The sequence below is a fragment of the Sodalis sp. RH22 genome, assembly GCF_047324165.1.
Lineage (GTDB): Bacteria > Pseudomonadota > Gammaproteobacteria > Enterobacterales > Enterobacteriaceae > Acerihabitans.
Genome location: NZ_CP178731.1, coordinates 4,601,472 through 4,659,142, shown reverse-complemented (window position 1 = coordinate 4,659,142; position 57,671 = coordinate 4,601,472). Strand labels below are relative to the sequence as shown.

General features: G+C 56.9%; 49 protein-coding genes, 1 tRNA gene, 3 pseudogenes and 1 riboswitch (2 of these 54 cut by a window edge). Of the genes and pseudogenes, 23 read left to right on the top strand and 30 right to left on the bottom strand.

All coding sequences use genetic code 11. From position 1 onward, the window contains the following. Positions 1 to 689, bottom strand: partial view of an MFS transporter gene (locus tag ACL2XN_RS21185; protein ID WP_413721493.1) — the 5' portion only. The gene continues 541 nt to the left of window position 1, outside the view; 689 of the gene's 1,230 nt are visible here — the first part of the coding sequence; it begins with the start codon at positions 687 to 689; its stop codon lies beyond the left edge, outside the window. 112 nt (positions 690 to 801) lie between these two features. On the opposite strand from ACL2XN_RS21185, the gene ACL2XN_RS21180 reads away from it, so the two are divergent. After that, the gene (locus ACL2XN_RS21180) at positions 802 to 1,416 is read left to right on the top strand and encodes a TetR/AcrR family transcriptional regulator (RefSeq protein ID WP_413731010.1); all 615 of its coding nucleotides are present in this window, start codon (positions 802 to 804) and stop codon (positions 1,414 to 1,416) included. A gap of 81 nt (positions 1,417 to 1,497) precedes the next feature. On the opposite strand, the gene parE is transcribed toward ACL2XN_RS21180, so the two are convergent. The 5 genes from parE to nudF form a co-directional block, all read right to left on the bottom strand. Next, a complete protein-coding gene (gene parE, locus ACL2XN_RS21175; protein WP_413727638.1) occupies positions 1,498 to 3,393 on the bottom strand; it encodes a DNA topoisomerase IV subunit B in 1,896 nt (631 codons plus the stop codon). A gap of 95 nt (positions 3,394 to 3,488) precedes the next feature. Next, positions 3,489 to 4,070 (bottom strand): esterase YqiA, encoded by a 582-nt coding sequence (gene yqiA / locus ACL2XN_RS21170; RefSeq protein WP_410013436.1) that lies wholly within the window; start codon positions 4,068 to 4,070, stop codon positions 3,489 to 3,491. Continuing rightward, complete coding sequence (gene cpdA / locus ACL2XN_RS21165) at positions 4,070 to 4,897, bottom strand: 3',5'-cyclic-AMP phosphodiesterase (RefSeq protein WP_413721494.1); 828 nt, start codon at positions 4,895 to 4,897, stop codon at positions 4,070 to 4,072. Before cpdA ends, yqiA begins: the two co-directional genes overlap by 1 nt. Before the next feature lie 27 nt (positions 4,898 to 4,924). Next, on the bottom strand, positions 4,925 to 5,350 hold the full coding sequence (locus ACL2XN_RS21160) for a DUF1249 family protein (RefSeq protein ID WP_410013434.1): 426 nt from the start codon (positions 5,348 to 5,350) through the stop codon (positions 4,925 to 4,927). Continuing rightward, the gene (gene nudF / locus ACL2XN_RS21155) at positions 5,350 to 5,982 is read right to left on the bottom strand and encodes an ADP-ribose diphosphatase (RefSeq protein WP_410013433.1); all 633 of its coding nucleotides are present in this window, start codon (positions 5,980 to 5,982) and stop codon (positions 5,350 to 5,352) included. Before nudF ends, ACL2XN_RS21160 begins: the two co-directional genes overlap by 1 nt. A 221-nt stretch (positions 5,983 to 6,203) precedes the next feature. On the opposite strand from nudF, the gene tolC reads away from it, so the two are divergent. The 3 genes from tolC (at position 6,204) to ACL2XN_RS21140 (ending at position 9,780) form a co-directional block, all read left to right on the top strand. Next, complete coding sequence (gene tolC, locus ACL2XN_RS21150) at positions 6,204 to 7,733, top strand: outer membrane channel protein TolC (RefSeq protein WP_413721495.1); 1,530 nt, start codon at positions 6,204 to 6,206, stop codon at positions 7,731 to 7,733. A gap of 195 nt (positions 7,734 to 7,928) precedes the next feature. After that, positions 7,929 to 8,612: a DUF1190 family protein gene (locus tag ACL2XN_RS21145; protein WP_410013431.1), complete on the top strand. Its 684-nt coding sequence runs from the start codon at positions 7,929 to 7,931 to the stop codon at positions 8,610 to 8,612. Between the two features lie 7 nt (positions 8,613 to 8,619). Further along, entirely contained in the window at positions 8,620 to 9,780 is a 1,161-nt protein-coding gene (locus ACL2XN_RS21140; protein ID WP_410013430.1) for a glutathionylspermidine synthase family protein, read from the top strand. A gap of 45 nt (positions 9,781 to 9,825) precedes the next feature. On the opposite strand, the gene ygiD is transcribed toward ACL2XN_RS21140, so the two are convergent. After that, the gene (ygiD, locus tag ACL2XN_RS21135) at positions 9,826 to 10,611 is read right to left on the bottom strand and encodes a 4,5-DOPA dioxygenase extradiol (RefSeq protein ID WP_410013429.1); all 786 of its coding nucleotides are present in this window, start codon (positions 10,609 to 10,611) and stop codon (positions 9,826 to 9,828) included. Between the two features lie 194 nt (positions 10,612 to 10,805). Beyond that, entirely contained in the window at positions 10,806 to 12,326 is a 1,521-nt protein-coding gene (gene norR, locus ACL2XN_RS21130) for a nitric oxide reductase transcriptional regulator NorR (protein WP_413721498.1), read from the bottom strand. 255 nt (positions 12,327 to 12,581) lie between these two features. Here norR and norV point away from each other — a divergent pair, with 255 nt between their 5' ends. The 3 genes from norV (at position 12,582) to tehB (ending at position 16,114) form a co-directional block, all read left to right on the top strand. After that, entirely contained in the window at positions 12,582 to 13,988 is a 1,407-nt protein-coding gene (norV, locus tag ACL2XN_RS21125; protein ID WP_410013427.1) for an anaerobic nitric oxide reductase flavorubredoxin, read from the top strand. 9 nt (positions 13,989 to 13,997) lie between these two features. Next, positions 13,998 to 15,134: an NADH:flavorubredoxin reductase NorW gene (norW, locus tag ACL2XN_RS21120; protein ID WP_410013426.1), complete on the top strand. Its 1,137-nt coding sequence runs from the start codon at positions 13,998 to 14,000 to the stop codon at positions 15,132 to 15,134. 116 nt (positions 15,135 to 15,250) lie between these two features. Continuing rightward, entirely contained in the window at positions 15,251 to 16,114 is an 864-nt protein-coding gene (gene tehB, locus ACL2XN_RS21115; protein WP_410013425.1) for an SAM-dependent methyltransferase TehB, read from the top strand. A 214-nt stretch (positions 16,115 to 16,328) separates the two neighbouring features. Here the strand turns inward: tehB and ribB are convergent, their stop codons facing one another. Then, a complete protein-coding gene (ribB, locus tag ACL2XN_RS21110) occupies positions 16,329 to 16,982 on the bottom strand; it encodes a 3,4-dihydroxy-2-butanone-4-phosphate synthase (protein WP_413729390.1) in 654 nt (217 codons plus the stop codon). Between the two features lie 109 nt (positions 16,983 to 17,091). Next, positions 17,092 to 17,267: riboswitch (FMN riboswitch) on the bottom strand. A 129-nt stretch (positions 17,268 to 17,396) separates the two neighbouring features. On the opposite strand from ribB, the gene ubiK reads away from it, so the two are divergent. Next, complete coding sequence (gene ubiK, locus ACL2XN_RS21105; protein ID WP_413729389.1) at positions 17,397 to 17,798, top strand: ubiquinone biosynthesis accessory factor UbiK; 402 nt, start codon at positions 17,397 to 17,399, stop codon at positions 17,796 to 17,798. 85 nt (positions 17,799 to 17,883) lie between these two features. Here ubiK and hldE read toward each other — a convergent pair whose 3' ends face one another. From hldE to ACL2XN_RS21090, 3 genes are all read right to left on the bottom strand, one after another. After that, the gene (gene hldE, locus ACL2XN_RS21100) at positions 17,884 to 19,317 is read right to left on the bottom strand and encodes a bifunctional D-glycero-beta-D-manno-heptose-7-phosphate kinase/D-glycero-beta-D-manno-heptose 1-phosphate adenylyltransferase HldE (protein WP_410013422.1); all 1,434 of its coding nucleotides are present in this window, start codon (positions 19,315 to 19,317) and stop codon (positions 17,884 to 17,886) included. A 104-nt stretch (positions 19,318 to 19,421) separates the two neighbouring features. Continuing rightward, a complete protein-coding gene (gene glnE, locus ACL2XN_RS21095; protein WP_413729388.1) occupies positions 19,422 to 22,286 on the bottom strand; it encodes a bifunctional [glutamate--ammonia ligase]-adenylyl-L-tyrosine phosphorylase/[glutamate--ammonia-ligase] adenylyltransferase in 2,865 nt (954 codons plus the stop codon). A 45-nt stretch (positions 22,287 to 22,331) separates the two neighbouring features. Further along, entirely contained in the window at positions 22,332 to 23,639 is a 1,308-nt protein-coding gene (locus tag ACL2XN_RS21090; RefSeq protein WP_413729386.1) for an inorganic triphosphatase, read from the bottom strand. 418 nt (positions 23,640 to 24,057) lie between these two features. On the opposite strand from ACL2XN_RS21090, the gene ACL2XN_RS21085 reads away from it, so the two are divergent. After that, the gene (locus ACL2XN_RS21085; protein WP_410013419.1) at positions 24,058 to 24,678 is read left to right on the top strand and encodes a TIGR04211 family SH3 domain-containing protein; all 621 of its coding nucleotides are present in this window, start codon (positions 24,058 to 24,060) and stop codon (positions 24,676 to 24,678) included. A 157-nt stretch (positions 24,679 to 24,835) separates the two neighbouring features. Next, positions 24,836 to 26,089, top strand: a complete 1,254-nt coding sequence (locus ACL2XN_RS21080; protein WP_413721505.1) for a multifunctional CCA addition/repair protein — start codon at positions 24,836 to 24,838, stop codon at positions 26,087 to 26,089. A 108-nt stretch (positions 26,090 to 26,197) separates the two neighbouring features. Here the strand turns inward: ACL2XN_RS21080 and bacA are convergent, their stop codons facing one another. Together bacA and folB are read right to left on the bottom strand one after the other, a co-directional pair. Next, the gene (bacA, locus tag ACL2XN_RS21075) at positions 26,198 to 27,016 is read right to left on the bottom strand and encodes an undecaprenyl-diphosphate phosphatase (protein WP_410013417.1); all 819 of its coding nucleotides are present in this window, start codon (positions 27,014 to 27,016) and stop codon (positions 26,198 to 26,200) included. 144 nt (positions 27,017 to 27,160) lie between these two features. Beyond that, on the bottom strand, positions 27,161 to 27,520 hold the full coding sequence (gene folB / locus ACL2XN_RS21070) for a bifunctional dihydroneopterin aldolase/7,8-dihydroneopterin epimerase (protein WP_413721506.1): 360 nt from the start codon (positions 27,518 to 27,520) through the stop codon (positions 27,161 to 27,163). A 105-nt stretch (positions 27,521 to 27,625) separates the two neighbouring features. Between folB and plsY the strand changes: the two genes are divergently transcribed. Continuing rightward, positions 27,626 to 28,321, top strand: coding sequence for a glycerol-3-phosphate 1-O-acyltransferase PlsY (gene plsY / locus ACL2XN_RS21065; protein ID WP_413729384.1), 696 nt, complete (start codon positions 27,626 to 27,628; stop codon positions 28,319 to 28,321). Positions 28,322 to 28,332: 11 nt separating this feature from the next. Here the strand turns inward: plsY and tsaD are convergent, their stop codons facing one another. Then, entirely contained in the window at positions 28,333 to 29,346 is a 1,014-nt protein-coding gene (gene tsaD, locus ACL2XN_RS21060) for a tRNA (adenosine(37)-N6)-threonylcarbamoyltransferase complex transferase subunit TsaD (RefSeq protein ID WP_413729382.1), read from the bottom strand. Positions 29,347 to 29,796: 450 nt separating this feature from the next. Here tsaD and rpsU point away from each other — a divergent pair, with 450 nt between their 5' ends. The 3 genes from rpsU to rpoD all read left to right on the top strand — a co-directional run bounded on the left by rpsU (position 29,797) and on the right by rpoD (position 33,881). Next, the gene (gene rpsU, locus ACL2XN_RS21055; protein WP_001144069.1) at positions 29,797 to 30,012 is read left to right on the top strand and encodes a 30S ribosomal protein S21; all 216 of its coding nucleotides are present in this window, start codon (positions 29,797 to 29,799) and stop codon (positions 30,010 to 30,012) included. Positions 30,013 to 30,136: 124 nt separating this feature from the next. Further along, positions 30,137 to 31,885, top strand: coding sequence for a DNA primase (gene dnaG, locus ACL2XN_RS21050; RefSeq protein WP_410013413.1), 1,749 nt, complete (start codon positions 30,137 to 30,139; stop codon positions 31,883 to 31,885). 154 nt (positions 31,886 to 32,039) lie between these two features. Next, positions 32,040 to 33,881 (top strand): RNA polymerase sigma factor RpoD, encoded by a 1,842-nt coding sequence (rpoD, locus tag ACL2XN_RS21045; protein WP_413729381.1) that lies wholly within the window; start codon positions 32,040 to 32,042, stop codon positions 33,879 to 33,881. Between the two features lie 197 nt (positions 33,882 to 34,078). Here the strand turns inward: rpoD and mug are convergent, their stop codons facing one another. After that, positions 34,079 to 34,585, bottom strand: coding sequence for a G/U mismatch-specific DNA glycosylase (gene mug, locus ACL2XN_RS21040; RefSeq protein ID WP_413721509.1), 507 nt, complete (start codon positions 34,583 to 34,585; stop codon positions 34,079 to 34,081). A 132-nt stretch (positions 34,586 to 34,717) separates the two neighbouring features. Here mug and ACL2XN_RS21035 point away from each other — a divergent pair. Next, a tRNA-Ile gene (locus ACL2XN_RS21035) sits at positions 34,718 to 34,794 on the top strand. 110 nt (positions 34,795 to 34,904) lie between these two features. Here the strand turns inward: ACL2XN_RS21035 and ACL2XN_RS21030 are convergent. Then, a protein-coding gene (locus tag ACL2XN_RS21030) for an IS3 family transposase (RefSeq protein ID WP_413729379.1) occupies positions 34,905 to 36,061 on the bottom strand; the annotation gives its coding sequence in 2 pieces (ribosomal slippage) (positions 34,905 to 35,809 and positions 35,809 to 36,061; 1,158 coding nt in all). A 243-nt stretch (positions 36,062 to 36,304) separates the two neighbouring features. On the opposite strand from ACL2XN_RS21030, the gene ACL2XN_RS21025 reads away from it, so the two are divergent. Then, complete coding sequence (locus ACL2XN_RS21025) at positions 36,305 to 36,463, top strand: hypothetical protein (protein ID WP_410013409.1); 159 nt, start codon at positions 36,305 to 36,307, stop codon at positions 36,461 to 36,463. Here ACL2XN_RS21025 and ACL2XN_RS21020 read toward each other — a convergent pair. The 5 genes and pseudogenes from ACL2XN_RS21020 to ACL2XN_RS21000 all read right to left on the bottom strand — a co-directional run bounded on the left by ACL2XN_RS21020 (position 36,460) and on the right by ACL2XN_RS21000 (position 39,974). Next, positions 36,460 to 37,074 carry a Fic/DOC family protein gene (locus tag ACL2XN_RS21020; protein ID WP_410013408.1) on the bottom strand — a complete coding sequence of 205 codons (615 nt, stop codon included), beginning with the start codon at positions 37,072 to 37,074 and terminating at the stop codon, positions 36,460 to 36,462. The two genes, ACL2XN_RS21025 and ACL2XN_RS21020, sit on opposite strands and share 4 nt — an antisense overlap. A 4-nt stretch (positions 37,075 to 37,078) precedes the next feature. Then, a pseudogene (locus ACL2XN_RS21015) lies at positions 37,079 to 38,395 on the bottom strand (tyrosine-type recombinase/integrase). Positions 38,396 to 38,832: 437 nt separating this feature from the next. Next, positions 38,833 to 38,958 (bottom strand): annotated as a pseudogene (locus tag ACL2XN_RS21010) (ogr/Delta-like zinc finger family protein); the annotation flags it as partial. A 19-nt stretch (positions 38,959 to 38,977) separates the two neighbouring features. After that, the gene (locus ACL2XN_RS21005) at positions 38,978 to 39,472 is read right to left on the bottom strand and encodes an N-acetyltransferase family protein (protein ID WP_413729378.1); all 495 of its coding nucleotides are present in this window, start codon (positions 39,470 to 39,472) and stop codon (positions 38,978 to 38,980) included. Between the two features lie 97 nt (positions 39,473 to 39,569). Then, on the bottom strand, positions 39,570 to 39,974 hold the full coding sequence (locus tag ACL2XN_RS21000; protein ID WP_413721511.1) for a YybH family protein: 405 nt from the start codon (positions 39,972 to 39,974) through the stop codon (positions 39,570 to 39,572). A 395-nt stretch (positions 39,975 to 40,369) separates the two neighbouring features. On the opposite strand from ACL2XN_RS21000, the gene ACL2XN_RS20995 reads away from it, so the two are divergent. Together ACL2XN_RS20995 and tnpA are read left to right on the top strand one after the other, a co-directional pair. After that, a complete protein-coding gene (locus tag ACL2XN_RS20995; protein WP_413729377.1) occupies positions 40,370 to 41,011 on the top strand; it encodes a glutathione S-transferase family protein in 642 nt (213 codons plus the stop codon). A 302-nt stretch (positions 41,012 to 41,313) separates the two neighbouring features. After that, entirely contained in the window at positions 41,314 to 41,607 is a 294-nt protein-coding gene (gene tnpA, locus ACL2XN_RS20990; RefSeq protein WP_410013404.1) for an IS66 family insertion sequence element accessory protein TnpA, read from the top strand. Positions 41,608 to 41,962: 355 nt separating this feature from the next. On the opposite strand, the gene ACL2XN_RS20985 is transcribed toward tnpA, so the two are convergent. After that, a complete protein-coding gene (locus tag ACL2XN_RS20985) occupies positions 41,963 to 42,424 on the bottom strand; it encodes a DUF5680 domain-containing protein (RefSeq protein ID WP_413729376.1) in 462 nt (153 codons plus the stop codon). A 435-nt stretch (positions 42,425 to 42,859) separates the two neighbouring features. After that, positions 42,860 to 44,524, bottom strand: coding sequence for a methyl-accepting chemotaxis protein (locus ACL2XN_RS20980; protein WP_413729374.1), 1,665 nt, complete (start codon positions 44,522 to 44,524; stop codon positions 42,860 to 42,862). 630 nt (positions 44,525 to 45,154) lie between these two features. Between ACL2XN_RS20980 and ACL2XN_RS20975 the strand changes: the two genes are divergently transcribed. Next, a complete protein-coding gene (locus tag ACL2XN_RS20975; protein ID WP_413729373.1) occupies positions 45,155 to 46,480 on the top strand; it encodes a hypothetical protein in 1,326 nt (441 codons plus the stop codon). A 2-nt stretch (positions 46,481 to 46,482) separates the two neighbouring features. Here the strand turns inward: ACL2XN_RS20975 and ACL2XN_RS20970 are convergent, their stop codons facing one another. Next, positions 46,483 to 46,788 carry an MbeD/MobD family mobilization/exclusion protein gene (locus ACL2XN_RS20970; protein ID WP_410013400.1) on the bottom strand — a complete coding sequence of 102 codons (306 nt, stop codon included), beginning with the start codon at positions 46,786 to 46,788 and terminating at the stop codon, positions 46,483 to 46,485. 139 nt (positions 46,789 to 46,927) lie between these two features. Then, positions 46,928 to 48,055, bottom strand: coding sequence for a 23S rRNA (guanine(1835)-N(2))-methyltransferase RlmG (gene rlmG / locus ACL2XN_RS20965; RefSeq protein WP_413721514.1), 1,128 nt, complete (start codon positions 48,053 to 48,055; stop codon positions 46,928 to 46,930). A gap of 212 nt (positions 48,056 to 48,267) precedes the next feature. Here rlmG and ACL2XN_RS20960 point away from each other — a divergent pair. The 3 genes and pseudogenes from ACL2XN_RS20960 to ACL2XN_RS20950 form a co-directional block, all read left to right on the top strand. Next, positions 48,268 to 49,242 (top strand): annotated as a pseudogene (locus ACL2XN_RS20960) (Gfo/Idh/MocA family protein); the annotation flags it as partial. Positions 49,243 to 49,319: 77 nt separating this feature from the next. Beyond that, positions 49,320 to 50,051 carry a glutamine amidotransferase gene (locus tag ACL2XN_RS20955; protein WP_410013398.1) on the top strand — a complete coding sequence of 244 codons (732 nt, stop codon included), beginning with the start codon at positions 49,320 to 49,322 and terminating at the stop codon, positions 50,049 to 50,051. A 282-nt stretch (positions 50,052 to 50,333) separates the two neighbouring features. Further along, entirely contained in the window at positions 50,334 to 51,275 is a 942-nt protein-coding gene (locus tag ACL2XN_RS20950) for a TerC family protein (RefSeq protein WP_413729372.1), read from the top strand. On the opposite strand, the gene ACL2XN_RS20945 is transcribed toward ACL2XN_RS20950, so the two are convergent. The 4 genes from ACL2XN_RS20945 to uxaC all read right to left on the bottom strand — a co-directional run bounded on the left by ACL2XN_RS20945 (position 51,272) and on the right by uxaC (position 56,362). Further along, entirely contained in the window at positions 51,272 to 51,814 is a 543-nt protein-coding gene (locus ACL2XN_RS20945) for a YgjV family protein (protein ID WP_413729371.1), read from the bottom strand. The two genes, ACL2XN_RS20950 and ACL2XN_RS20945, sit on opposite strands and share 4 nt — an antisense overlap. 96 nt (positions 51,815 to 51,910) lie before the next feature. After that, positions 51,911 to 53,398, bottom strand: coding sequence for a UxaA family hydrolase (locus ACL2XN_RS20940; protein ID WP_410013395.1), 1,488 nt, complete (start codon positions 53,396 to 53,398; stop codon positions 51,911 to 51,913). An 18-nt stretch (positions 53,399 to 53,416) separates the two neighbouring features. Next, entirely contained in the window at positions 53,417 to 54,868 is a 1,452-nt protein-coding gene (locus ACL2XN_RS20935) for a tagaturonate reductase (RefSeq protein WP_410013394.1), read from the bottom strand. A gap of 84 nt (positions 54,869 to 54,952) precedes the next feature. Further along, complete coding sequence (uxaC, locus tag ACL2XN_RS20930; protein ID WP_410013393.1) at positions 54,953 to 56,362, bottom strand: glucuronate isomerase; 1,410 nt, start codon at positions 56,360 to 56,362, stop codon at positions 54,953 to 54,955. 555 nt (positions 56,363 to 56,917) lie between these two features. Between uxaC and ACL2XN_RS20925 the strand changes: the two genes are divergently transcribed. Further along, positions 56,918 to 57,671 carry the 5' portion of an MFS transporter gene (locus ACL2XN_RS20925; RefSeq protein WP_331120011.1) on the top strand. Its footprint extends 545 nt past the window's final position, so only the first 754 of its 1,299 coding nucleotides appear in the window; it begins with the start codon at positions 56,918 to 56,920; its stop codon lies off the right edge, out of view.

Here is a 57,671-nt window from a genome sequence, read left to right as displayed (position 1 = left end):
AGTAATACCACCGCCAGTACGGGTCTTACGCCCGGCGTGAAAAGGACTTTTTTCAGCTGCATCCGTTGCGGATCCGACTGTCCCGGATAGTTCGGCACGGCGGCAAGAACCCAAACGATGAGGATGACGGACAGTCCGGACATCACAGCGAAAGTCAGGCGCCAGCCCAGCACACTCCCCAGCCAGGTACCCAGCGGCACGCCAAGGGAAAGCGCAATAGGGGTTCCCACCATCGCCAGGGCCATTGCCCGGCCCTGTAATGCCGGCTGTACCATCCGGCGGGCGTAGCCGGCCAGCAGGCTCCAGGCGAGACCGGCGCAAGCCCCCGCCAGAAAGCGCGCCGCCAGCGTAAGCATCATGCTGGACGACATCGCCGTCAGCGTATTGAACGCCAGAAAACCGGCGATCGTTACCAGCAACACGTGCCGGCGAGGCCATGTGCGTGTCGCGAGCGTCAATGGAATGGCCGCAATCAGTGAACCGGCGGCATATACGGTCACCATTTGGCCCGCCAGCGACATCGAGATCCCCAGGCCGGCGCTGATTTCGGGTAATAAGCCAGCGGGAACGGTTTCGGTCATAATGCATATAAACCCCGTCATGGCGAGGGCCAGCAGCGCGAGTACCGGCAGGCTTTCATTTTGCTGCCGGTAGTCTTGGCGCCGGGAGGGAGAATGCTGAGATTTCATCGCGTATACTCTTGGGCTTATTTATATATCGATTAGTACAAATATCGTGAAACGAATAGGTTGTCAAACAATTATGTATCAATTAGTATAAAATTATTGAAGCAGGAGAGAGATCATGCGAACCGGACGACCCAGACAGTTTGATCGCGACGAAGCCGTGCGCCAGGCAATGCATCTGTTCTGGGAATATGGTTATGAATCAACGTCATTGACGCAACTGAAAGCGGCTATCGGCCGCGGCATCACCGCACCCAGTTTTTATGCCGCCTTTGGTTCAAAAGAAGGGCTTTTTCGTGAAGCGGTGGCCTGTTACCTGGCCACGCACGGGCGCGTCACCGAGCCGCTTTGGGATCCGGCACTGCCGCCTCGCCAGGCCATTGAGCGGGCGTTGTCGGATTCCGCCCGCATGCAGTGCGAACCCGGGCATCCCAAAGGGTGCATGGTGGCGCTCGGCGTCATGTCTGCCGGCTCCCCCGAGTACAACCCGGTGCTCAAACCGCTTGCCGATTCCCGCAACCGCACACGCACCGGATTGAGAAACTGTGTTAACAGAGCTATCAGCTCAGGAGAACTGCGGGGAGAGACCGGTACGCAGGCCCTGGTGGTTATTTTTGACAGCTTCCTGCTGGGGATATCCACGCTGGCGCGCGACGGCATACCCCTGAGCGATATCGAAGGGGCGATTGCCCAGATTATGACCTTGTGGGATGCGGCGTCCGCCAGTTAGCCCAAGAGGTTTCAGGCGGCTCTCCGCGCAGCCAGCACGGCTGGCCGCCTTGCGCCGGCAGGCGCCCCTGCCGTAAGGGGACTATACCTCGATCTCGGCCTCGTCGCCTTTTTCCTGCAGCCAGTTGCGCCGGTCTTCCGAGCGTTTTTTCGCCAGCAGCATATCCATCATCGCCAGCGTCTGCTGCATATCCTCGTCGTTGATGGTGAGCTGCACCAGGCGGCGGGTGTTGGGATCGAGCGTGGTCTCGCGCAGCTGCAGCGGGTTCATTTCCCCCAGCCCTTTAAAGCGCTGCACGTTCGGGGTGCCTTTTTTGCGTTTCAGTTGCTCGAGCACGCCGGCTTTTTCGCCTTCGTCCAGGGCATAAAACACTTCCTTGCCCAGATCGATACGGTACAACGGCGGCATGGCGACATACACATGGCCTTCCTTCACCACCGCGCGGAAATGGCGCACAAACAGCGCGCACAGCAGGGTGGCGATATGCAGGCCGTCGGAGTCGGCGTCGGCCAGGATGCAAATCTTACCGTAGCGCAGCTGGCTTAAATCATCGCTATCCGGATCAATGCCGATCGCCACCGAAATATCATGCACTTCCTGCGACGCCAGCACTTCATCCGAGGAGACTTCCCAGGTGTTGAGGATCTTGCCCTTCAGCGGCATGATCGCCTGGTATTCCCGATCGCGCGCCTGCTTGGCCGACCCGCCGGCGGAGTCCCCTTCCACCAGGAACAGCTCGGTGCGCGCCAGATCCTGCGCGGTGCAATCCGCCAGTTTCCCCGGCAGCGCCGGGCCGCTGGTCAACTTCTTGCGCACCACTTTTTTCGAGGCGCGCAAACGCCGCTGGGCGCTGGCCACCGCCAGTTCCGCCAGCTGTTCGGCTACCTGGGTATTTTGATTCAGCCACAGGCTGAAGGCATCCTTCACCACGCCGGAGACAAACGCGGCGCACTGGCGGGAAGACAAACGCTCCTTGGTCTGGCCGGCAAACTGCGGATCCTGCATTTTCACCGACAGCACATAGGCGCAGCGCTCCCAGATATCTTCCGCCGACAGCTTAACGCCGCGCGGCAGGATATTGCGGTATTCGCAAAACTCGCGCATGGCGTCCAGGAGGCCCTGGCGCAGCCCGTTGACATGGGTGCCGCCCTGGGGGGTGGGGATCAGGTTAACATAGCTTTCGGTCAGCAGCTCGCCGCCCTCGGGCAGCCAGAGCAGGGCCCAGTCGACGGTTTCGGTATCGCTGGCAAAGGCGCCGGTAAACGGCGCCTCGGGCAGGGTAATCAGCCCGTTGATCGCCTGGTTAAGGTAGTCGGTCAGGCCGGAGGCGTAGCACCAGCGGTGCTCCGTGTTATTAACCTGATCGGTAAAGACTATTTCCACGCCGGGACAAAGCACCGCCTTCGCTTTGAGCAAATGGGCCAGCCGGGAGGCTGAAAAACGCGGGCTGTCGAAGAACTGCGGATCGGGCCAGAAATGCACGCTGGTGCCGGTGTTGCGTTTGCCGCAGGTGCCGATGATCGACAGATCCTCGACCTTATCGCCGTTTTCGAACGCGATGGCGTAGATGTTGCCGTCGCGGCGCACCGTCACATCCACCCGGGTAGACAGGGCATTGACCACTGAAATACCCACACCGTGCAGGCCGCCGGAGAACTGGTAGCTTTTGTTGGAGAATTTACCGCCCGCATGCAGGCGGCACATAATCAGCTCGACCGCCGGCACCCCCTCCTCGGTATGGATATCCACCGGCATGCCGCGGCCGTCGTCGGTCACTTCCAGGGATTGATCGGCATATAACACCACGTCGATACGCCGGGCATGGCCCGCCAGCGCTTCGTCGACGCTATTGTCGATGACCTCCTGGCCCAGATGGTTGGGCCGGGTGGTGTCCGTGTACATGCCGGGACGACGACGTACCGGCTCCAGTCCGCTTAATACTTCTATCGCATCGGCGTTATAGCTTGATTGAGTCATGGCTTAAAGTATATTTCGTGACAAATTGTTGGAGAGCCTACCGCAAAGGACACCCCCTCGGGAAGCGTTATTCGCGCGGCTCAAACGGCGGCGATTCAGACTTTATTCAGCCCCAGGAAATCAATTATGGGAGAGAAAAAATGCTCGAACCCGACAAAGGCGTGATTCCCGCCCGATTCCACGGTCTGGCGGCAGTGGGTGTAATACTCCTGCGCCTGCCGGTAATCAAGGATCTCGTCGCCTGTTTGCTGCAGCAACCAGATAAGGTCCGGCGATTCCAGCCTGTCGACATGCATCAGCTTCAGGTCGTAGACATGGCGAGACTCTAGCACATAATGTTGGCCGGTGTAGGGATTCTCATTCTTGCCCAGGAACTCCGCCAGCAGCTCGAACGGCCGCACCGCGGGGTTAACCACCACGGCGGGCAGCATAAAGGATTGGGACAGCCAGGTGGCATAATAACCGCCCAGGGACGACCCGACAATGCCCAGCGGTTCGCCGGCCCGGTCAAGGACCAGCGACTCGATCATGTCGGCCGCGTCGGCGGGATAGACCGGCAACTGCGGGACGATCATCTCGATATCGGGATGATGCCGGGCGAGCCAGGCCTTGAAAGACGTGGCCTTGGCCGAGGCGGGGGAACTGTTGAAACCATGAAGATAAAGCAGGACCGCCATCAATAGCCTTCCGAATCCGTGTCGGGCAGATACTCGTCGCCGGATAACCGATGGACCTCGGTCGACAACGTGCCGTCAGGATGCAAATCGAGATAACGCCAGCCGGGCCCGACGGAATCGATAGTAAAATTGGTGCAGTGCGGTTTGAACTGCACGCAGGTGGACGGCGAGGCCAAAACGCGCCGGCCCTGCCAGTCGACATCCAGTTCCTGGTGTATATGGCCGCACAGCAGCGTGGTTACCCTGGGAAACCTGGCCAGCGTCGCCGCCAGCATATGCGCGTTGCGCAGGCTATGCTGGTCAAGCCAGATGCAGCCGGACGCGAACGGATGGTGATGCAGCAGCAGCAGCGTATAGCGCTCGGGCTGCGAGTCCAGGGCCTTTTCCAGCCATTCAAGCTGATAATCGCTCAGTTCGCCGTGCGGTACGCCGAACACCTGGCTGTCAAGCAGCACCAGTTGCCATTGATCGCCGAGCAGCACATGTTTCGACGGCGATATTCCGCCGTCCGCCAAGGCCTTGACCATTGCCGGCTGGTAATCATGATTGCCTGGTAACCAGACGCAGGGCGCGGGCAACCGCGTAATGCCCCTGGCGAAGTGCTGGTAGGCCTCAAGGGAATGGTCCTGGGCCAAATCACCTGTCGCGACCACCAAATCGTAATGATGACGTTCAGCTTCAACCGCGTCCAATACCGCGCAATAGCTACGGTAGGTATTCACCCCGAGCAGCGCCTCATCCTCACCGGCAAACAAATGAGTGTCTGTGATCTGTAAAATCCTGATAATGGCCCCATTCGCCACAGGAAGTGTCAACAGGCTTTCCAAAGGGTATCCTTGGTTATTGAAATCTGCCTAACAAACGGGAACCGCCATCGCCCCATACGCTAAACAATAGCGTAGCCAATCCGCAAGGAATTGGTTGATTTGATGTTTTTCGTCACGTTGGTGTAACTTTTTATTAGGGTAATCATACCTTGCCTTGAAACGATAGATCTGCTGACTGGAACACACTTCCGCAACCATGGCGTCCCGGTACAGCCGCACGCTCATGGACGGCAGGCTCCAGTAGCTGACCAGCGGTTCGGTCTGGAGTATCTGCACCAGGGTGGTGTAACGCGTCGCCTCCAGTATGGTCAGGCGATAGCTGGCGCCGTTGACCTGATAGGTTATGGCGTCCCCCACCTCGTTGGTGCGCGGCAACAGCCGGCGCAGCTGGGCGAAATTGGTCTCGCACAGGCGCATCATTTCAGGAAAATCAGGGGTGTAGCGCTTGATCATTAATCGGCCCACTCTTTTCGTAAGGATTCATGGTGTAGTGCCAGCCATTGCAGGGCAATGACGGAGGCCGCGTTATCGATAATCCCTTCCTCAACCCAACGGTAAGCCTGCTCCCGGCTGACCACGTGAAGACGGATATCTTCGTTTTCTTCCACCAATCCGTGGATACCTTCGGCCAGCTGCGCGTCCACCTCGCCGGCCATAATCGTCAAGCGTTCGCTGGTGCCGCCCGGACTTGCCAGATAGCTTAGCAGCAGTTTGCAACGGCCGATGTCCAGCCCCGCCTCCTCAATGGACTCCCGCCGCGCCACCTGTTCGTGCGATTCGCCAGGCTCGATCATACCGGCTACCAGCTCCAACAGCCAGGGGGTCGGACTGCTATCATAAGAGGCAATACGAATTTGTTCCAACAATACAACTTCATCTCGCACCGGATCATAGGGTAACAATACCACGGCATGTCCGCGCTCTAAAATTTCCCGCCGCACCTCGCCGCTCATCTCGCCGTTAAACAGGCGATGGCGGAACCGATACAACTCCAGGGAAAAAAATCCACGGTAAAGCGTTTCGCGTGCAATAATTTCTACATCATTTTTACCAAATGTTACCGGTGAGGGTGTGGACGAAACCATGGAAACGACTCCTTTTGGGATGATTTGTCAGTAGCGACGGCGTCAGGCAATCACTTTTCTCGCTAATTAGGTGGATTGTGATAAATTTTATCCCACAGATTCAAGATGGCACATTAAGCCACCACCTACTTCTGGCGGACTCTGGTAGAATCGTGCACTATTTCATGGCTCATTATCGCCAGCGCTACCATAGCAATTTTGCTGTATCAAAAGGAATGCAAATGAAGAAACTGCTCCCCCTTCTTATCGGACTCGGCCTCGGCGGCTTCAGTGCGTTAAGTCAGGCAGAAAATCTGCTACAGGTATATCAGCAGGCGCGGTTGTCCAACCCGGATCTGCGGCAATCCGCGGCCGATCGCGACGCGGCATTTGAAAAAATCAACGAAGCGCGCAGTCCGTTGTTGCCACAGCTCGGGCTGGGGGCGGATTATACGTATAGTCAAGGCGCCCGTGATAGCAAAGACATCAATTCCGGCGTTGCCAGCGGGTCGCTGCAGCTGACCCAGACCATCTTCGATATGTCGAAATGGCGCGCGCTGACCATTCAGGAAAAAACCGCCGGCGTCCAGGACGTCTCTTACCAGGCCGCCCAGCAGACCTTAATCCTGAATACCGCCACCGCCTATTTTAACGTATTAAGCGCCATTGACGCGCTGTCTTATACCGAGGCGCAGAAACAGTCGATTTACCGCGAACTGGATCAAACCACCCAGCGTTTTAACGTCGGCCTGGTGGCGATTACCGATGTGCAGAACGCCCGCGCCCAGTATGACCAGGTGCTGGCCGACGAGGTCACCGCCCGCAACACGCTGGACAACGCGCTGGAAAGCCTGCGCCAGATAAGCGGCAACTTTTATCCGCAGCTGGCCTCGCTTAACGTGCAGCGCTTCAAGGCTGAACGTCCCCAGCCCATCGCCGGCCTGCTGAAACAGGCGGAAACACGTAACCTGAACCTGTTAAGCGCCCGCCTGTCGCAGGATGTGGCGCGCGAGAATATCCGTTATTACGAAACCGGCCATTACCCGACCCTGAGCCTGAATGCCGAGTCGTCGGTGACCAATACCGATTATAACGGATCCAGGACAAATAATGATCCGACTTACGCAAACCGGCGTGTCGGCCAGAACTCTATCGGCCTGAGCCTGAACGTGCCGATTTACTCCGGCGGTTCGGTGACCTCGCAGGTAAAACAGGCGCAGTACAGTTTCGTCAGCGCCAGCGAACAGTTGGAAAGCGCGCATCGCAGCGCGGTGCAGACCGTACGTTCTTCCTTTAATAATATTTCCGCCTCCGTCAGCTCCATCGACGCTTATGAACAGGCGGTCATTTCGGCGCAAAGCTCCCTGGACGCGTCCGAAGCTGGTTATGAAGTGGGCACCCGCACCATCGTCGACGTGCTGGACGCCACCACCACGCTCTATAACGCCAAGCGGCAGCTGTCGGATGCGCGTTATACCTATGTCATCAATCAGCTGAACCTGAAACAGGCCCTCGGCACCCTGAATGAAGGCGATATCCAGGCGCTTAACGCTTCCCTCGGCCAGCAGATTGCCACCAGTCCCGAACAGGTGGCGCCGGAAAATCCGTCCCAGGTCGCCAAGGCCGAAGGCGTCAGCCCGAGCCAGACTGCCAACGCGCCGCGCGCCAACCAAAGCCAGGAGCAGGCGACACGCCCCCAGGCCGCGACGGTCAGCGCCACCGCGCCGGTTAATTCCAGCTCCGCCACCGGCCGCAATCCCTTCAGGCATTAAGCGTTTTCCAGGCGGGCAGCCCGCCCGCCTGGCCCCTCCGGCGACATCCCGCCTTTCCGCCGCGATCCCACCTTTATGTATAACTATGTAAAGATGTTTCCGCAGTCGCCGCCGATGCTTCTTATTTAGGCATTTTTACCCTATTCTTAGAGCGTATCTCCGGGAATGTTAAATCGTTAATAAAGCAGGAAAATAATGAAACGGACAAAAGACATTAACCACGCCAGTTTCCGCAAGCAATGGCGTGCCTGCCGCATGGCGCCGGTCGCGCTGGCGGTCGGCGCGGTGTTTATGCTGGCCGGCTGCGAGAAAAGCGACGAGAACGTGTCGCTGTATCAAAACAGCGATGACTGTACCCGCGCCAATCCGTCCATGAGCGAGCAGTGCACCACCGCGTTTAACAACGCGCAGAAAGAGGCGGTGAAAACCGCGCCCAAATACGCCTCGCGCGAAGACTGCGTCGCCGAATTCGGCGAAGGGCAATGTACCCAGGCCCCCGCCCAGGCCGGCGTGGCCGCCGAATCGCAGCAAAGCGGCAGTTTCTGGATGCCCCTGATGGCCGGCTATATGATGGGCCGCATGATGGGCGGCGGCGGTTATGCGCAGCAGCCGCTGTTCACGTCGCGCGCGCCCAACAGCCCGGCGAACGGCAAGTTTGTCGACGCCACCGGCCGTAACTACGGCCCCGCCACTACCGGGCGCAGCATGAATGTGCCGAAAACCGCCATGGCGCCCAAGACGCCGACCACCAATACCGTCACGCGCGGCGGCTTCGGCGAAACGGTGGCGAAACAGAACGCCACCATGCAGCGCAGCAGCAGCACCGCGCCACGTCGCAGCAGCACCGCGCCACGTCGCAGCATGAGCATTGGCGGCTAAGCGGGACATGAAACGAGTTACCCTGAACGAACGCCCGGACTGGCGCGAAAAAGCCGCCGAATATGGTTTTGAGTTCCATACCATGTACGGCGAGCCCTACTGGTGCGAGGATGCGTATTACCAATTTACGCTGGCGCAGATAGAAACGCTGGAGGATGTGACCGCCGAGCTGCATCAGATGTGCCTGAAAGTCGTGGCGAAAGTGGTGGACAGCGACGCGCTGCTGGCCAAATTCCGCATCCCCAAGCATACCTGGCAATTTGTGCGCAACGCCTGGCATACCCAACAGCCCTCGCTCTACTCCCGTCTGGATTTAGTCTATGACGGCCGGCAGCCGCCAAAACTGCTGGAAAATAACGCCGATACCCCCTCGTCCCTGTATGAAGCCGCTTTTTTCCAGTGGATTTGGCTTGAGGATCAGATCAAGTCCGGCCAGCTGCCGGCCGGGGCCGACCAATATAACAGCCTGCAGGAAAAGCTGATCGAACGCTTCCGGGAGCTCAAGGAGCAGCATGGTTTCAGCTTGCTGCATTTTGCCTGCTGCCAGGATACCACCGAGGATCGCGGCACGGTGCAGTACCTGCAGGACTGCGCGCTGGAGGCGGAATTACCCAATGATTTTCTGTTTATCGAGGAAATCGGCCTGGGCGAAAGAGGCCAGTTTACCGACACTGAAAACCGGGTGATCGGCAATATGTTTAAGTTCTATCCGTGGGAATTCATGCTGCGGGAGATTTTCTCCACCAAGCTTGAGGACGCGGGGGTGCGCTGGCTGGAACCGGCTTGGAAAAGCATTATCTCCAACAAGGCGCTGCTGCCGATGTTATGGGAAATGTTCCCGGGGCATCCCAACCTGCTGCCGGCCTATTTTGCCGAAGACAACCCGCCGCCGATGGATCACTATGTGGTGAAGCCGCTGTTTTCCCGCGAAGGCGCCAATATCCGCATCGTCGAAAACGGCAAGGAAACCGCCCGCGTGGACGGGCCTTATGGCGAAGAAGGCACCATCGTGCAGCAGTTTTGCCCGTTGCCGCGCTTCGGCGACAGCTATACCGTTATCGGCAGCTGGCTGGTGAACGACAGGCCTTGCGGCATCGGCATCCGGGAAGATAAAGAACTGATCACCCAGGATCTGTCGCGCTTTTACCCGCATATTATCCTCGACTGAGCGCCCCAAAGCATACGCAGCGGTAGCGCCGCTGCGTAACAGCGTTTAACCCACCTGCACCGACAGCATGCTTAACGACGCCATCTCAATGCCGTCCACCGGTATGGAAATCGCCTCTTCGCCATCCCAGGCGCCCAGTATATACAGCAGCGGCAGGTAATGATCGGGCGAGGGGTTGGACAGCGCCGCGCCGTCATGAGCCATAAAATCCACCAGCGGATGGACGCCCTGGCCGCGCCAGCCGATATTGTCGCGCACAAACTGGTTAAAGGATAACGCCCAGGGATAGGGCGGCGCCTCGCCGTGCCATTGGATCATGCGCAGGTTATGCACCACGTTGCCGCTGGCGACCATCATCACGCCCTGGTCGCGCAGCGCCGCCAGTTTTCGTCCCAGCTGGAAATGATATTCCGGCGGCTGGGTACCGTCGATACTGAGCTGTACCATGGGGATATCCGCGTCCGGATACATTTTTTTCACCACCCCCCAGGAACCGTGATCAAAACCCCATTCGGTCAGATCGGCGCTGACGGCCACCGGCAGCAGCAGTTCCTGGATGGTGGCGGCAAGGGCGGGCGAGCCCGGCGCCGGATAACGGATATCAAACAACGCCTGGGGAAAACCGCCGAAATCATGGAGGGTGCGCGGGTTTTCCATCGCGGTCACCGCGGTGCCGCGGGTAAACCAATGGGCGGATATCGCCAGGATGGCGCGGGGACGCGGCAAGGTCCGGCCGAGGCGTTGCCAGGTTTGGGTATATTGATTATCTTCCAGCACGTTCATCGGACTGCCGTGGCCGAGAAACAGCGCGGGCATACGGGGTTCGCTCATGGGTCATTCCTTCTGTATCATCTTATCGCGCCTGGCGCCTTATGCTGATTAACTTACGCCTTGCGGCCGGAAAATAAACCCGGATAAGCATGATCATCTTATTCAATATATTTGAATAAACCTAAACGTCCGCGTGGCTCGTCCCCGCGCGCCAGGGACGATGATGCCGCGGCGCAAAGCCGGGCGGCGGCTTTTCACTTAATCCCCAGCCGCTTCGCCAGCCGGTGCAAATTGCCGGGATTGACCGCCAGCCTGCGCGCGCAGGCCGACCAGTTATCGCCGCAGCCGGCCAGCGTCATGCGGATTAAGCGACGCTGGTAATCGTCGGTGCCGTCGCGCAGGGTAGCGGAAGCGATAGGGTCATGCGGCGGCGCGACGTGCGTTAATGGGGGCGAGGCCCCATCCAGGGCAAAATTCTCCGGCCGCAATACCACCTCGGCGTTGCCCTGCCCCGCCCGCGCCAGCACCGTGGCGCGATAAATGGCATGCTCCAGCTCGCGCACATTGCCCGGCCAGCCGTTTTCCGCCAGCAACGCCAGGGTGGCCGGCGCCAGCGCCACGCGCTGCAGTCCCAGCCGGATGCGGCTGCGTTCGCAAAAAAAACCGGCCAGCAGGGCAATATCCCGCCCGCGCTCGCGCAGCGGCGGCACATGGACGGGAAACACGCTTAAGCGGTGAAACAGATCGGCGCGAAACTGCCCGGCCAGCACCGCCTCCTTCAGCACGCGATTGGTGGCGGCCAGGACGCGCACATTGACCCGCAGGCTTTGATCGTCGCCGACGCGCTGTAAATCGCCGTACTGCAATACCCGCAGCAGTTTTGCCTGCAATGTCAGCGACAGCTCGCCGATTTCATCCAGGAACAACGTGCCGTTATCCGCCAGTTCAAATTTACCGATACGATGATGAATGGCGCCGGTAAAGGCGCCTTTGACATGGCCGAACAATTCGCTTTCCGCCACCGATTCCGGCAGGGCCGCGCAGTTAAGGTACACCAGCGGATTGGCCGCCCGTGGCGATTGCAGATGTATAGCGCGCGCCACCAGCTCCTTGCCGACGCCGGTTTCACCGGTGATCAGCACGTTCAGATCCGAATTGGCCACGATGCCGATTTCCTTTTTCAGCTGCGCCATGACCCCGGACAAGCCGATCATTTCGTCGGCGCCCTCGGTTTGCGGCCGGCCGACGGCGCTTATCGGCGCAATGGCCTGTTTTTCCAATTGCTCCACCAGCAGCGCGTTGCTGAGCGCGACCGAGAACAGCGCCCCCACCAGACGCAGTTCCTCATCGCTGAAATGATCGAGCTGATGCGCATCCATATCGTCAATGGTCAGGGCGCCGACCAGGTTCTGGTGGGTAAACAGCGGCAGGCCGATACAGGCATGCACCTTCAATTGCTCATGGCCCGGGATCAGCCCGTCGTAAGGATCGGGCAACAGGCTGTCCGCCGGAAAACGCACCACATCGCCGGCACGGGCGATGGCCTCCAGACGGGGATGCTCGGACAGCCGGAAACGGCGCCCCAGCACGTCGGGCGACAGACCGGCGATCGCCAGCGGCCGGAACAGCTGCTGTTCATAGCTGAGCAGCGCGCAGGCGTCGCACGCGAGCAACCGGCGCAGGCTGTTGATCAACTGCTGGAAACGGTCCCTGCCGGAGATGCCCGATTGCAGCTCAATGGCAATCCGGCTCAGGGTTTGCATGGATAACGCCATAAGGATAAGCACCTGAAAGGTAAAAAGCGGCGACAAGCCACAGCGTCATTACGCCGCGCAGGGCGGATGCGGCCCGGAGCGCCGACTATCTCATTGTGACAATAGCTGTGTCAAAAAAACATATTTCCAATTTCGTCATTTTGACAAATAAATAATTTAAATTCTTTAATTTCAATGAATTAATTATTGGCATGGGTTATGCAGCACTGATGCCATCCAGCGGTTTTCAGTGGCAATTTACCATGAGGTTTTATCATGACGGTACAGGTCAAAAACACTATTCATTGGGTGGGACAACGGGATTGGGAAGTACGCGATTTCCACGGCACCGAGTATAAAACCCTTAAAGGCAGCAGCTATAACAGCTATCTGATCCGTGAAGAAAAAACGGTATTGATTGATACCGTGGACTATAAGTTCAGCCGTGATTTCCTGCAAAACCTCGAGGCGGAAATCGATCTCGCCACCATAGATTATATTATCATCAACCACGCCGAGGAGGATCACGCGGGGGCCCTCACCGCGCTGATGGCGCGTATCCCGCATACGCCGATTTATTGCACCACCAACGCCATTGACTCCATTAACGGCCACCACCATCACCCGGAATGGAACTTTCGCACGGTTAAAACCGGCGACAGCCTGGATATCGGCAACGGCAAGCAGCTGATCTTTATCGAGACGCCGATGCTGCACTGGCCCGACAGCATGATGACCTATCTCAGCGGCGATGCGGTGCTGTTCAGCAACGACGCTTTCGGCCAGCATTATTGCGACGAGCATCTGTTTAACGACGAAGTGGACCAGAATGAACTGTTTGAGCAATGCCAGCGTTACTACGCCAATATCCTGACGCCGTTCAGCCGGCTGGTCACCGCCAAGATCAATGAAATCCTGGGCTTTAACCTGCCCCTGTCGATGATCGCCACGTCCCATGGCGTGGTGTGGCGCGACAATCCGACGCAGATCGTCGCTAAATATCTGCAGTGGGCCGACAGCTACCAGGAGGACCGTATTACCTTGTTTTACGACACCATGTCGAACAACACCCGCATGATGGCGGATGCCATTGCCCAAGGGATTACTGAAACCGATCCCGGCGTGGCGGTAAAAATCTTTAACGTCGCCCGCCATGATAAAAACGAAATCCTGACCCAGGTTTTCCGCTCCAAAGGGGTGTTGGCCGGCTCCTCCACGATGAATAACGTCATGATGCCCAAGGTAGCGGCGCTGCTCGAAGAACTGGCGGGACTGCGCTTTCGCGATAAAAAGGCCTCGGCCTTCGGCAGCTACGGCTGGAACGGCGGCGCGGTGGACCGGGTGCAGACGCGGCTGATGGACGCCGGGTTCGAAACCTCCCTGCCCCTGAAGACTAAATGGCGACCGGACGGCGCGGCATTGAACCTCTGCCGCGAGCACGGCAGGGAAATTGCCCGCCAGTGGGCGCTGCATCCTTTGGATGAGCAGGTCGCGGTTGCCCCCGCCCCCGCCGCCGCGGACACCGTCAGGATGCAATGCAGCGTGTGCCAATGGATTTACGACCCCGCCCTGGGCGAACCGATGCAGGAAGTGGCGCCCGGTACCGGTTGGCCGCAGGTGCCGGAGACCTTTTTATGCCCGGAATGCGGTCTTGGCAAAGACGTCTTTGACGCGTTGAAATAAGGCGATGAGATGAACGAAGGCATTGTTATTATCGGCTCCGGCTTTGCCGCCCGGCAGTTGATCAAGAACCTGCGCAAGCTCGATGACGGCGTGCCGATCCGGCTTATCGCCGACGACAGCTGCGATGAATACCACAAGCCGGAGCTAAGCCATGTGTTCAGCCAGCGGCAACGCGCGGACGACCTGACCCGGATGACCGCCGGGGACTTTGCCGAACAGTTCCGGCTGACGCTGCACCGTCATTCACGGGCGCAGCGTATCGATGCCGCGGCGCGGCGGGTCTATTGCAGCGACGGCGAATATGGCTACCGTCAGTTGATCCTGGCCACCGGCGCGCAGGCCGTTATCCCGGCGATTGAAGGCCGGGAACTGATGCTGACGCTCAATAGCCAGCAACAGTACCGCCGGATAGAAGACCAGCTGCGGCAGGCGCGGCGGGTCCTGTTATTGGGCGCCGGCCTTATCGGCACTGAACTTGCCATGGACCTGACCCGGGCGGGCAAACAGGTGATCCTCCTCGATCAGGCGGCCAGCATCCTGGCGTCCCTGATGCCGGCTGAAGTCAGCGCGCGTCTCCAGCATCGCCTGGTCCGGCAGGGGGTGGAGCTGATCCTTAACACCCGGCTGCTGAGCCTGTGTCAGACCGCGACCGGCATCGCCGCCGCCCTGCCGCGCGGCCGTCTGCTGGAAGTGGATGCCGCCATTGCCGCCATCGGGCTAAAGCCCGACACCGCGCTGGCCTTATCGGCCGGTCTGGATACCGGCAGGGGTATCCGGGTTAACGACAGATTGCGCACCTCGGATCCCGCCATCTATGCGCTGGGCGATTGCGCGGAAATCAACGGCGCGCTGATGCCTTTTTTACAACCGATACAGCTCAGCGCCGCGGTGTTGGCTAAAAATCTGTTGGGCGGTAACGACAGCCTGTTACTGCCGCCGATGCTGGTAAAGGTGAAAACGCCCGATATGCCGCTGCACCTGGCGGGCCAAACGCAGCGCACGGATTTACACTGGCAGATCAACTTTGACACCCAGGGTATACTGGCGCAGGGTTGGGATGAACAACGGCGGCTGTGCGCCTTTGTCGCGGGAGAAGCGCGGATGAAGGAGGCGTTTTTACTGCTGCGCCAGTTGGCGCCATGCTGAACGCGTCCTCACGGCCGGCGGCCCGGCGGTAGCCGCCCGGTCGGTATTGACCCGCCATCCCCGGCATTATGTTGATAAATTGACGATGGCCGTTGCCCTCAACGGCGGAGAACGATATGCAAGATTTGATGTGTTATAAAACCCTGCCCGAATGGGATAGCCAGACGCTGCCGGAGGCCTTCCGCCAGCGGCACAATACCCAGGAGGGCGTATGGGCGAAACTCACTGTACTGCAGGGCACGCTGTCCTTTGCGTTTTTAAGCGAAAACGATGAGGTGCTGGAATCCCACGCGTTTACGCGCGACAACCCGCCGCCCCTGGTGGAGCCGCAGCGCTGGCACCGTATTGTCGCCAGCTCGGCGGATATGCGTTGCCAACTGGCCTTTTACTGCCGGCCGGAGGATTATTATCATCTTAAGCACGGCATGACGCGCACGCATTCCGAGGTGATTAACGCCGCCGCATACGCGGCGCCGGGCAAAGCGCTGGATCTGGGCTGCGGCGCGGGCCGTAATGCGCTGTATCTGAACCTGCTGGGGTTTGATGTCACGGCGTATGATAAAAGCCAGCAAAGCATCGATGCCCTGAATACCCTTATCGCGATCGAGCAACGCGATCATATCTCAGCCGGCGTTTATGATATCAACGAACAGCTGATAAACGGCCGGTACGACTTTATTCTCTCGACCGTGGTGCTGATGTTTTTACAGGCCGACCGGATCGAGCGCGTTATCCGCAATATGCAGCAAAGCACCAACGACGGCGGGCTGAATCTTATTGTCGCCGCCATGTCCACCGAGGATTGTCCCTGCCCGCTGCCGTTTCCGTTTACTTTCAGCGCCGGGGAACTGTCCGGGTATTATCGCGATTGGGAAATAATAAAATATAACGAGGATAGGGGAGAACTGCATAAAACCGACGCCGAAGGCAACCGCATTAAGCTGCGTTTTGCCACGCTGCTGGCGCGCAAGCGGCCCTGACAGAACCGGGAAAGCAACCGGGCGCCCCCGGCGGCCGGGGCTTCCCGGCACAGCGGCATCGCCAGTACATACGGACGTTTCAGGGCAGAATGCGCGCGGCGAACCTGCTACCCGCGGGGCCAGCGCCGCCTGGTCCCTTCTGCATGCCCGCACGGCGCCGGGCTATTATCCCGGCCCGGCGAAAGCTGCGGCCGCGGGCGACGGCAGCCGCGCGTCAGCTGGCCTGACGTGCCAACGAGCGGCGGTAGTCCACCAGATCTTCGATGGTGACCACCGGCATATCATACTTTTTGCCGAACGCGATGATTTCCGGAGCATGGGCCATGCTGCCGTCCTCATTGGTGACTTCGCACAGCACGCCCATCGGCTTGAGGCCGGCCAGGGTGGTCAGGTCGATGCTGGCCTCGGTATGGCCGCCGCGGGTGAGCACGCCGCCCGGCTGGGCGCGCAGCGGGAACACGTGGCCGGGACGATTGAGATCGCTGGGCTTGGCGTTGTCTTTGATGGCGGCGCGGATGGTGGTCAGGCGGTCGGCGGCGGAAACGCCGGTGGTGACGCCTTCCGCGGCTTCGATGGTGATGGTAAACGCCGTCTGGTAGTGGCTGGAGTTGTGTTCCACCATCATCGGCAGATCCAGCTGCCGGCGGCGCTCCTCGGTCAGGCACAGGCAAACAATGCCGCTGCCGTGGCGGATGGCCAGGGCCATCTGTTCAACCGTCATGCTTTCGGCGGCAAAAATCATGTCGCCTTCGTTTTCACGATCTTCATTGTCCAGCACCAGCACACCGCGACCATGGCGCAATGCGTTAAGTGCGTTTTCCACGCGTTCTGTCGGCGTACCGAACTCGGAAAGAAGCGTCTGATTCATGGTAAAAAAAACCTCATAAAGTATATGGATTACCAGAACCAGGGCAGACTTAGGAGTAGCCTTAACAGGCTAAAAGATAACGAGAATGAGCTGGCAGCTCATTGTTGGCCGTTACTCTCTCCCATCCGGACTATAACCGTCGGCCCCGGAATTACACCGGGTCTGCTGACCTCAAATCCTACGGCAATCTGAGCGCTCGCGGGCTTCCTGTGCAATAATCGTCAATAGCAATTAGCGCACGGGTTTACCGCCGGTGGGGAGTTTCGCCCCGCCCTGAGAATAAGCGGAATTACTATAACGCCATTGGATTATCGGAGCAATTAGCAAACGAATAATTTCTGGCGGCTCTTTTAGTTTCTTCTCGGCTGATCTGGCATTACACTTAACCAAAACTAACGCGTTAGGGAACTACAGATGATAGACACCAAAAAAATCGAACAGCTTGCCCGTCAGATCCATGAGTCCCTGCCAAAAGGCATCCGCGATCTGGGCGATGACGTGGATAAAAAAATCCGCCAGGTGTTGCAAAGCCAGTTCAGCCGGATGGATTTAATCAGCCGCGAGGAATTTGACGTGCAGACCCAGGTATTGCTGCGCACCCGGGAAAAGCTGAACCAGCTGGAACTGCGCATCAATGCGCTGGAAACCATGCCGAACAGCGGCGGCGCCTCGACGGTGGCCGGCGCCACATCACCTGTAACCCCGGGCGCCGCCGTATCGGCCCCGGCCGCCGCGCCGGCAAGCGATGAACCGCCGGCCGAAACGCAGGCTGGAAGCATCGCCGCAGACATTAAGGACGCAGGCAAGAAGCCGTAGGCCGCCGCAAAATATCGGGCGGCCGCGGACACGTTATCCGCCGGGAAAAGCGGGGGGCAACGGCGCCGTCGCGGCGCCCTTGCCTTTAACCGCGTTTGCCGGTTTTGATGGCGTTAATGATATTGGTGGTGGAGCAGCCGTCTTCAAAGTTGAGCACCCTGACGTCGCCGCCGTTGGCCCACACTTCCTTACTGCCGGCAATCTGTTCGGGCCGGTAATCGCCCCCCTTCACCAGCACATCGGGCAATATCTTGGCGATCAGCCGCTGCGGGGTATCCTCGTCAAAGGCCACCACCCAATCCACGGCGCCCAGCGCGCCCAGGACTACCATGCGCTGCGCCAGCGGATTGACCGGCCGGGACTCCCCCTTCAGGCGCCGGGTCGAGTCATCGCTGTTTACCGCCACGATCAGCCGGTCGCCCAGCCGCCGGGCGTTGGCCAGATAGGTCACATGCCCGGCGTGCAGGATATCGAAGATGCCGTTGGTCATGACCACCTTTTCGCCGCGCTGGCGCGCCTGCGCCACCGCCTGCTCAAGCTCGGCCTCGGTCATGACGCCGAAACCGGCGTCGCCACGCCCGTGAATGGCGTTTTCCAGCTCGATGGGACTGACGGTGGACGTGCCCAGCTTGCCGACCACCACGCCGGCGGCGGCATTGGCCAGGAAACAGCACTCTTCCAGCGGATTTCCGGCCGCCAGGGCCGCCGCCAGCACGCCGATCACCGTATCGCCGGCGCCGGTGACGTCATAGACTTCCTGCGCCTGCGTCGGCAGGTTCAGCGGCGGCTTGCCGGGTTGCAGCAGCGTCATGCCCTGTTCGGAACGGGTAATCAGCAATGCCGACAGGCCGTAATCGGCAATCATCTTCATGCCGCGGGCGACCAGATCGGCTTCGTCGGCGCTGCGGCCTGCCACCGCCTCGAACTCGGATAAGTTCGGCGTCAGCATGGTGGCGCCGCGATAACGGGCGAAATCGGTGCCTTTGGGATCGACCAGTACCGGCACCCCGGCGGCGCGCGCCAGCTGGATCATATCCTGCACGCGGGCCAGCGCGCCTTTGGCGTAATCCGACAATACCATCGCGCCGGCGGCGGGCAACGCCGTCTTGATGCGCTCCAGCAGCGGTCCGGCGTCCACGCCGTCAAAGCCTTGCTCAAAGTCCAGGCGCAGCAGCTGTTGGTTACGCGACAGCACCCGCAGTTTGGTAATGGTGGGATGGGTGGACACCGCCACGAAATCACAGGTCACGCTGACGCCGTTGAGCCGCTCGCCCAGGGCGCGGGCGGCATCGTCGACGCCGGTAAGGCCGACCAGGCGCGAACCCGCGCCCAGCGCGGCGATATTCATCGCCACGTTGGCGGCGCCGCCGGGGCGCTCCTCGATGGTATCGACTTTGACTACCGGCACCGGGGCTTCCGGTGAGATACGGCTGGTTGGGCCGGACCAGTAACGGTCCAGCATGACATCACCCACCACCAGCACGCCCGCCCGGCGAAAATCAGGCAACGTAACTTTCATCCACTCGCTCCAGACTTAACGATTTTATTGCGCGGGATTCTAGCATAGGCTGCGGCAATTCTCTCCCACCCCCGATAGTGGAACGCATTTTCCCGCCCTTGCCCTCAGTCGAGCCATTTTTTCCAGTAGGCGGTAATCAGCGCGCGTTCGGTTTGAAACCGATGGCTATCCACGCGCCCCGGCAGGTCCTGCAGCGCCAGATGATGGATTTCGTCGCGCAGGGTGGTATAGGCGTCGCTTAATCGCGCGGCGTCGTCCGGGCTGATGATCCCGTGGCGCGCCATCAGCGCGAAAATGCGCACATTATCGGACCAGCGCGTCAGTTCCGGGATGGCGCAGGCATAACGCAGCACCAGGTACTGCGCCAGAAATTCAATATCGGTGATGCCGCCTTCGTCGGCCTTGATATCAAACTGTTCGCCGTTTTTACCGGCCAGGTGCCGGCGCATTTTGGCGCGCATCTCGCTGACGTCCACGCGCAAGGCCGCCGGATCGCGCTCCCGGCACAGCACCTCGCGGCGGATGGCGGTAAAACGCGCCCGCAGCGCGTCGTCGCCATATACCTGGCGCGCCCTGACCAGCGCCTGGTGCTCCCAGGTCCAGGCCTCATGCAACTGGTAGTCCGCAAAAGCGTCCAGGGTGCTGACCAGCATACCGGCCGCGCCGGAGGGACGCAGGCGCGGGTCGACTTCATACAGCACGCCCGCGGGCGTGCGGGTGCTGAATAAATGCATGATCCGCTGCGCCAGGCGCAGGTAGAACTGGCGGCCGTCAATACTGCGCTCGCCGTCGGTCATCACCTCCGCCGGACAATCATGTAAAAACACCACATCCAGATCCGAGCCGTACCCCAGCTCCCAGCCGCCCAGCTTGCCATAGCCGATTACCGCGAATCCCTGGCCGCCCTGCTCGCCCAGATGGGCGGGACGGCCGTAACGCGCCACCATGGTCTTCCAGGCTTGCTGGAGCACGGCGGCAATCATGGCCTCGGCCAGATAGGTCAGGTGATCGCTGACCCGCATGACCGGCAGCACGCCGGTAATATCGCTGGCGGCAATGCGCAGTTGCTGCGCCTGCTTAAACTGGCGCATGGCGTCGAGCTGCTGCTCTTCGTCCTCCTCCGGCACCCGCAGTAAATACTGACGCAGTTCATCACCGTAAGCTTCAGGCGCCAGGGGATGGTAGAGCGTGGCCGGATCCAGCAGTTCATCCAGCAACAGCGGATGGCGGGCCAGTTGGGTGGCGATCATCGCCGAGGCGGCACACAGACGGATCAGGTGGGTCAACGCCCCCGGATACTCCACCAGCAGTTCCAGGTAAGTGGTGCGGGACACGATGCTCAGCAGCATCGGCGCCAGCCGTCCGAAGACATCGTCGGCGGCCGGCTGCGGACAGATTTGCGCCAGCAGCCGCGGCATCAGTTGATCGAGCACCTCGCGCCCGCGCGGGCCGATGGTACGTTTCGCTATGTCGCGCCGTAATTCCACCAAGCGGGCCAGAAGGCGCCCGCGCCCGGCCTCATCCAGCTGCGGCGCCAGAAGTCCGGCATCCTGCTCCGGCGCGTCGTCAAACCACAGCGCGCCATAGCGGTCGAAATCCACCGGGTCCGCCGGATCGGGCGCGTCGTCGCCGATAAGCATATCAAAGATTAACCGCACCCGCCGCATATGGCCGGACAGCGCGTCCTCAAGGGCCGGCCAGTCGGCCACCGCCATGCCGTAGGCCAGGCGGGCGCGGTTGAGCGCATCGGCCGGCAGGGTCTGGGTTTGTTCATCGTTGATGGCCTGCAGCAGGTTTTCCAGCCGGCGCAGGTAGAGATAGGCCTGGCTTAATTGTTCGGTCTGGCCGGTGGTCAGCAGGCCAAGCTCGCCGACCGCGCTCAGGGTAGGCAACAGCGAGCGCTGCTGCAGACGGGGTTCCCGGCCGCCGCGGATCAGCTGGAATACCTGGGTAATGAATTCTATTTCCCGAATGCCGCCGGCGCCCAGCTTGATATTGTCTTTTAGTCCCCGGCGCCGCACTTCGCGGGCAATCATGATTTTCATATTGCGCAGGGATTGGATCACGCTGAAATCGATATAGCGCCGGAACACAAAAGGACGCAGCAGGCTTCGCAGTTCCTGGCAGTAGGCGTCGTCACCGTCGCCCATCAGCCGGGCCTTGACCATGGCGTACCGCTCCCAGTCACGCCCCTGTTCCTGGTAATAATCCTCCAGGGCGGCAAAACTCAGCACCAGCGGCCCGCTGTCGCCAAACGGCCGCAGGCGCATATCCACCCGGTAGACAAATCCGTCGGCGGTCGGCTGATCGAGGACTTTGATAAGCCGCTGCCCCAGGCGGGTAAAAAACAGCGCGTTGTCCAGCTCGCGCCGCCCGCCCCGGGTCTGGCCGTTTTCCGGATAGGCGAAAATCAAATCGATATCGGAAGAGAAATTCAGCTCGCCGCCGCCGAGCTTGCCCATACCCAACACCAGCAGCGGCTGCGCGGCGCCGTGCGCATTAGACGGCGTGCCCCACTCACGGCAGCACACCTGGTATAGCCAGTCGCGCGCCGCAATAATCAGCGTTTCGGCAAGCTGGCTGAGCTGGATCAGGGTCTCGGTGGTCGCGCAGGCATCCAGTGCCTGCGCCCAGGCAATACGCACCAGGGCGCGGCGGCGGAACAGGCGCAGCTCACGCATCAGCGCCGCCTCGTCCTGCACCTGCGCCAGCCGCGCCTGGAGCGACGAGGCATAACCGCGCCACTCGTCCGCGCGGGGCGGATCGCGGTGCAATTCCTCCAGCCAGTCCGGCCGGGCAATCAGCGCTTCGCTGATAAAATCACTTAACGCCAGCGCGACGGCGGTGTTTTCGTCCACCACAGCAGACCCGGCGGCCACCTCCCCGTCCGCCGGACGGGCGGGCATCAGCCGGGCGGCCATCGCCTGCGCCTGGCGATCCAGCAGGGGCGGAAGAGGCAATTTCATCATCGATCTCCTGGTGATGTCACGGGCAATGCTGCGGCCCCGCGGGGCTTAGCGGTTATTGACGCTGCGCCAAAAACCCGGCTGGGTCAGCGCCTGGCGCCGCATATGCTCCAGATTGTTGGTGCCGGGCAGGATAATCGCCTGCTGCAGCGCCTGCCAGTGTAAAATATAAGATAAAACCTTCTTAACCGGATAGGCGCCCGACAGCAGATGGAAAGCCATGATCCGCCGCTCCAGCCGCGGCAGCTGCTGCTGGTATTCCTCGTGGGACATCACGCGGCCGAACGCCACTTTTAACTCGGCGGCGCAGCGCGACAGCATGATATCGGCAAAACGCTTAAAGGAGCCGTCCAGTTTCCGGCGCGCCTTATCATCGAGACTGTCCCGCCAGCCGGCGAGAATCAGCCAACGGGTCAATGCCAGCTTACATTGCAGGTAAGCGGCGTCATAGCACAACCGCCGGGGATCGCTGTCCGGCGGTTGCAGCCGGTCGGTCACCTCCGCCAACCGGGCGCGCAGCTCGTTGGTGGCCTTGCGCGGGATCATATTGCCCATCACCACAAAGGTTTCCCGGATCAGCATAATGGCGGACAGGATGCTTTCCCGCGCCAGCGGAATGCCCTGCAGCCACAGTTCCTCATGGTATTGCCAATGGGCCAGCGCCAGGGACAGCGCCTCGCTCAACCCCTGCTCTACCGTCGCCTTGGGCGCGGGACGCAGCAACGGCAGGGCGCGGATTTCACGCGGCTCATTGCCCGCGGCCAGATGATAGCCGCGCGCGGCCTTGCTCAGGCTGCCCTGGCGCAGGCCGCCGTCGGCGCAAAGCGTGCCGGCCAGCGCCAGTAGGTCCGCGACGTTGCCGTGCATGATTTCCAGTTCCAGTTCGCAAATGTCCTCGCTCAGCTCACCCGCCACCACTTCGCCCTGATCAAACGCCACTTCTATCTCGCTGTCACCGTAGGTTATCAACCACTTTTCACGCAGATAATCGGTACGAAACAGGGGTTGCAAGCGCTGCTGCAACGTCGCCACATCCATGTCCGGCGGCCAGATGTCGGCGGGCAACAGCGTAATATCGATATCGGGGCCGGGTAGTGGAATATTATATTCCGGGTGCTGGTGCAGGCCGCCGACGATGGTGCCGGCGGTTTTAGCCGTCATTTCGTAACGTTCGTTATTGCCGCGTACGCGTAAACCCACGCCGTGCCGGCGCAGGTCAAGCCCGACGGTGTCAAAATAGATGTTAATCAGGCGCTGCGCTGCCGTATGACTGCCTCCGCAGGCGGATACACGCTCCGCCATGGACGCCACCGCATCGGGATGAACGATAAATTTTATTTCTATTTCTTCACTCATAGCTTCGGTTACACCACTGGTTGCTCAACGAGCAGTTGCGGAACGACACCCGGCCCGGCGCCGTTTGTCACGGGGATGCCGCGCAGGTGTCGGGCTGAAGAACGTAATAATCGCCTTAATGCCGCTTATGGACAAGCACTGATATGATTTGAATGACAATTTATAACAAAAAATTAATGCGCTTAACGCGACATGCCGCCGTTTTTATCCATTACAACGTTAATCGGCGCCGTAACGGATAAATTACCCGTTCAAGAGACCGGACATGGCCATTTAAATAACGCTATTGCATCTTTCCTCCCCTGGCCGGGGCCTTGCGCAGCCTGATAGTAAGATAGTTCCCATTTCTGTTTAAGCATTGCGTCGTCAAACTGAACCCACTACTATCGACCCACATTTGCCTGAAAACGACGGAACTATGTACAAATTACGCCATATTTGCTTCGCGTTATTGAGTCTAGGCTTCGCCGCCAGCACTCATGCCGATGAGACGCGCTTTGTTTCCGATGAGCTCATCACCTATATTCACAGCGGGCCGGGCAACCAGTACCGGATCGTCGGCACGCTGAATTCCGGAGAAGAAGTCACGCTGCTGAGCGTCAGCGAAGGCAACAACTACGGCCAGATCAGGGATACCAAGGGCCGCACCGCCTGGATCCCGCTCGATCAGCTCAGCGACCAGCCCAGCCTGCGGGTCAAGGTGCCGGCGCTGGAGCAAAAGGTCCAGGACCTGACGCAAAAACTCAGCACCATCGACGCCAGCTGGAACCAACGCACCGCCGAAATGCAAAAGAAGGTCACCGAGAGCGACGGCAATATCCAGACCCTGCGCGACGAAAACCAAAGCCTGAAAGATCAGCTGGTGGTGGCCAGGAAAAAGGTGGATGCCGTGGCGGTACAGCTTGATGATAAACAGCGCGCCATTATCATGCAGTGGTTCCTGTACGGCGGCGGCGTGGCCGGCGTCGGCCTGGTGCTTGGCCTGGTGCTGCCCCATCTGATCCCGCGCCGTAAAAAAGACAATCGCTGGATGAACTGATCCCGCGGGTTTGCCTGTTGTCCTGGTGGTTTAACGTCGCCGCAATATTGCTGTTTACGCTAAGCGCGGTAAGCATGATAACGAAGAGGTAATCAGCGTTGCGGATGCGACTACACTTAACAGATGATGGCAGAACCGACATTGTCAGGAGTTCACAGTGAAAAAATATCTGGTCGGCGGCGCCGTCCGCGACGGATTATTGCAATTGCCGGTGCATGAGAAAGATTGGGTCATCGTGGGCGCCACTCCGGAGCAGTTGCTGGCGGAAGGCTATCAGCAGGTGGGCAAGGATTTCCCGGTATTCCTTCACCCGCGCACGCGCGAGGAGCATGCCCTGGCGCGTACCGAGCGCAAATCAGGACCAGGCTATACCGGCTTTACCGTCTATGCCGCGCCGGATGTTACGCTTGAGCAGGATCTGATGCGCCGGGATCTGACCATCAATGCCATCGCCCAGGATGAAGACGGCCGGCTGATTGATCCCTATCACGGCGTGGCCGATATCGAGCAGCGGCTGTTGCGCCATGTCTCGGACGCGTTCGGCGAAGATCCGCTGCGCGTACTGCGCGTGGCGCGTTTCGCGGCGCGTTTTGCCCATCTTAATTTTCGCATCGCCCCGGAAACCCTGGCGCTGATGCGGCAAATGGCCGAGAATGGCGAACTGCCGTCCATCTCGCCGGAACGGGTGTGGACCGAGACCGAAAAAGCGCTCGCCACCCGCAACCCCCAGGTCTATTTCCAGGCGCTGCGCGATTGCGGCGCCCTGGCGGCGCTGTTCCCGGAAATTGATCGCCTGTTCGGCGTGCCGGCGCCCGCCAAATGGCATCCGGAAATCGACACCGGCATCCATACGCTGATGACGCTCTCGATGGCGGCGCAGCTTACGCCCGACGTCGCCGTGCGTTTCGCCACGCTGTGCCATGATGTGGGCAAGGGGCTGACCCCGCGTAACCTCTGGCCTCATCATCACGGCCACGGCCCGGCCGGCGTCAAGCTGGTCGAGACCCTGTGCGCCCGCATGCGGGTGCCCAACCACATTCGCGATCTGGCAAAAATCGTCGCCGAATACCATGATTTGATCCATACCGTAGATCGCCTCACCCCCAGGACCCTGATGAAGCTGTTCAGCGCCATCGACGTCTGGCGCAAGCCGGAGCGCCTGGAGCAGATGATCATCACCAGCGAGTCCGACGCCCGGGGGCGCACCGGTTTTGAAAATAACCCTTATCCGCAGGGAGACTGCCTGCGCGAGGCATATCGAGCGGCGGCGGCGGTGACCAATCGCGAGGTGATCGAGGCGGGGTTTACCGGCGCGGAAATCGGCGAGGAGATCCGCCGGCGCCGGCTGCAAGCGCTGGCGGACTGGAAGCAACGCCAGGAACAATCGCGCGCGGAGACTCTGCAGGACTAGTCCTCCTCCCCGCAGCCGGCCTTATCCTGACGATAAACAACGCCCCGCCGGGCGCAAGACCGGCGGGGCGTTGTTTTGGCAAACGTTAGCGTAGCGGCGTCGCCGGCGCTACATCAGCACCCAGTACACCAGTCCCGCCAGGATAAAGCGGTAGATGGCGAAAGGCACAAACGAGATACGCTTGATGATCTGCAGGAACAGCTTGATGGCTACCAGCGCCACGACAAAGGCGGTGACAAACCCCACGGCAAACATCGGGAAATCATGCCAGGAAAGGAAAGGCAGGCTTTTATAGAGATCGAGGGCAGTCGCCCCCAGCATCATCGGCACCGCCAGGATAAAGGAAAACTCCGACGCCGCATAACGGCTCACACCCACCAGCAGGCCGCCGCTGATGGTGGCGCCTGACCGGGAAAACCCCGGCCACAGCGCCAGGCACTGGAAACAGCCGATCAAAAAAGCCTGCAGATAGGTGATATCATCAATGCCTGCGGCGCGTGGCACCTTCGGCTTCAGCCACTCGCCGGCCAGCAGCAGCACGCCGCCGACCACCAGGGCGAACATGACGTATTTCGCCTCGAACAGCCCTTTGATTTGTTCATGGAACACCAGCCCCATCACCACCGCCGGTATCATGCCCAGCAGGATATGCCCCAGACGCAGGCGCCCGGTGCCGATGCCCTCGTGCGGCACCCGGCCGAAATGAATACCGATCAGGCCGAACAGCCGGCGCCAGAACATCACCACCACCGCCAGGATCGACCCCAACTGGATAATCACTTCAAAGGTTTTTGCCTTATCATCCGTAAAACCCAGCAATGTGCCGACCAGAATCATATGCCCCGTCGAGGAGACCGGCAAAAATTCGGTTAACCCTTCCACCACCCCAAGAATAAAAGCAATAAATACATCAGGCAGTCCTGTCATACAAAACGTTCCCCTCAAGCAACCGACAACAAAAAAGCGGCGGTTTGACGTCAAACCCAGCCGCTAAAACAACCCGGAAAATGAGACAAACATACGGTAAAAAGGTTTCCGCTGCATGAATTTTAGATTAAGAGTCATAAACTTTCAGACTTTTCGGTTACCGCGCTCGATTATCACGCCAACGCTTTTCGCCTGCGGCACCGCGCCCGGCTTGCTGAGTTTAATGCGCACCCAGGGCAGGTTAAAACGCTGGCGCAGCAGCCCGGCCACGTCTTCGGCCACCCGCTCGACCAGCGCAAACCTATTGCCCGCGACAAACGACAGCACCGCTTCGCTGACATCGGCGTAGCTCAGGCAGTCGGCCACGTCGTCGCTGCGCGCCGCGGGTCCGTTATCCCACCCCATCTCGATATCAAACACCAGCTTTTGCAGCCGGGTCTGCTCCCAGTCATATACGCCGATAACCGTCATCACCGTCAGCTGTTCTATAAATACAATGTCCATGCGCCATACCCGCTTTTTGTGGATGTTGGATACCACTTCGAAAGGAATATGCGTATTATCCACACTCAGGCAAATAAAACGATGATTACGGGATGGAACTTGGTTATGAATGCTATTGCGATTGGCATGATAATCTTCGCCTATCTTTGCGGCTCGGTGTCCAGCGCGATACTGATATGCAAACTCGCCCGTCTGCCCGATCCCCGCACCCACGGCTCAGGTAACCCTGGCGCCACCAACGTGCTGCGTATCGGCGGCAGGACGGCGGCGGCGGGCGTTATGGTATTTGACGTACTCAAGGGCATGCTGCCGGTCTGGCTGGGCTACCATCTGGGGGTGCCGCCCTTCTACCTGGGGCTGATTGCCATCGCCGCCTGTATCGGACACATCTACCCGGTGTTCTTCCACTTCCAGGGCGGCAAAGGCGTCGCCACCGCGTTCGGCGCCATCGCGCCCATCGGCTGGGACCTGACCGGCCTGATGGCCGGCACCTGGCTGCTGACGGTACTGCTCAGCGGTTATTCGTCGCTGGGCGCCATTATCAGCGCGCTGATCGCGCCCTTTTACGTCTGGTGGTTTAAACCGCAGTTTACCTTCCCGGTGTCCATGCTGTCATGCCTGGTGCTGCTGCGCCACCACGACAATATCCAGCGCCTGTGGCGCGGCCAGGAAAGCCGTATCTGGCGCAAGCGGCAAAAAGACAAAGATATCGACCGCCAGGAAGGCGCGCCGGATAACAGGGACCCCGATCTGCGGGCCGGCACGCAAAACAACGCGCAGGACAGCCATAGGGACAGATAACGCCCCCTCCCTTATACCGGCGTCAGTTCGGCCAGAGGCCAGCGCGGCCGCACGGTAATGCCTAAATCCGCATGAGCGCCGTTTTGCAGGCGCACCATGCCCGCATAGGCGATCATCGCGCCGTTATCGGTGCAAAATTCCGGACGGGCGTAAAACACGTTGCCGCCGCGTTTTTGCATCATCTCCGCCAGACGCGCGCGCAGGGTTTGGTTGGCGCTGACGCCGCCCGCTATCACCAGCCGCGTCAGGCCGGTCTGATCCAGCGCGCGGCGGCATTTAATCGCCAGCGTATCCACCACCGCGTCCTCGAACGCCCGGGCAATGTCCGCCCGCGTCTGGTCGTCCTGCCCGTTGGCGCGAACGGTATTGGCGGCAAAGGTCTTCAGGCCGGAAAAACTGAAATCCAGCCCCGGGCGGTCGGTCATCGGACGCGGAAAGGTAAAACGCCCGGCCGTACCCTGGCGCGCCATTTTCGACAGCAGCGGGCCGCCGGGATAATCCAGTCCCAGCAGCTTGGCGGTTTTATCAAAGGCCTCGCCGGCCGCGTCGTCTATCGACTCGCCCAGCAGTTCATAGCGGCCGATGCCGGTCACGGCGATCAGCTGGGTATGGCCGCCCGACACCAGCAGCGCGGCGAAGGGAAACGCCGGCGGGTTATCTTCCAGCATCGGCGCCAGCAGATGGCCTTCCATATGATGCACCGCGATGGCCGGCACCTTCCAGGCATAGGCCAGGGCGCGTCCCACGGTGGCGCCCACCATCAGCGCGCCCACGAGGCCCGGGCCGGCGGTATAGGCCACGCCGTCGATATCCCGCGCCTCCAGCCCCGCCTCGCGCAGCGCGGCCTGGATCAATGGCACGGTTTTGCGCACATGATCGCGCGAGGCCAGTTCGGGCACCACGCCGCCGTAGTCGGCATGCAGCTTGACCTGGCTGTAAAGCTGGTTGGCCAGCAGCCCCGACCGCTCGTCGTAAATCGCCACGCCGGTTTCGTCGCAGGACGTCTCAATACCTAAAACTCGCATAATTTTTCATCAACTCCACGTTGTGCGGCGCATAGTCTACCATATTCCCGCCCGCGGGCACCCGCCGGCGCGGTGCCGCGGCGCGTAAATTCGATGTCTTTATTGCCCGGGCCATGATACAAGTATGCCCCTTGCGGATCGCGGGATCCGCGGGAAGATCCAGGATCGGCCGCTCAGGATCCCGGATCAACAGGCCAGGCCACTTAATTTCATGCTTTTTAATCGAGCACGCCAATCATGTGCAGCAAATTTGGCCGTTTTGCGCTATAATAAGTCCAAGAAATCATGAATGACGCGGCAAAGACCCACGCTGTTTGCCGGCCGGCCAGCAAGATCATTGGCCGTGGCGCTTTACAAAGCAGCCCTGGTTGAAGTAAAATTCCGCACCATTTTGAAACGGCTGACACAAGGTCAGCAGCAAAATCCGAATTCTATCGAGGTGAGAGTTACATGCCGGTAATTAAAGTACGTGAAAACGAGCCCTTCGACGTAGCACTGCGTCGCTTCAAACGTTCATGCGAAAAAGCAGGTGTCCTGGCCGAAGTTCGTCGTCGTGAGTTCTATGAAAAACCGACTACCGAACGTAAACGCGCCAAAGCATCCGCAGTAAAACGTCATGCAAAAAAATTGGCTCGCGAAAACGCACGCCGCACTCGTCTGTATTAATTTTTCGGGGTGAAAACCCCAACCGCGTGATTAATCCGCAGACTTAGCAGTTGCATACGAAGGCCGTGCGATCCGGAAGGATTGCGCGGCTTGTTCTCGTTTATAGGCTAACCAATCAGGGCTTATGGCTGGACGAATCCCACGCGTATTTATCAACGACTTGTTGGCTCGCACCGATATCATCGACCTGATCGACGCTCGGGTGAAGCTGAAAAAACAAGGCAAGAATTATCACGCTTGTTGTCCGTTTCACCATGAAAAAACCCCGTCGTTTACCGTCAATGGCGAGAAGCAGTTTTACCATTGTTTCGGATGCGGCGCCCATGGCAATGCCATCGATTTCCTGATGAATTACGACCGGCTTGAGTTTGTCGAATCCATCGAGGAACTCGCCACCATGCACGGCCTTGAAGTGCCGTCCGAGACGGGCGCCGGTCCCAACCAGCAGGAACGCCACCAGCGTCAGAGCCTCTACCAGGTGATGGAGAAGCTTAGCGACTACTATTTGCAGGCGCTGCAGCAGCCCGCCGCCGCGCCGGCGCACCAGTACCTGGACAAGCGGGGGCTGAGCGCGGAGATCATCAGCCATTTCGCCATCGGCTACGCGCCGCCCGGCTGGGACAACGTGTTAAAACGCTTTGGCCGCTCGGCGGACGATCGCACGGCATTGAACGATGCCGGAATGCTGGTGACTAACGATCAGGGACGGGTTTATGATCGCTTTCGCGAGCGCGTCATGTTCCCGATCCGCGACCGGCGCGGGCGGGTTATCGCCTTTGGCGGGCGCATCCTTGGCGACGGCCAGCCGAAGTACCTGAACTCGCCGGAAACCGAGATTTTTCATAAAGGCCGCCAGCTGTACGGGCTTTATGAAGCGCAGCAGAAGCACCCGGCGCTGTCGCGCCTGCTGGTGGTGGAAGGCTATATGGACGTGGTGGCCCTGGCGCAGTTCGGCATTGATTATGCCGTCGCCTCGCTCGGCACCGCCACCACCGCCGAGCATATCCAGCTGCTCTACCGCGCCACGGATCAGGTCATCTGCTGCTACGACGGCGACCGCGCGGGCCGGGAAGCCGCCTGGCGCGCGCTGGAAACGGCCCTGCCCTATTTAAACGACGGGCGCCAGCTGCGGTTTATGTTCCTGCCGGACGGGGAAGATCCCGATACCCTGGTGCGCCAGATTGGCAAAGAGGCCTTTGAGCAGCGCATGGAACAGGCGCAGCCGCTATCGGTTTTTTTGTTCGAGACGCTGATGCCGCAGGTGGATTTAAGCAGCCCGGACGGCCGCGCCAAGCTCAGCACCCTGGCGCTGCCGCTGATAAGCCAGGTGCCCGGGGAAACGCTGCGCATGTACCTGCGCCAGCAATTGGGTAATAAATTGGGCATTTTGGACGATAACCAATTGGAAAAGCTGCTGCCGAAGCAGGCGGGCAATACAAATATTTCGCCGCAACCCCGGATAAAACGCACAACCATGCGTATACTTATAGGATTGCTGGTGCAAAACCCGCGCCTGTCGGCCCTTATCCCGTCCTTACAGGGATTGGAGCAGGCGAATCAACCGGGTGTGCCGCTGTTTATTGAATTAGTCCAGACCTGCCAGGCGCAGCCGGGCCTGACCACGGGGCAGCTGCTGGAGCTGTACCGGGATAATAAATCCAGCCCGCAGCTTGAAACGCTGGCGATTTGGAACCACATGATCATAGAGGATATGATCGAAGCGACGTTTGTCGATACCCTGACGAGCCTTTATGACTCCATACTGGAACAACGTCAGGAAGAGCTGATAGCGCGCGATAGAACGCACGGATTGACGACCGAAGAACGAAAAGAGCTTTGGTCACTGAATATGGCTCTGGCCAAAAAGACATGAATGACACCGAGGCTTAATTGCCTATAAATGGCAGGGCAATGCCCTGTGCGATGCCGTATTGGGCTGCGGCGTTAAACAAAGGCCTGCACTCTTGTTGGTGATGAAATTTCACCGACCAACACCGAATTATAATCTGAAGTGTGGATACCGTCTTATGGAGCAAAACCCGCAGTCACAGCTCAAGCTACTTGTCACTCGTGGTAAGGAGCAAGGCTATTTGACCTTTGCCGAGGTCAATGACCATCTGCCGGAGGATATCGTCGACTCCGACCAGATCGAAGACATCATCCAGATGATAAATGACATGGGCATCCAGGTGATGGAAGAAGCACCGGATGCCGACGACCTGCTGTTGGCCGAAAACACCTCCGACACCGACGAAGATGCCGCCGAAGCGGCCGCGCAGGTCCTGTCGAGCGTGGAGTCCGAAATTGGACGCACCACCGACCCCGTGCGCATGTACATGCGCGAAATGGGTACCGTTGAACTGCTGACCCGTGAAGGTGAAATCGATATCGCCAAGCGTATCGAGGACGGGATTAATCAGGTGCAATGCTCGGTTGCCGAGTATCCTGAGGCAATCACCTACCTGCTGGAACAATATGATCGCGTCGAAGCGGGCGAAGCGCGCCTGTCGGACCTGATCACCGGTTTTGTCGACCCGAACGCCGAAGAAGAGATGGCGCCGACCGCGACCCATATCGGCTCCGAACTGACCACCGCCGAACTGGCCGACAACGATGACGACGAAGAAGAAGATGACGACGACGCGGAGGACGATAACAGTATCGATCCCGAGCTGGCGCGCCAGAAATTCGTCGATCTGCGCGATCAGTACGAAGCCACGCGCAATGTCATCAAAGCCAACGGCCGCAGCCACGCCAAGTCGGCGGATGAAATCCTCAAGCTCTCCGAGGTGTTCAAGCAGTTCCGCCTGGTGCCGAAACAGTTCGACTACCTGGTAAGCAACATGCGCTCCATGATGGATCGCGTGCGCACCCAGGAACGGTTGATCATGAAGCTCTGCGTCGAAAACTGCAAAATGCCGAAGAAAAACTTCGTCACGCTGTTTGCCGGCAAAGAGACCAGCGAAGCCTGGTTCAAGGCGGCGCTGGCCATGAACAAGCCTTGGTCGGAAAAACTGCGCGAAGTCGATGAAGACGTCCATCGCAACCTGCAAAAGCTGCGTCAGATTGAAGAAGAAACCGGCCTGACCATCGAACAGGTGAAGGATATCAACCGTCGCATGTCCATCGGCGAAGCGAAAGCCCGCCGCGCCAAGAAAGAGATGGTGGAAGCCAACCTGCGTTTGGTTATCTCGATTGCCAAGAAGTACACCAACCGCGGTTTGCAATTCCTGGATTTGATCCAGGAAGGGAATATCGGTTTGATGAAGGCGGTGGATAAGTTTGAATACCGCCGCGGGTACAAGTTCTCGACCTATGCCACCTGGTGGATCCGTCAGGCCATTACCCGCTCCATCGCCGACCAGGCGCGCACCATCCGTATCCCGGTACATATGATTGAGACCATTAACAAGCTCAACCGTATTTCCCGCCAGATGCTGCAGGAAATGGGCCGCGAGCCCACCCCTGAAGAGCTGGCGGAACGGATGCTGATGCCGGAAGATAAAATCCGCAAGGTGCTGAAAATCGCCAAGGAGCCGATCTCCATGGAAACGCCGATCGGCGACGATGAAGATTCGCATCTGGGTGATTTTATCGAGGATACCACCCTTGAGCTGCCGCTGGATTCCGCCACCTCGGAAAGCCTGCGTTCGGCCACGCATGATGTGCTGGCCGGCCTGACCGCCCGTGAAGCCAAAGTCCTGCGCATGCGTTTTGGCATTGATATGAATACCGACCATACGCTGGAAGAAGTGGGCAAACAGTTTGACGTTACCCGCGAGCGTATCCGTCAGATCGAGGCGAAGGCGCTGCGCAAGCTGCGCCATCCCAGCCGGTCTGAAGTGCTGCGCAGCTTCCTGGATGACTAAACCCCGCCGGACCCGGCAACGGGCCTGCCCGGCGCGTTAACGGCCGCAACAAGCCCCGCTCTCGACAGGCGGGGCTTTTTTTTTGATTGATGCCCGTGCTATTTCCCCGCGGCGCGGCGCTCGCCTTACGATCGGCGCTGCGTTTGGCCCGGGCACCCAGGCGGCCAGGCCTGGTTATGCCCCTTGACCGGGCCGGGTTACCGGCCCCGCGTCGCCAGTATGGCATCCAGCTCGCGATAGGATTTGATCAGCGTCTCGAAACCCATACGGTTCAGTCCGCTGGGATTGGGCAGCACCCAGATTTCGGTTTTGCCGATGGTCACCTCCTGCTTGCCCCAAATGGCGTTGCTCACCCGAAACGCCTGCCGGTACGCCTGCTTGCCCAGTACCGCCAGCGCGGTGGGCTGATACGCCTGAATCTTCTCGATCAGGCGTTTGCCGCCCTCCCGGTACTCCGCCAGCGTCAGCTCGGACGCCTCGGTGGTGGGCCGCTCTGCCAGCATGGTAATGCCGCATCCCGTATCCAGCAGTTGACGTTCTTCCTCAGGCTTAAGCTGCCGCTCGGTAAACCCGGCCTGATGGATGATTTTCCAGAACCGGTTATTGGGATTGGCGAAATGCACACCCTTATGGGCGCTCGACAATCCCGGGTTGATACCACAAAAAACCACCCGAAGCCCCGGGGCCAGAATGTCCTCTATCATCTTGAAACTCCTGAAAATGCAACGCGCTACACACGCCGGCCAATAATAGCGCGTAATTGGCGATAAATCAGCCAAGCAAACCGGGACACTATGGATCTGTCACCGCAGTTACTCTATAATCAACGCCCACTCGGCCCCTTAGCTCAGTTGGTTAGAGCAGGCGACTCATAATCGCTTGGTCGCTGGTTCAAGTCCAGCAGGGGCCACCAAGAAAAACCTTACAGAACAATATATTAAGCCACCATATTGCATGGTGGCTTTTTTGTAGGCGCTACAGGATGGCAGCAAAATGGCAGCAGAGTTATCCTGATTCTATCCTTCAAACACGCAGAGGTAGCCAAAATTGACCTCCCCCCATATCCTGATCATGGCTAAATGAGAGGATTTGCCGTTTTTGGTGACTTCGGATAAATTCCGCCGGAGTCAGATCATTTAATGAAGAAGGTGTCCTGTCATGGTTATATTCCTCCCGCCAGCGATCAAGCTTTTCCTGCACATCTTCCATCGACAGGAACCCGTGGATATTTAGGCATTCATCCCTCAGGCTGCCATTAAATGATTCGATAAACGGGTTATCCGTCGGCGTGCCGGGGCGTGAGAAGTCCATGGTGACCTTATTTTCGTACGCCCATCTATCCAGCACTTTTGAGATAAATTCGCTGCCGTTATCGGCCTGGATCCTTAACGGCACACGATTGTGCATCAACCTCAGATGCTCCAGTACCGCCACCACATCCTCGCCCCTGAGCGACTGGCCGGCATGGATCGCCAGGCATTCCCGACTAAAACTATCGACCACAGTTAACGCCCGAAACCGGCGCCCATTAAACAGATTATCAGCAACGAAATCCATGCTCCAGCATTGATCCGGATTTGACAGTAACGGCCTCTCACGCCGGTGGGCCGCCGTCACATGGCGCCGGGGCCGTTTGCACCGCAAATTTAACCCCTCCTGGCAGTATATGCGGTGCGTTTTTTTGTGGTTCACTCGCCAGCCTTCACGCCTGAGCTGTACATGTAATCGCTCGCAGCCATAACGGATCCGGGTTTCAGCGATCTCCCTGATCCGCGTGGTCAGCCCCCGGTCATCACGGCAAGAACGGTAGTAATAAACCGAGCGGCTCATGGGGATCGTCTGGCAGGCGCGACGAATGCCTACCCGGTAAGCGTCAAGCAAAAAATGGACAATTTCACGCTTACGGGCAGGCTTTAAAACTTTCGTTTTAGCACATCCTGCAGCATCTCTTTGTCCAGGCTCAGATCCGCCACCAAGCGTTTTAGCCGCTGATTTTCATCTTCCAGCTGACGCAAGCGCCGCAGTTCAGCCACGCCCATGCCGCTAAATTTTTTCTTCCAGTTGAAAAAGGTCGCTTCAGAAATGCCCATCGTGCGACACACTTCCGCCACGCGGGTGCCGCCTTCCGCCTGTTTCAAGGCAAAAGCTATCTGTTCCTCGGTAAACTTGGATTTTTTCATGCCCGGATCCCCCCTTTAGTATGAGAAGTGTGGCAGAAAGCTCCCGTTTAGCCTGGTCCTGTTTAATGGGAGGAGATCAGGAAGAGATCACAAGGTAAAGCGATGAGTTTAAAAACTATTTAATGACAAGTCAGTTTTTTCATCATCTCAAATCGAGAGATGTACAGTGCTATCCCATTGTACCAGCCTTGCGGGCTGTCCCTATCCACACTAGAATGATTGCAACAAAACGAGGCTTTCAGCATGACAAAAAAAACAGCACATACTCAGATCACCAGAACTCAGATCTATCGTTCCGTCGCCAGTTCAACCGCGATCGAAACAGGCGTTTCCGTGCAAAAGATTGAACAGCAACTCAAAAAAAATCAGGTACAGGCGAAAGCTGTTGGCCTCGCCCGTTAATCTGGCAAGATATCGTCCACCAGTTGCATCATGGGGCTATAGTTCCCTGATATGCCTGCCTGTATTGCCTTGAAGTAAAACGCCTTGTGCTCATCCCACAGGCTGTAGTCCAGTAAGCCCTTCCCCGACAGAACCGACAACACATCGCAAAGCAATCTCGACAGACGCCCGTTACCTTCTCTGAATGGATGGATCAAAATAAATTCCACATGGCATTCAGCCAGATAACGAACCAGCTCCGGACGAGCCAGGGATTTCAGTTCACCAGAACGGGAGAGAAACTGCTTCTCGAAACCATCAAGAAGAAGCGGAATCCTGTCGGCAGCAGCAAACTGGAAACCGTCCTTAGTTAAGTTGGCATTACGCAACCTCCCCGCCCAGTCGTACACATTCCCCAGCCATTGACGATGCCAGCCGCTGATATGCTCAAAAGCCAGCGCCGCTGGCGGCTGGCCTTCGATAAATAGCTGTTCATAAAGCATCAGCAATAGACCAGACTCCAGCGCCTCCATTTCCTCTTCTTCAGTGATCCCTAGCTTATTAGCCAGCACCAAGTCTCCAGAGCCCGGCTGATAACGCTCTTCTGCTGAATTAAGCTCATATTTTGACAAGCTCTTACCTCCGTCCAAATAAGTTCACACCGTTGTTTTCCTGCTGGCGCTGATAGTTGTTAACCCGATCCTTCCAGATCTCAAGCGCCCTGCGCTTTTCAGTCAGGTAATCATAACGATCATAGTGTTTCGAGCTAACGTCGTTCAACGCGTGGTTCTGGATACGATCGCGGATCTCTTTACTGATCCCCGCCTCCCCCATCAGCGTTTTACAGGTGCGACGTAAATCTCGCGCCGTGAAAACGTTAAACTCAGGACTAGAGGCCCGGAAATACATGATGGAACGCGTCAGACTATCGGTGCGCACCGGTCGCTCGCCGTTGGTCGAGCGTGGGAAGATATAGAGGCTACCACTTTCCTTAGTCAGTTCTTTAACAGAGGCTAATTCATTTAATGCCGACTCAGTCAGCGGGATCAGGTGCTCACGCTTGTTTTTCGATACATCGGCAATGACCAGTAACGTCTTCTGCTGCCAGTCAATCGCGTTCCACTGGCTGGCAATCATTTCAAACGGGCGCTGCCCGCCAGCATAAACACAGAAGCGAATCAGATGCTGCATCAACGGGCCAACGTTAGTTGCCTGAGCGAACTGTTCCATGACAAAAACGTAGCTCTTCCAGCGTTAACCATGTATCACCCACTTTCTCCGCCGAGGACTGCTTCGGTATGGCCGATACCGATTAGCTTCAAGCCCGAACGTAATGCCTACGCTGGTATTCATCGGATCGTTATCGGCTTTAAGCCCGTAGTTGAAAGCCGCCATCAGGTAGGAACGAATTCGGTTTGCATGGACCACCGCATCACGCTGGATGATGCCAGACAAGATCGTTTTGATCTGTAAGGGCGTGACATCCTTCGCTTTGGTCTCGCGAGGAATGACTGAATAGCACTCTTTTTCAAGACGCTTCAGTACATCGGCCCAGGTCCGCTTATTGTCGAGCTTCATCTTGTTAACATAGCCGTGTACCAGTTCTTTAAACGATCCCTGCGAGCGATGAAGCTGCATGATGTGCTGCTCGGCCAGGCGTTGTTGCTCAAGCTCTTGCTGGGGATTTTTTCCTTCAACAAGCCAGGCTCCGTACTTTTTCGCCAGCTCATTGTCCGTCACCAGTTTCATCTCAGGCCAGATGCCCAGCTGAATGAATTTCTCTTTCTTCCCTTTCTCAATGTAGTAACGGAAATAAAAAATCTTGCTGCCTGAAGGCTGAACTTTGACACCAAGCCTGCCGGTACCGCGCTGAGCGCTGTTGCTCCACACGTAGTACGACGTGCTTTTTATCTTCAATCCACGTATAGCAGTCTCGGTAAGATTAGCGGCCATGAGGTTGCCTTTCTGAGTATAAGCGTTACCTGACCCGATGCCCATTTTGGGTCAGGTAACGATAGTACAATGGGGAGACGCGACAACCAATCAGAAACAAAAATAACCTCATAACTGATTGATTATAGAAAATTAAAAATACAATAGGCGCCAATGGCGAACGATTAGAAACATGCCGATTTTATGACTCATAATCGCTTGGTCGCTGGTTCAAGTCCAGCAGGGGCCACCAAGAAAACTTATATAAATCATCCTATTACAACCACCCTTCCCCGTTTCGATTTTTCCTGTTTTACCCGAGTGTCTCAAAAGTGTCTCACCAGAAAATATCGTGCCTCATCGACGACGCAGTTTAGACATCGGAAACAGGCAAACGGCAGGCGAAAAAAAACCTGCTCTCGCAGGCTTGGCTCAGAACCAAACGCATCTTGCTTGGCCCTGGGATGGGGCGGCGCCGGATTTACCCGGCCGGGGATCATAATGGATTCCGTAATGCTTTCCATAGTCTTAAACGTATGGCCGCAATTGATATTAGTGCATTGGTGATAATGTTCTTTGGTGGTATCCCGGTTACGGAGCGGGTTAGAAGTCCAGCCTCATAAGAAGCTCGTCATGGAACACACCATCAACACATAATGCAGCGGTATCTGTTGCCCATTCTTTGAATCCAACAGAACGATAAAGCGCCTGCGCCGGACGGTTTGTCGAGACGACGGAAAGCTTCACCGTCCTCACCGTTCCAACCGCCAGCAGTGCTGCCGCCAGAAGCGCTCTGGAAAGACCGCTGCCCCTCAGTTCAGCCCGGACATACATTCCCCAAAACGTGGCCACATGGCTCAGCTTTGGCGCAGTACTGAAACTGATGCCAATGATGCCCTGCAATCTATTGTGCAGATCAAACCCGCCAAATACCGTATTTAACAGCAGGCGCTCAGCAAAGAACTCATCAGGCTTCTGGCTTTCATCTGCAAATGAAGCGCCGAATGCCTCCGGGTAAAGCCTGAGAGCTTCGAGTCTGACATACCTGAAATCGCCAACATCGTTTCTGGTAACGCGGCGTACCGTAAATACGTCCATTTCCCGCTCCCTACTGCCGCAAAGATGATGTTCGTTATCCTCGGCGGGACTGAATTTAACACCACCCCCGGCAACGCCTGCCCATCATTGCCTGTTTTCAGACGATATTATTATCCAGAAGGGAGGTGCCGTAAGAATTATCGACAGTACACAACCACCGGCCGTCGCCCTCCCGGCGGAATACATAGGTAGCCCGCCGGATGGCCTCGGCCGTTCCGCCCTGATCGTCCGGGAAACGAAGCACCGTTTCCATGATAACCAGAGCATTTCCGCCGCCTTCAATAACCTGCATTTTCCCCTGTTCCACAATGAGCCGATCCTGGAAATAGTCAGATATGGCAATGAAAGCGCGGCGAATATCGTCTTTACCCCGGGCTATCATGCCCGGTTTAACAACCAGCGCCGCATCTTCGGCGTAATGTGCCATCAGCGCGTCAAAATCTTTTGCTGAGATAGCCTTATCACATGACGCAATGATCTGCCGGATCGGGTGTGAATTCATGTATTACTCCCCTTAGAATTAACCTTTTCTATTTACCATAACATCTAACACCCGCCCCCTGAAAGGCGCGCTAACGCTTCTCTGTAGTGTTATGCTGCCCCTCGGCGATCAACCTCACCCCGCTGGCGGCTCGCATCAGGTACGCTTTAGCCTCTTCCGGCATTAATTGTATCCCCCTGGCCCGGGTCTGTTCTATGAGGTCGGCGGTGCGGATGCGTACGCCGTTAGTTTCGGAGCAAACCACATGCGCGAAGGCATCACCTAACTCGTTCTCTCTTATCATTATCAGCCCTCTCCTATTACGGGAAAGGCTACCCGAAGTAGGGAAAAAAACGTTATTACCGGACAAACAGCAGGTAAACTATCCACTCCAATAACAGAGGCGGTGAAGCGATATGCTGCAAGTATGGGGAAGGAAAACGTCATCCAATGTCCAGGCGCTGATGTGGTGCATCGGTGAGTTGCAACTCGATTATCAGCGTTACGATATCGGCCATAAATACGGCGGCAATGACACGCCGGCGTTTTTAGCCATGAATCCCAACGGCACCGTGCCGGTGTTGCAAGATAACGCTGGCCCGGCGTTATGGGAAACGGGCGCCATACTGCGGTATCTGGCAGCCAGGTATGGGAATGATGTTTTTTGGCCGCGGGATGAGAATTGCCGGGCGCAGGTGGATATGTGGGCGGAGTGGTCAAAAATTAATGTGGCGCTTAACTTTACCGCCCCCATTTTCTGGCGCGTGGTGCGCACGGCGGCGAACGAGCGGGATCCGCTGGCGATTGGCCGTGCGGTGGAAACGCTGGCAACCGTTTTATCTATCGCTGAACGCCAGTTAGCCCTGCATCCTTATCTAACGGGTCATGAATTGACTTTAGCGGATATACAGTTCGGCCATGTACTATATCGTTATTATGATATTGATATTCCTCGCCCGGAGTTGCCTCATTTGCAAGCCTATTATCAACGGTTAGCTTCCCGGCCGGCGTACAAAAAACATGTGATAATTTCTTACGAGGAATTACGCGTTTTCTGATGTCGCTAAAACAGCGGTCGCCAGGGGCCGTTTTTCAGCCTGCGCTCTTTATCTGATTTTCGCCGCCTCCAAGCCATGGCTGCAAGATAAAGGTTCTCGTTACTTATCCGTGTAAATAGAACTAGTATTGTCAAAATTATTTCCAAACGATAATGTGAATGGTATATTCAGTTGCAGCGCGCCATCATGCGATAAAGCAAAAAGAATAATAAATTATATTTTCATGATTATTTATTTTGTTATTAAATTTATTTAATAATTAATTCCAATCACATGTTATAAATACATTATCGAGGTAATTAATGGCAAACCGGTATCCCCTGACTGTGCAACTGCATCATATCCAGGCATGGCTGCTCAGCGGATTGTCCAAACAGGACTATTGCGCGCGCGAAAAATTGACGTTAAGTACCTTTTATTATTGGTTAAATAAAAACAAGTTTGACGCGGAAAAAGGCAATATCGGGGCGGCCGGGCGCACCGAGCTCTTAAGAGACGACCCCAATACCGTGACCCTGCACCTGCCCAATGGCTGTTCTGTCAGCTGTTATCCCGGCCAGCTCACCACCATTATGCAAGCGTTGGCTCTGGCATAACGGCGGCGCCGCCGCGGAATTTACCGGCCGTCCGGGGTCAGGCCGTTGCCTGCGGTTGCAAAAGTACGGTTCGGCCACTGCCATTGCTACCTCATAACCGGTCAGCAGGCGACTTACCCGATGGGTAACGCGGATAGCGCTCAAGACAGGCTGTTTTATACGATGGCGGTAAAGCAACTTAGCTGAAATTGGCTGTTTCCGGCCGCCGGGGTGGTCGCTGTATGCCTGGGAATTGCCTTTGTAGAATAGCGCATGGGAAGGTTAATAATAAGAGTAAAGAAACTGTGTATCGCAGCAGGATAAAAAGCCCCCGTAACATGAACAAGGGCTTGGTCAGCGGCGGATTAACGCCGGGCTAATATATCACATCGCCGCCCGAGTAGCTCAGGCTATAAATTAACCGCAGGTCACCCAACGTAACGGTTTCGGTGCCGTTAAACTTATTAATGGTACCAAAAAAACGATTGTTATAGATCATTTTGCCATCCTGGAATTCGGATGGGCCCCGGATAGGCTGTTCAAGCGTCGACCTTGCCAGGTTTTGCCTGACAAACGCATAGATTTTCCTGACAGAATCGTCTGAATCCTCATGATTGATTACCCCGCCTTCGTATGTCATGATCCAAATGGGCTTATTATCTTTAAGTATTAAAATTTTGCCATTTAACGAGCGGTAACCTACATAATAATTCCGATAAATAAAATTATCACTGCAATGCTCGATTACTTTCATGTCACCGCTAAGGGTGTCCCTGATAAGGATATTATCAGGAAATTTATAGAGGAACTTATTTGCTTCGACTAAAAATTTAATCATTATATTTGTACAAGTCCTTGGAAAAGAGGGCGCGTTATAATAAATTCGCTACCTTGGCATTATATTAAGAAAAAGATCAAAATATTTGCCCATCAACCCAAAGAGCACCTCACAACGCCAGACTAGCATCATATTATTTGTCTTAGCAAGGCATTATATTTGTTAAATCGTCTATTTAAATATAGCTTTTACCCAATCGCAACGCATGCCAATAATTAATATACATATTATTTATTTATTTTATGTTTTTGCCAGAAAAAGCAAGAGGATCTAAATGAAGGGAAAGCGGCATTTTGCCGAATAAACGCATGTCCGCAGAATGTCATGACGAAGAAAGTAGGGAACGGTAAGGATAATCGCCTTTTGCGGGTTAGTCATAAGAAACCCGGCCTGAAGGCCGGGCGAAGTATTTATCTCATTACAGGAAAACCATCATTAAAATGTCTGCCAATGCTCATCCTGGCTGGAGGGCGTCTTGCGGCCGGCAATGGCCTGCGGCGCTTTGCCTGCCGGCACCGGCCGGCCCGGAGCGGAGATACCGGCCTGTTTTAACTTGAACACTGAAACCATCTCGGTCAGATGACGCGCCTGTTCTTCAAGCGAGGCGGCCGCGGCCGCCGATTCCTGTACCAGCGCCGAGTTTTGCTGGGTGACGCTGTCCATTTCAGTTACCGCCTGGCCGATTTGCTGAATGCCTTTGCTTTGCTCATCCGAAGCCGAGGCGATTTCGCTCATGATATCGGTCACATGGGTGATGGCCTTTACGATATCCTCCATGGTTTCGCCTGCGTGCGCCACCTGGGTTGAACCGACGTTAACCCGTTCCACCGATTCGTTAATCAGGGTCTCGATTTCTTTCGCCGCTTCGCCGCTGCGTTTGGCCAGGTTGCGTACTTCACTGGCCACCACGGCGAATCCCCTGCCCTGTTCGCCGGCGCGGGCTGCTTCCACCGCGGCGTTCAGCGCCAGGATATTGGTCTGGAAGGCGATACTGTTAATCACGCCGATAATATCCACTATGCGCCGCGAACTGGAGGCGATACTGCCCATGGTGGCGACCACTTCCTGCACGCTGGCGCCGCCTTTCCTGGCGGTTTGCGAGGCCGATTCCGCCAGTTTGCTGGCCTGGTGCGCATTGCCGGTATTTTGCTGCACTGTCGAGTTGAGTTCCTCCATACTGGCCGCCGTTTGCTCCAACGCGGAGGCCTGCTGTTCGGTACGGGACGACAGATCGGTATTCCCCATGGAGATCTCGCTTGATCCCTGGTAAATCGCTTCGGCGCTGGCCCTGATGCTGGTCACCGTGGTGACCCAGCTGTTTTGCATTTCCAGCAGGAACGGAATTAACTGGCCAACGCAGTTGCGCCCGAAATTCTTGATCTCGACATCAAGCCGCCCGGCCGCCAGTTCGGTGAAATAGTATTTTATGGTGTCGAGGGGTTTGACCAGATAACGCACCAGATAACGATCGGTAATCACCATAAGGAGAATTCCCGCCAGTAGCGCGCCCATTAGCGTGCGCTGACACCAGGAGACCAGCAGGTTTATGCGGATACTCGAATCCGCCTTGATTTTTTCTATCGAGGCATTATATGAATGCATAGCGGTAGTGAACTGTTTGCGCAATGTCAGATACGGGTCGGCGAGCTGACGCTCGGCATCGTCCAGCCGTCCGGTTTGCACCGCCAGGGCGAGCGGCTGAATGCCCTTGGTAAACAAATCGAAGGATGAGTTATAGATGTTATCTACCAGTGCCGGTTCCAGCAGCCCATGATCCATGACTTTAAACTGTTTTAATCCCGCATCGATGGCGTTCATCTCTTCCGAGACCGCAGCCATTTCATCGTCAAAAGCCTGCTTATTGCCGGCCTTGGCCTGCTTGGCGGCCCGCTCCAGCGTGGTGACCACGCGGTAGTAGTGATCGTTGGCGCCGTTGATGACGTCACCGTTAACCTGTTGATTATCGCTAAGCTTCAGGGTTTCGTTAACTTGATTTAAGGAAAATAGCGTAAACGTCGATACCGCTGCCCAGAGCAACGAAAAAATAATGAGGATGAAGACCAATACCCACCTGATTTTAAAATTTTTCAATATATTCATTTACTTTTCCTTTCGTGCTCTCTTTGTTATTCCTTGCCCGGGCATCCTCTTGACGGTTGCCTTGGCATGTCGGCTTATCTCTTGGCGCCGGTAAATCAGGTTCTGGACGGGGCCTTATGAAAATATGCCTTCTGTTAATGGCAATACCCTAATCATCGGCAAAAGCAGGCCAAGGTTTATAGTGCGGAGAATATTTATCCGCATTATTAATCAGCGGCGTTAAAATTGGGTTTAAGGTAAAGATAAAAGTATTGTCATAGCCGTCAGGATGGCCGTTTAGGCGCGCAAAGCGTACATGTACTGTATGAAGGTATTATTAGACATCGAACTATATACCATCTTTGATAAGGCGTTCCCATCCTGATAGTGACCTAAGGAAGTATATTTTAAGGCATTGTAATCAGAGGTAAAAAATGACGTTACTTTTGGCATCACGCTTGTTTATTGAGAACAGTTATTTATATATTGACTCTATTACCCTGCGCGGCATACCGCGTTTAACATGATATAGGCTAAAATACAGGCCGTCATTTTCGTACCATGCTGAAATGGCTAAAAGAAAAAACATGACTGTGTACAAAAACCTATTATATATCACTTATTAATATTCCATCGGTTCAAGAGGAAAGTATGCTCAGCGTTAATGCCAACGATAAATCATATTGCAATAATATAACATATAGCGAGATACCGGAAAAAAATCGCACAGACGTTAGTTTATATGATCATAAAAAATTTACCGAAAACATTAATTTTATTAAAGAAATTTATCGAGCTAAGTATCAGCCAACAACCAATATCACACCTCATGCATTCGTGAATGATTACCTGACCGTATGTGTCGATGCATCGTCTGACTCGCCCCCCTGCCTGCCGGCGCGCAATCATGAGATAAGGCCAAGTCCGGATACCTGCCAGCGTAATTTATTCAGGTTCATGCTAAATACCTGGTTTCAGTGGTACGAAGCAGACGTTGAGGCAAACATTAAGATAAAACTTACCCAATGCATGCGTTTATTTTTGCATGAATATGAGAACTATCACTATTCTGGCACGCCGTTGTCCGACCATGCCATGCTGGAACAGACCTTCGTCCTGCCGGAGGAATTAAAATGTATCCTGCCGCCGGGAGTATTTGTGGAAAAAATCATATTGGAAACGATGATTTATTTACTTTCGCAAGAGAAAACGGATTTTTTTTGTACCCCGACCCTACTTTATGGACATCAGGCGAATAGAATCAATAACCACTTTCCTCTTTATTTAAGGGAGGATACGCAGAAGCGTTTTCACATTGCCCGTGTCAGGATGGAAACACTCGCTATAGGCCATTATCTGATGATGCCTTTATTATCTATGCAAAGAGGAGAAGATGGTGTTTTATCCCAGGGTGATCATTTCAGCGCTATTTTAGTGGAAAAAAAATCAAGGGGTTTTGTTTTTAATATCTTCGACAGTTACGACTCAGGAGAGGAGAATGAAGATAAAGAAAAATTACTAGACGCTCTTATTGACGAATCAAGTGATAACGAAATTCGCTATTTTGGCCAGCAGTTTCAATTTAATAATGATTGTAGTATTCATACGTATAATTTTCTCAGATTATGCACTCTGGCGCCGTCCGCCGCATTATCTGAACAGCATCAAATTCGTCAGATGACCGAACGCTATATACTCAATATCAAATCATTGCAGCAACTGCTCGGGAGAGATGACAACGCAACAAGCCAGATGTTACGTACGTTTTTTGTTCTGGACGGGATTAAAAGCGGTTATACGCAGGGGATGACCCATGATTTCGAATTGCTGGGCAAGATCTATGATGTGCAGGAAGGCGGCGCCGTTGCCGGCAACGCCACCCGTCCCCCCGGCTTTTGGCAACGATTGCGCCGTAACCCATCATTGACCTTGAGGCCCTGGAAGCGGTGCGGCAAAAATAGCACATCGCCGGCGTGACATTAATTAGCGCCGGGCAGGGACCGGCGGAACGCCGCCGCATCCCTGGCCAGCGCGTCAATATGGGTGCCTAATATTTTGATTTTGTGGATTAACGGATTGCGATCGGGCGAGCTGTCCAGGTTGTTGAGCTGGCTTATCAGTAGCGCATTTTGTTCACGCAGCTTTGCTTCGCGCCGCAGGCTCAAATCCAGTTGTTGCTGCAAAGTCTGATGGTCCAGCTGCCACAGTTTATGGTGGCGGCCAAAGCTTTGCTCCAGCTCCGTCAACGCATCGTTTAACCGTGTTTCGAACTCTTGCAACAACATAATCGTTCCTTAAAAATGACCTTTGGCGAAGTATAATCACTGTCGGCATAGCCAACAAATGCATTAGTGCCCGCCTTTTTTCACCGGTTAAATGCTTACCAAAACGTCCTGGGAAGCAGGCCGGAAACCGCTTGCGGCATCAGATTTTTACCGCGCGCAACACCACGAATTTTGGATTCGAACCAAGTGTAGTGCAGTTGCCGAATAACTGTTTGATCTGATGATAATAATCTAAGTGTCGGTTGGCAACGACGCGTAATTCCCCCCCGACGCGCAGGGTGCGCTTCGCATCCCGGAACATTTCCCTGGCGATGTGATCGGTTATCGCCTGCTGCTGGTGGAACGGCGGGTTGCATAACACCGCCTGCACGCTGCCGGCGTCATAACCCGCCAGCGAATTTTCCACGCTGAACCGGCAGCGCGCCATATCCTGGGGGCGGTTAATCTCTATATTAATCCGGCTCGATGCGACCGCCATATAGGATTCATCGACAAAATGCACTTCGGACCCGGGATTTTGTCCCAGGGCGGTTAAACCCAGCACGCCGTTGCCGCAGCCCAGATCGACCAGGGTGCCGTCGAGCCCTTTGGGCAGATGGTGCATAAAGAACCGGGCGCCGATATCAAGCGACGCGCGGGAAAACACATTGGCATGATTATGGATCTGGTATCCGCTCTCCTCAAGGGTCCAGACGCAGCGCCGATCGGGACTGTCCGCCGCTGGCGCGGTCACCTGGCTGAAAATCAGCCGGGCTTTCTTTTTGGCCAGGGACGTGCGCGTGGGCCCGAGGATATCGCTAAACCGTTGCAGGGTGGAGTTATGGATATCCTTAACCTTTCCCGCCGCGATAACCTGCGTGGCGGCGGTGGCCACCCGGCGCAGGGCATAGAGCTGATACTCCAGCAGCGCCAGGGTCTTGGGAATTTTCATCACCACCAGGCCGGGGGCGTCCGGCAGCGGGGACAGGCTGTCCAGAAAATGGATTTCACCGTCGTCGCCGGGATTTTGCCGGTCATTATGCCGGGTCGCCAACTGGCTGAGGTAGGAGTCGCCGCTGCTATAGGGCGAGAGGGCGCGCAGCGCGCAGGCCAGCGCGCCGAAGCTGTCGTTGAGAATCAGCGTCGGCCCGGCGACGGCGCCCAGGGTGGCGATATGGGCCAGCAGGTATTCGTCCGCCGCATCCCAGGCCTGTAAATTGTCATCGGCCGCGCCGGGCGGATATCTGTCAAGCTCCAGCGTGCCGGAAGCATAGTCAAAGCGGCTCATAGGCCTTTCCTGAAACAGTCAAATTGGGGTGTTTATCCCTGAAAACGCCACCGCAGTAAACTCTTTTTTCATCCGCCGGGCAAAAACCGCGCCGATCGGGGCGATTTAACGCCGGACGGGCGGGGTTAACCTGCCCGCAGGGATGTTTTCCTTCTACTATTAGCGTGCTAATCTGAGGCTTCGTTTACCACTGCGCAGGATAATGATTCAGTATGATTCGCTTCGCTGTGATAGGTACTAATTGGATTACCCGGCAATTTATCGATGCCGCCCATGAGAGCGGCAAGCTTAAACTGACGGCCATCTATTCCCGCACCCTCCCACAGGCGCAAATACTTGGGATCGATTATCCGGTCCAGTACTATTTCGACTCGCTGGAGGCCCTGGCGCAATCCGATGCCGTAGACGCAGTGTACATCGCCAGCCCCAACGCCATGCACTGCTCCCAGGCGCTGTTGCTCCTGGGCAATAAAAAACATGTGATCTGCGAGAAGCCGCTGGCCTCCAACCTGCGCGAGGTGGAAGACATGATTGCCTGCGCGCGCGCCAATGGCGTCGTGCTGTTCGAGGCGTTTAAAACCGCCAGCCTGCCTAATTTTCATGCCTTGCAACAAGCGCTGCCGCGCGTGGGCAAATTGCGCAAGGTGTTGCTTAACTATTGCCAATATTCCTCGCGCTACCCGAAATATCTGGCCGGTGAACAGCCCAACACCTTTAATCCGGCATTTTCCAACGGCTCCATCATGGATATCGGCTTCTATATGCTGGCGAGCGCTGTGGCGCTGTGGGGCGAGCCGCTGCGCCTGTACGCCACCGCCTCGTTGCTGGCCAGCGGCGTTGACGGCCACGGCACGGTGTGTCTGGATTATGGCGATTTTGACGTGACGCTTAGCCATTCAAAGGTCAGCCAGACCGCGCTGCCAAGCGAAATCCAGGGGGAAGACGGGTCCCTGGTGATTGAAAAAATGTCCGAATGCCAGCAGATCACCTGGGTGTCGCGCAGCGGCAATAAGCAGGATCTTACCCAGCCGCAGCATATCAATACCATGCTCTACGAAGCGGAACATTTTGCCGCGCTGGTGGAAAACAACGAGGTGGAGCACGCCGGTCTGGCGCATGCGCGCGCCACCGCCGCCCTGTTAACGGAAATCCGCCGCCAGACCGGCGTGGTATTTCCCGCCGATAATCCCACGGCTAGCAGCCATGCCGTTGACGCACGCGCCGGCGGCCTGGCGATAAACGCCCGGGATGGGAGGACGGTGGCATGACGACCGCGGCCAAACCCATTCTGATCCTGCAAACCGGCGACGCGCCGCCGGATGTGATCGCGGCTAACGGCAATTACGACACGATGTTCCTGCAGGCGACCGACCTGGACCCACGGCAGGTGTGGATTGTCCACCTGCCGGGCGGCGAACGGCCCGACACGCCCGATGCCTATTGCGGCGTGCTGATTACCGGGTCGGCGGCCATGGTGACCGAACGGCTGGCCTGGAGCGAATTCGCCGCCGCGTGGCTGCGCCGGGCGATGGCGGCCGGGATACCGATTTTCGGCGTCTGCTACGGCCACCAGCTGCTGGCCTACGCGCTGGGGGGCGAGGTGGACTATCTTGCCGACGGCATGGAGGTGGGCACCCAGGCGATTGAAGTATTGCCCGCCGCCGCCAACGACCCGTTGATCGCCCGGCTGCCGGAGCGGTTCCAGGCCAATCTGATCCATTCGCAGACCGTGATCACGCCGCCCGCGGGCGCCACCGTGCTGGCCCGATCGGCGCGCGATCCCCACCAGATCCTGCGCTATCGCCATAATGTGATCACCACCCAGTTCCATCCGGAGTTTTCCGCCGCGGTGATGCATGATTTTTTAGCGGGCATGACGGCCGAGGAGCCGATGCGCGGACCGGAGCTGGCGCAAATCGGCCGCGGGATCGCCGATACGCCCGACAGCGAGGCCCTGATGGCGGCGTTTGTCCGGCAATGCCTGCGGGCGGGATAACGCGGCGCGTCCGGGGTAGCGCGAGGTTAACCGGACGGGAGATTGACTGTCGCAAATTTTTACATTAATGTTGCGCCTAGCAAAGGGGAGTAACTTCTTCGTCGGTTTGCCGTCAATACGATGCCAACGCATCCGGCTACCGGGCAATCAGGACAGCGGAATCAATCCTGTCCTGCGTTGTAAGTGAGACCTTGCCGGAAGGCGAGGTATGTTTGCATCCTGGATCAGGAAAAAACGGCTGCGTCTTCCGACGTTAGCCGTTTTTTTTTGAGGATATCCCTGATGAATACCGTTGGCACACCTTTGCTGTGGGGCGTTTTTTCCGTGGTGGTCGTTATCATGCTGGCCATCGACCTGCTGCTCCAGGGCAAAACCATGACGTTGAAACGCGCCGCCTGCTGGTCCGTGGTGTGGGTCTCCCTATCCCTGCTGTTTAACGCCGCCTTTTGGTGGTATCTCGCCACCACCCAGGGGCGCGCCGTGGCCGACCCGCAGGCGCTGGCATTCCTTACCGGTTACCTGATTGAAAAAGCGCTGGCGGTGGATAATGTCTTTGTCTGGCTAATGCTGTTCGGTTATTTCGCCATACCGGCGCAGCTGCAACGGCGGGTACTGGTCTACGGGGTATTGGGCGCCATCGTACTGCGCACCCTGATGATCTTTGGCGGCAGCTGGCTAGTGACCCGGTTCGACTGGCTGCTGTATATTTTCGGCGCCTTCCTGCTGTTTACCGGGATTAAAATGGCCTGGTCAAAAGAGGATGACGCCGCGCTTGACCAAAAACCGCTGGTACGCTGGCTGCGCGGCCATTTGCGCATGACCGGTGAAATCCACGGCGAGCGCTTTTTTGTCCGCCAAAACGGCGTACTGTTCGCCACGCCGCTGATCCTGGTGCTGATCCTGGTGGAATTCAGCGACGTCATTTTCGCCGTCGACAGTATTCCGGCTATTTTTGCCGTCACCACCGATCCCTTTATCGTCCTGACCTCCAACCTGTTCGCTATTCTGGGCCTGCGCGCCATGTATTTTATGCTGGCGGGCGTGGCCGAACGCTTCTCGCTGCTGAAATATGGCCTGGCGCTGATCCTGGTCTTTATCGGCGCCAAGATGCTGATCGTGGATATTATCCATATTCCCGTGGCGATATCCCTGGGCGTGGTGGCCTCTATTCTGGCAGCCACCCTGCTGATTAACGCCTGGGTTAACCAGCGTAAAGGGAGTTAACGCGTCGAGACGGCTTTATGTTCCGCGGCGAACGGGTCGATGCCGCGTAATTGCATACGGCGAAAGCGCACGATATTAATGCCGTTGACAATCAAAAAGCTGCCTTCGATAAGCGAGCCGCCGATAGAGCCAAGCCAGATATTATGGATGACCCAGCCGGCGGTGGAACACCACATCACGCAGCGGGTGGTCAGCCCGCGGGTGCGGAACAGCGCCCAGGTGCTGATAACCGTACCGATAATGGGCAGCAGCTCCACGGCGTGCTTGACCTCGGAGAGCCCGAGCGCCAGGGTGAGGATAATGAATGCAAACATCACCAGAATGCTGCGGGTACGTGTTGAGATCACCGTACGCAGCGCATTCAGCACCGCGCTCATGCCCGCGGCGTTGGCGCCCATCAGGAAAAAATGGCAACCGATGATAAAGCTGTAAAGCGCGAGCTGCAGTTTGAACTTGCGATCGTCACGTTTGATAAACATGGTGATGCCGACAAAAAATGCCAACACCCCCACGCCCTGAGCGACCCAGTAAAGGCTCATGGCACGGCATTCCTGTAATTTGGGGAAAGAATAAAATGAAAACGGCGCTTCATAATTATGAAACGCCGTTCTTATAGTAAGGATTCAGGCCGGTTTTTACAACGTTACGCCGCTTTTAAATATGGCCAGTTCCCGGAAATCATTCACTTCGTTGCGCGTGTGCTTGCCATTGGCAATGGCGACGATTAAATCGACGAACTCCGCCAGCACCTGATCCATCGCGACGCCGTGAATCAACCGGCCGGCGTCGAAATCAATCCAATGAGGCTTTTTCGCCGCCAGTTCGCTGTTGGTGGCAAGCTTCACCGTCGGCACAAAACCGCCGTAAGGCGTGCCGCGCCCGGTGCTGAACAGCACCATATGGCATCCCGCGCCCGCCAGGGCGCTGGTGGCCACCGCGTCGTTGCCCGGCGCGCTGACCAGGTTGAGGCCCGGCACATGCAGGCGCTCCCCGTATTTCAGCACGTCCATCACCTTGCTCTGGCCGGCTTTTTGCGTACAGCCGAGGGATTTCTCCTCCAGGGTGGTAATGCCGCCGGCCTTATTCCCCGGCGATGGGTTTTCATAAATCGGCTGTTGATGGGCGATAAAATATTGTTTGAAATCATTGACCATATGCACGGTCTTTTCAAACGTCGCCTCGTCCCGGCAGCGGCTCATCAAAATACGCTCGGCGCCGAACATTTCCGGTACTTCGGTTAATACCGAGGTGCCGCCGTTGGCGATGACATAATCCGAGAAGCGTCCCAGCAGCGGATTGGCGGTAATGCCGGACAACCCGTCCGAACCGCCGCATTCGAGGCCGAATTTCAGCTCGCTGAGTTTGCCCGGCTGGCGCTTATCCTCGCGCATCGCCAGGTAAAGCGCGCGCAGGCACTCCAGCCCCGCCTCCACTTCATCATCCTGCTGCTGGCAGACCATAAAGGTCACCCGCTGCGGATCATACTCGCCAAGCGTGGTGCGGAACACGTCGACCTGATTGTTTTCGCAGCCCAGGCCAATCACCAGCACCGCGCCGGCGTTGGGATGGCGCACCATGTTTTGCAGCATGGTGCGGGTGTTTTCATGATCCTGCCCCAGCTGCGAGCAGCCGAACGGATGGGTAAACAGATGAACGCCGTCGATATCCTCGGCGCCAAAGGTCTCCTTCAAAAAACGCTGCTGGATCTGTTTGGCGATGCCGTTGACGCAGCCGACGGTCGGCAGGATCCACAGCTCGTTGCGGATGCCCACCTCGCCGTTGGCGCGGCGGTATATCTGAATCTCACGATCGGGCATCTGCGCCGGCAGGGTTTTGAAATCCGGCAGGTACTGATATTCATCCAGGTCGCTAAGATTGGTCTTGGCATTTTGCGAATGAATGTGCTGGCCGGGAGCGATGGGGCTCAGCGCATGGCCGATGGGCAGACCATATTTAACGATCATTTCGCCCTCGCCTATGGGCGCCAGGGCAAACTTATGGCCCCGGGCGATAGGCTGGGGCAGCGTGATGGTCACGCCCCCGATTTCCACCGTTTCATTCGTGTCGAGGTCTTGCAGGGCGACCGCCACATTGTCTGAGGAATGAATTTTAATAATATTCATGAATTAACCTTTTTGCTTTCAGCAATAGGCTGAAACGGCAGTGCGCATGCCTTGGTCGATAATGGCCTGCAACTGCTGTTCAACCTGTTTCGCCAGGCCGGGAACCTTGAGCAGATCCTGTTCCCAATGCTCTGTATCGCCCAACACGTCATTTACTAAGGTGCTTAACGCCACCTCGCCTTTGTCCACGCCGCTCCAAAGCGATTTGAAACGGGTAATCCATTTTTCATCATCCTGCATCGGGTAGCTTTCGCCGTTGCGTTCTCCGCGGTAAAACGCGATCAGCGCCGCCAGGGCGAAGGTCAGCCGGGCCGGAAGCTCGCCGTGTTTTTCACGATAGGACAACAGCTGCGGCAGGATGCGGGTACGGAATTTGGTCATGCCGTTCAGGGAGATGGACAATAACTGATGCTGGATAAAGGGGTTGCGGAAACGGCTTAGCACCGCCTGCGCAAACGAGGTCAGTTCATCATGGGGCAGATCCAGCACCGGCACGATTTCTTCGGCGATGGTTTTTTCCACATAAGCGCTGATCAGTTTATCGTTCATCGATTCGCCGACGGTGTCCAGGCCGGACAGGAACGCTACCGGCACCAGCGCGGTGTGCGCGCCGTTAAGGATGGCGACCTTGCGTTCTTTGTAGGGCTTGATGTCGTCGACGATGCGCACGTTCAGGTCCATCTGGTCCAGGCGCAGTTCCTTGGCCAGCCACTGCGGTCCCTGGATAACAAACAGATAAAAATACTCGGCGGTATCAAGGAAGGTGTCCTGGTAGCCCAGTTCGGCCTGCAGTTCTTCCACTTCGCCACGCGGGTAACCGGTCACGATACGGTCGACCAGGGTGGAGCAAAAGGTGTTGTGTTCATTGAGCCAGGTGGTGAACCCGGCCGGCAGCGCCCATTGTTGGGCGTAACGCAGCACCAGCTCTTTCAGCGCGTCGCCGTTATAGTCGATCAGTTCGCACGGCACCAGCACCCAGCCTTTATCGGCGGCGCCGTCAAAATGGCTGAAACGTTCGAACAGCAGTCGGGTCAGCTTGGCGGGATAGCTGGCGGGCGGCGTATCGGTCAGCTTGTCCCCGGCCTGGTAGCTGATGCCGGCCTCGGTGGTGTTGGAAAAGACGAAACGGATATTGGCGTCGTGCGCTAGGGCCAGGTAATCGTCGAATTCATGATAGATATTGATTTCACGGTTAACCGAGCGGATAAGCCTGGGCTCGCGCACCGCTTCGCCCTGTTCATTCAGGCCGCGGATAACGGTGGTGTACAGGCCGTCCTGGGTGCTGAGCGACGGCGGGAAATCCGTATTGATTGGACGGATGATAACGATGCCGGCGTCCAGATCGGTATGTTCATTAAGCAGATCCAACTGCCAGTCGATAAAAGCGCGTAAAAAATTTCCCTCGCCGAACTGGATGACACGCGTGGTGTACTGGGGTCCGGGAAAGTTTTGACGATTTAGCGTTTGCATGCGAAATTTACCTTAAAAATTACCCGGCTGCGGATAATAAAAAATAGCGTTTTAACCGGGCGAGCCTAAGGCCCGCCCCCAGAATCAAAGCTCAATGGCGAAGTAGTTTTTCGCGTTATCAAAGCAGATATTTTTCACCATTTCGCCCAGCAGGTTGATATCCGCCGGCGCTTCGCCCGCTTCCACCCAGTGGCCCAGCATGCGGCACAGGATGCGGCGGAAATACTCGTGGCGGGTATAGGACAGGAAGCTGCGGCTATCGGTCTGCATGCCGACAAAGCGGCTCAGTAGACCCAGGTTGGCCAACTGCAGCATCTGGCGTTCCATACCGTCTTTCTGGTCGTTAAACCACCAGCCCGGGCCGAACTGCATTTTGCCTGGCATGCCTTCACCCTGGAAGTTGCCGATCATGGTGCCGATAATTTCGTTATCCGACGGGTTCAGGCAATACAGGATGGTTTTCGGCAGGGCGTTGTTACGGGCCTGCGCATCCAGCAGGCGGGACAGCGCCATGGCGACCGGCTGGTCATTGATGGAGTCGAAGCCGGTATCCGGGCCGAGCTGTTTCAGCATGCGGGTATTATTGTTGCGCAGCGCGCCGATATGGTATTGCTGGGTCCAGCCGCGGCGGGTGTATTCACTGCCCAGGAATATCAGCACCGCGGTGCGGAACTGGGCGATTTCGTCCTTGGAGGGCAGCTTGCCGTCCAGACGGCGGGCCAGGATGCCGTTCAGGGTGTTTTCGTCCGCTTCGCCGTAAACCACCACGTCCAGCGCATGGTCGGAGACCTTACAGCCATGGGCGGCAAAATGGTCCAGACGTTTTTTCAGCGCGTCGGTCAAGGTGCTGAAGCTGGTGATGGCGGTGTCGGCAGCGGCTTCCAGCAGCTTCATATAATCGTTAAAGCCTTCCGCTTCTATATTAAAGGCTTTATCCGGGCGCCAGCTCGGCAGCACTTTGATATTGAAGCTGGCGTCTTCGGCCACCGCCTTGTGGTGAACCAGGGAATCCACCGGATCATCGGTGGTGCCGGCCAGCTTCACGTTCATCTGTTTCATGATGCCGCGGGCGGAGAAATTGTCCTGGGCCAGCATTTCGTTGCCGCGATCCCAGATTTCCCGCGCGGTGGCGGGGCTCAGCAGTTTATCGGTGATGCCGAACGGACGGCGCAGTTCCAGGTGGGTCCAATGGAACAGCGGATTGCCGATGGTATGGGGAACCGTCTTGGCCCAGGCTTCGAATTTTTCATAGTCCCCGGCGTCGCCGGTGCAAAAACGCTCGGCCACGCCGTTGGTGCGCATGGCGCGCCATTTATAGTGATCGCCTTTCAGCCAGATATCGTACAAATTCTTGAAACGGTAATCTTCCGCAATCTGTACCGGCGGCAAATGGCAATGGAAGTCATAAATCGGCTGGTCCACGGCGTAATCATGATACAAACGGCGAGCGAATTCGCTATCCAACAAAAAATCTTCAGTCAAAAACTGGGACATTTCAGGCTCCTCACCTTCATTTCTTTGAGTTATGTTTCTTAAATGTTGAAAGGTGTTATACCAATTTAGCAGGAAAATGCAGATCCTGCCGGTGCTGATATACCATTTCCTGCCAAATTCAACAAAAACTCAACATATATAGGTCAGCTACAGGGCTTACGCCCGGCTAACGGGACGATTTATTATCCCTTAAAATAAAAATGGTTTTTGTGATGTCACTCAACTTTTAAATCTGTATGACAAGTTATCGTAGCGCCACATTGAGTCTGGACTCAATCATTTTGTTTAGATGACCGCACTCAGGGTCATGAATTCATCTGACGGGCCAGGGCGATGCGGATTTCCGGCGGCGATTTGCCGGCAGTCCAAACAGCGGTAAGCGGTATCGGGTTAAAGCGGCAGGCGTTGGCAAGGCGCGGGTCGTTAGACCGGATAACAGGCCGACAGAATATAACAATACCCGGAGAGCGCGCTCTCCGGCTGGCTCTATACCCGTCGTCCCCATGATATCTGGGTAGTGGTGATGACGGCTCATACTCATTGGGAGAAGTGGTAATGCGTAAAATAAAAGGGTTACGCTGGTATATGATCGCCCTGGTCACCGTTGGTACGGTGCTGGGTTACCTGACGCGTAACGCCATTGCGGTGGCAGCTCCTACCCTCCAGGACCAGCTGCATATCACCACACAGCAATATTCCTATATTATTGCCGCCTACTCTGCATGTTATACGCTCATGCAGCCGGTAGCCGGTTATGTACTGGATTTGCTGGGCACAAAAGTCGGTTACGCCGTATTCGCCATCGTTTGGGCGCTGATGTGTATGGCGACCGCGCTGGCCAGCAGCTGGGGCGGACTGGCGATTGCCCGTGGCGCCGTCGGCATGGCTGAAGCGGCTATGATTCCCGCCGGCCTGAAGGCCAGCAGCGAATGGTTCCCGGCGAAAGAACGTTCTATCGCCGTGGGTTACTTCAACGTCGGCTCGTCAATCGGGGCGATGCTCGCACCGCCGCTGGTCGTCTGGGCGATTGTGGTTCACAGCTGGGAACTGGCGTTCGTTATCGTCGGCGCGCTGAGCCTGGCCTGGGCCATCGCCTGGCTGGTACTGTATAAGCACCCGAAAAACCAGAAGAAACTGAGCGACGAAGAGCGCGAATATATTCTGGGCGGCCAGGAAGCACAGCATCAGGTAAACAACGCCAAGAAGTTGTCCGCCTGGCAGATTATCCGCAACCGTCAGTTCTGGGGCATCGCCATCCCGCGTTTCCTGGCTGAACCGGCCTGGGGTACCTTTAACGCCTGGATCCCGC

Excerpts from the sequence above, each read along its gene's own strand:
- parE (WP_413727638.1), bottom strand. The coding sequence starts at position 3,393 with ATGACTCAATCAAGCTATAACGCCGATGCGATAGAAGTATTAAGCGGA.
- yqiA (WP_410013436.1), bottom strand. The coding sequence starts at position 4,070 with ATGGCGGTCCTGCTTTATCTTCATGGTTTCAACAGTTCCCCCGCCTCG.
- ACL2XN_RS21160 (WP_410013434.1), bottom strand. The coding sequence starts at position 5,350 with ATGATCAAGCGCTACACCCCTGATTTTCCTGAAATGATGCGCCTGTGC.
- nudF (WP_410013433.1), bottom strand. The coding sequence starts at position 5,982 with ATGGTTTCGTCCACACCCTCACCGGTAACATTTGGTAAAAATGATGTA.
- tolC (WP_413721495.1), top strand. The coding sequence starts at position 6,204 with ATGAAGAAACTGCTCCCCCTTCTTATCGGACTCGGCCTCGGCGGCTTC.
- ACL2XN_RS21145 (WP_410013431.1), top strand. The coding sequence starts at position 7,929 with ATGAAACGGACAAAAGACATTAACCACGCCAGTTTCCGCAAGCAATGG.
- ACL2XN_RS21140 (WP_410013430.1), top strand. The coding sequence starts at position 8,620 with ATGAAACGAGTTACCCTGAACGAACGCCCGGACTGGCGCGAAAAAGCC.
- ygiD (WP_410013429.1), bottom strand. The coding sequence starts at position 10,611 with ATGAGCGAACCCCGTATGCCCGCGCTGTTTCTCGGCCACGGCAGTCCG.
- norR (WP_413721498.1), bottom strand. The coding sequence starts at position 12,326 with ATGGCGTTATCCATGCAAACCCTGAGCCGGATTGCCATTGAGCTGCAA.
- norV (WP_410013427.1), top strand. The coding sequence starts at position 12,582 with ATGACGGTACAGGTCAAAAACACTATTCATTGGGTGGGACAACGGGAT.
- norW (WP_410013426.1), top strand. The coding sequence starts at position 13,998 with ATGAACGAAGGCATTGTTATTATCGGCTCCGGCTTTGCCGCCCGGCAG.
- tehB (WP_410013425.1), top strand. The coding sequence starts at position 15,251 with ATGCAAGATTTGATGTGTTATAAAACCCTGCCCGAATGGGATAGCCAG.
- ribB (WP_413729390.1), bottom strand. The coding sequence starts at position 16,982 with ATGAATCAGACGCTTCTTTCCGAGTTCGGTACGCCGACAGAACGCGTG.
- ubiK (WP_413729389.1), top strand. The coding sequence starts at position 17,397 with ATGATAGACACCAAAAAAATCGAACAGCTTGCCCGTCAGATCCATGAG.
- hldE (WP_410013422.1), bottom strand. The coding sequence starts at position 19,317 with ATGAAAGTTACGTTGCCTGATTTTCGCCGGGCGGGCGTGCTGGTGGTG.
- glnE (WP_413729388.1), bottom strand. The coding sequence starts at position 22,286 with ATGATGAAATTGCCTCTTCCGCCCCTGCTGGATCGCCAGGCGCAGGCG.
- ACL2XN_RS21090 (WP_413729386.1), bottom strand. The coding sequence starts at position 23,639 with ATGAGTGAAGAAATAGAAATAAAATTTATCGTTCATCCCGATGCGGTG.
- ACL2XN_RS21085 (WP_410013419.1), top strand. The coding sequence starts at position 24,058 with ATGTACAAATTACGCCATATTTGCTTCGCGTTATTGAGTCTAGGCTTC.
- bacA (WP_410013417.1), bottom strand. The coding sequence starts at position 27,016 with ATGACAGGACTGCCTGATGTATTTATTGCTTTTATTCTTGGGGTGGTG.
- folB (WP_413721506.1), bottom strand. The coding sequence starts at position 27,520 with ATGGACATTGTATTTATAGAACAGCTGACGGTGATGACGGTTATCGGC.
- plsY (WP_413729384.1), top strand. The coding sequence starts at position 27,626 with ATGAATGCTATTGCGATTGGCATGATAATCTTCGCCTATCTTTGCGGC.
- tsaD (WP_413729382.1), bottom strand. The coding sequence starts at position 29,346 with ATGCGAGTTTTAGGTATTGAGACGTCCTGCGACGAAACCGGCGTGGCG.
- rpsU (WP_001144069.1), top strand. The coding sequence starts at position 29,797 with ATGCCGGTAATTAAAGTACGTGAAAACGAGCCCTTCGACGTAGCACTG.
- dnaG (WP_410013413.1), top strand. The coding sequence starts at position 30,137 with ATGGCTGGACGAATCCCACGCGTATTTATCAACGACTTGTTGGCTCGC.
- rpoD (WP_413729381.1), top strand. The coding sequence starts at position 32,040 with ATGGAGCAAAACCCGCAGTCACAGCTCAAGCTACTTGTCACTCGTGGT.
- mug (WP_413721509.1), bottom strand. The coding sequence starts at position 34,585 with ATGATAGAGGACATTCTGGCCCCGGGGCTTCGGGTGGTTTTTTGTGGT.
- ACL2XN_RS21025 (WP_410013409.1), top strand. The coding sequence starts at position 36,305 with ATGACAAAAAAAACAGCACATACTCAGATCACCAGAACTCAGATCTAT.
- ACL2XN_RS21005 (WP_413729378.1), bottom strand. The coding sequence starts at position 39,472 with ATGGACGTATTTACGGTACGCCGCGTTACCAGAAACGATGTTGGCGAT.
- ACL2XN_RS21000 (WP_413721511.1), bottom strand. The coding sequence starts at position 39,974 with ATGAATTCACACCCGATCCGGCAGATCATTGCGTCATGTGATAAGGCT.
- ACL2XN_RS20995 (WP_413729377.1), top strand. The coding sequence starts at position 40,370 with ATGCTGCAAGTATGGGGAAGGAAAACGTCATCCAATGTCCAGGCGCTG.
- tnpA (WP_410013404.1), top strand. The coding sequence starts at position 41,314 with ATGGCAAACCGGTATCCCCTGACTGTGCAACTGCATCATATCCAGGCA.
- ACL2XN_RS20985 (WP_413729376.1), bottom strand. The coding sequence starts at position 42,424 with ATGATTAAATTTTTAGTCGAAGCAAATAAGTTCCTCTATAAATTTCCT.
- ACL2XN_RS20980 (WP_413729374.1), bottom strand. The coding sequence starts at position 44,524 with ATGAATATATTGAAAAATTTTAAAATCAGGTGGGTATTGGTCTTCATC.
- ACL2XN_RS20975 (WP_413729373.1), top strand. The coding sequence starts at position 45,155 with ATGCTCAGCGTTAATGCCAACGATAAATCATATTGCAATAATATAACA.
- ACL2XN_RS20970 (WP_410013400.1), bottom strand. The coding sequence starts at position 46,788 with ATGTTGTTGCAAGAGTTCGAAACACGGTTAAACGATGCGTTGACGGAG.
- rlmG (WP_413721514.1), bottom strand. The coding sequence starts at position 48,055 with ATGAGCCGCTTTGACTATGCTTCCGGCACGCTGGAGCTTGACAGATAT.
- ACL2XN_RS20955 (WP_410013398.1), top strand. The coding sequence starts at position 49,320 with ATGACGACCGCGGCCAAACCCATTCTGATCCTGCAAACCGGCGACGCG.
- ACL2XN_RS20950 (WP_413729372.1), top strand. The coding sequence starts at position 50,334 with ATGAATACCGTTGGCACACCTTTGCTGTGGGGCGTTTTTTCCGTGGTG.
- ACL2XN_RS20945 (WP_413729371.1), bottom strand. The coding sequence starts at position 51,814 with ATGAGCCTTTACTGGGTCGCTCAGGGCGTGGGGGTGTTGGCATTTTTT.
- ACL2XN_RS20940 (WP_410013395.1), bottom strand. The coding sequence starts at position 53,398 with ATGAATATTATTAAAATTCATTCCTCAGACAATGTGGCGGTCGCCCTG.
- ACL2XN_RS20935 (WP_410013394.1), bottom strand. The coding sequence starts at position 54,868 with ATGCAAACGCTAAATCGTCAAAACTTTCCCGGACCCCAGTACACCACG.
- uxaC (WP_410013393.1), bottom strand. The coding sequence starts at position 56,362 with ATGTCCCAGTTTTTGACTGAAGATTTTTTGTTGGATAGCGAATTCGCT.